This is a genomic window from Actinophytocola sp. (genome assembly GCF_036555685.1).
In the GTDB taxonomy this organism is placed as follows: domain Bacteria; phylum Actinomycetota; class Actinomycetes; order Mycobacteriales; family Pseudonocardiaceae; genus Actinophytocola.
In genome coordinates this window covers 54,561-109,360 of the sequence record NZ_DATBKY010000237.1, presented here as the reverse complement: position 1 = coordinate 109,360, position 54,800 = coordinate 54,561, and the positions used below count along the sequence as shown (strand labels likewise).

The 54,800-nt window shown below is 70.9% G+C and carries 59 protein-coding genes (1 of these 59 only partly in view); 27 read left to right on the top strand and 32 right to left on the bottom strand.

Annotated elements, in window-relative coordinates; translation table 11 throughout:
• The 3 genes from VH969_RS23745 to VH969_RS23735 form a co-directional block, all read left to right on the top strand.
• Nucleotides 1–680, top strand: partial view of an MFS transporter gene (locus VH969_RS23745; protein WP_331977871.1) — the end only. It extends 715 nt beyond the left edge of the window; only the last 680 of its 1,395 coding nucleotides appear in the window; the start codon falls outside the window, past its left edge; its stop codon occupies nt 678–680.
• A 106-nt stretch (nt 681–786) separates the two neighbouring features.
• Nucleotides 787–1,065, top strand: coding sequence for a 2TM domain-containing protein (locus tag VH969_RS23740; RefSeq protein ID WP_331977869.1), 279 nt, complete (start codon nt 787–789; stop codon nt 1,063–1,065).
• A 9-nt stretch (nt 1,066–1,074) separates the two neighbouring features.
• Nucleotides 1,075–2,538: a glycosyltransferase gene (locus VH969_RS23735; protein ID WP_331977867.1), complete on the top strand. Its 1,464-nt coding sequence runs from the start codon at nt 1,075–1,077 to the stop codon at nt 2,536–2,538.
• Nucleotides 2,539–2,547: 9 nt separating this feature from the next.
• Here the strand turns inward: VH969_RS23735 and VH969_RS23730 are convergent, their stop codons facing one another.
• Nucleotides 2,548–3,903: a wax ester/triacylglycerol synthase domain-containing protein gene (locus VH969_RS23730; protein WP_331977865.1), complete on the bottom strand. Its 1,356-nt coding sequence runs from the start codon at nt 3,901–3,903 to the stop codon at nt 2,548–2,550.
• Between the two features lie 146 nt (nt 3,904–4,049).
• On the opposite strand from VH969_RS23730, the gene VH969_RS23725 reads away from it, so the two are divergent.
• The 7 genes from VH969_RS23725 to VH969_RS23695 all read left to right on the top strand — a co-directional run bounded on the left by VH969_RS23725 (nt 4,050) and on the right by VH969_RS23695 (nt 9,977).
• On the top strand, nt 4,050–5,495 hold the full coding sequence (locus tag VH969_RS23725; protein ID WP_331977863.1) for a serine hydrolase domain-containing protein: 1,446 nt from the start codon (nt 4,050–4,052) through the stop codon (nt 5,493–5,495).
• Nucleotides 5,492–6,340, top strand: a complete 849-nt coding sequence (locus VH969_RS23720; RefSeq protein ID WP_331977861.1) for an alpha/beta fold hydrolase — start codon at nt 5,492–5,494, stop codon at nt 6,338–6,340. Before VH969_RS23725 ends, VH969_RS23720 begins: the two co-directional genes overlap by 4 nt.
• A complete protein-coding gene (locus VH969_RS23715; protein WP_331977859.1) occupies nt 6,337–7,182 on the top strand; it encodes an alpha/beta fold hydrolase in 846 nt (281 codons plus the stop codon). The genes VH969_RS23720 and VH969_RS23715 overlap by 4 nt, the downstream gene beginning before the upstream one ends.
• A gap of 132 nt (nt 7,183–7,314) precedes the next feature.
• Complete coding sequence (locus VH969_RS23710) at nt 7,315–8,496, top strand: FAD-dependent oxidoreductase (protein WP_331977857.1); 1,182 nt, start codon at nt 7,315–7,317, stop codon at nt 8,494–8,496.
• Nucleotides 8,493–9,218 carry a succinate dehydrogenase/fumarate reductase iron-sulfur subunit gene (locus VH969_RS23705; protein ID WP_331977855.1) on the top strand — a complete coding sequence of 242 codons (726 nt, stop codon included), beginning with the start codon at nt 8,493–8,495 and terminating at the stop codon, nt 9,216–9,218. Before VH969_RS23710 ends, VH969_RS23705 begins: the two co-directional genes overlap by 4 nt.
• Nucleotides 9,215–9,586, top strand: a complete 372-nt coding sequence (locus VH969_RS23700) for a succinate dehydrogenase/fumarate reductase transmembrane subunit (protein WP_331977853.1) — start codon at nt 9,215–9,217, stop codon at nt 9,584–9,586. Before VH969_RS23705 ends, VH969_RS23700 begins: the two co-directional genes overlap by 4 nt.
• Nucleotides 9,587–9,599: 13 nt before the next feature.
• Entirely contained in the window at nt 9,600–9,977 is a 378-nt protein-coding gene (locus VH969_RS23695) for a hypothetical protein (protein WP_331977851.1), read from the top strand.
• A gap of 57 nt (nt 9,978–10,034) precedes the next feature.
• Here VH969_RS23695 and VH969_RS23690 read toward each other — a convergent pair whose 3' ends face one another.
• The 7 genes from VH969_RS23690 to VH969_RS23660 all read right to left on the bottom strand — a co-directional run bounded on the left by VH969_RS23690 (nt 10,035) and on the right by VH969_RS23660 (nt 17,290).
• Entirely contained in the window at nt 10,035–11,546 is a 1,512-nt protein-coding gene (locus VH969_RS23690; RefSeq protein ID WP_331977849.1) for a D-glucuronyl C5-epimerase family protein, read from the bottom strand.
• A gap of 133 nt (nt 11,547–11,679) precedes the next feature.
• A complete protein-coding gene (locus tag VH969_RS23685) occupies nt 11,680–12,093 on the bottom strand; it encodes a CBS domain-containing protein (RefSeq protein ID WP_331977847.1) in 414 nt (137 codons plus the stop codon).
• A 27-nt stretch (nt 12,094–12,120) separates the two neighbouring features.
• Nucleotides 12,121–12,516, bottom strand: a complete 396-nt coding sequence (locus VH969_RS23680; protein WP_331977845.1) for a hypothetical protein — start codon at nt 12,514–12,516, stop codon at nt 12,121–12,123.
• 305 nt (nt 12,517–12,821) lie between these two features.
• Nucleotides 12,822–14,441, bottom strand: coding sequence for an NAD(P)-binding protein (locus VH969_RS23675; RefSeq protein WP_331977843.1), 1,620 nt, complete (start codon nt 14,439–14,441; stop codon nt 12,822–12,824).
• Complete coding sequence (locus VH969_RS23670) at nt 14,441–15,445, bottom strand: thiamine pyrophosphate-dependent enzyme (RefSeq protein WP_331977841.1); 1,005 nt, start codon at nt 15,443–15,445, stop codon at nt 14,441–14,443. Before VH969_RS23670 ends, VH969_RS23675 begins: the two co-directional genes overlap by 1 nt.
• Before the next feature lie 11 nt (nt 15,446–15,456).
• On the bottom strand, nt 15,457–16,722 hold the full coding sequence (locus tag VH969_RS23665; RefSeq protein ID WP_331977838.1) for a transketolase C-terminal domain-containing protein: 1,266 nt from the start codon (nt 16,720–16,722) through the stop codon (nt 15,457–15,459).
• A complete protein-coding gene (locus VH969_RS23660; RefSeq protein ID WP_331977836.1) occupies nt 16,715–17,290 on the bottom strand; it encodes a 2-oxoacid:acceptor oxidoreductase family protein in 576 nt (191 codons plus the stop codon). The genes VH969_RS23665 and VH969_RS23660 overlap by 8 nt, the downstream gene beginning before the upstream one ends.
• Nucleotides 17,291–17,501: 211 nt before the next feature.
• On the opposite strand from VH969_RS23660, the gene VH969_RS23655 reads away from it, so the two are divergent.
• Nucleotides 17,502–18,449 carry a sigma-70 family RNA polymerase sigma factor gene (locus tag VH969_RS23655; protein ID WP_331977834.1) on the top strand — a complete coding sequence of 316 codons (948 nt, stop codon included), beginning with the start codon at nt 17,502–17,504 and terminating at the stop codon, nt 18,447–18,449.
• A 12-nt stretch (nt 18,450–18,461) separates the two neighbouring features.
• Here the strand turns inward: VH969_RS23655 and VH969_RS23650 are convergent, their stop codons facing one another.
• Both VH969_RS23650 and VH969_RS23645 read right to left on the bottom strand, forming a co-directional pair.
• Nucleotides 18,462–19,361, bottom strand: coding sequence for a class I fructose-bisphosphate aldolase (locus tag VH969_RS23650; RefSeq protein ID WP_331977832.1), 900 nt, complete (start codon nt 19,359–19,361; stop codon nt 18,462–18,464).
• A 20-nt stretch (nt 19,362–19,381) separates the two neighbouring features.
• Nucleotides 19,382–20,335 (bottom strand): universal stress protein, encoded by a 954-nt coding sequence (locus VH969_RS23645; protein ID WP_331977830.1) that lies wholly within the window; start codon nt 20,333–20,335, stop codon nt 19,382–19,384.
• Between the two features lie 172 nt (nt 20,336–20,507).
• Here VH969_RS23645 and VH969_RS23640 point away from each other — a divergent pair, with 172 nt between their 5' ends.
• Both VH969_RS23640 and VH969_RS23635 read left to right on the top strand, forming a co-directional pair.
• On the top strand, nt 20,508–20,750 hold the full coding sequence (locus tag VH969_RS23640) for a PLD nuclease N-terminal domain-containing protein (RefSeq protein ID WP_331977828.1): 243 nt from the start codon (nt 20,508–20,510) through the stop codon (nt 20,748–20,750).
• Nucleotides 20,751–20,758: 8 nt separating this feature from the next.
• A complete protein-coding gene (locus tag VH969_RS23635; protein WP_331977890.1) occupies nt 20,759–21,760 on the top strand; it encodes a zinc-binding alcohol dehydrogenase family protein in 1,002 nt (333 codons plus the stop codon).
• Between the two features lie 60 nt (nt 21,761–21,820).
• Here the strand turns inward: VH969_RS23635 and VH969_RS23630 are convergent, their stop codons facing one another.
• Nucleotides 21,821–22,462, bottom strand: coding sequence for a CBS domain-containing protein (locus VH969_RS23630; RefSeq protein ID WP_331977888.1), 642 nt, complete (start codon nt 22,460–22,462; stop codon nt 21,821–21,823).
• A gap of 53 nt (nt 22,463–22,515) precedes the next feature.
• The gene (locus VH969_RS23625) at nt 22,516–23,202 is read right to left on the bottom strand and encodes a CBS domain-containing protein (protein WP_331977826.1); all 687 of its coding nucleotides are present in this window, start codon (nt 23,200–23,202) and stop codon (nt 22,516–22,518) included.
• A gap of 169 nt (nt 23,203–23,371) precedes the next feature.
• On the opposite strand from VH969_RS23625, the gene VH969_RS23620 reads away from it, so the two are divergent.
• The 3 genes from VH969_RS23620 to VH969_RS23610 all read left to right on the top strand — a co-directional run bounded on the left by VH969_RS23620 (nt 23,372) and on the right by VH969_RS23610 (nt 25,260).
• Nucleotides 23,372–23,860 (top strand): hypothetical protein, encoded by a 489-nt coding sequence (locus VH969_RS23620; RefSeq protein ID WP_331977819.1) that lies wholly within the window; start codon nt 23,372–23,374, stop codon nt 23,858–23,860.
• Nucleotides 23,857–24,132: a DUF1876 domain-containing protein gene (locus VH969_RS23615; protein WP_331977817.1), complete on the top strand. Its 276-nt coding sequence runs from the start codon at nt 23,857–23,859 to the stop codon at nt 24,130–24,132. Before VH969_RS23620 ends, VH969_RS23615 begins: the two co-directional genes overlap by 4 nt.
• Before the next feature lie 441 nt (nt 24,133–24,573).
• Complete coding sequence (locus tag VH969_RS23610) at nt 24,574–25,260, top strand: CPBP family intramembrane glutamic endopeptidase (protein WP_331977815.1); 687 nt, start codon at nt 24,574–24,576, stop codon at nt 25,258–25,260.
• Between the two features lie 84 nt (nt 25,261–25,344).
• Here VH969_RS23610 and VH969_RS23605 read toward each other — a convergent pair whose 3' ends face one another.
• Entirely contained in the window at nt 25,345–25,512 is a 168-nt protein-coding gene (locus tag VH969_RS23605) for a hypothetical protein (RefSeq protein WP_331977813.1), read from the bottom strand.
• Between the two features lie 377 nt (nt 25,513–25,889).
• Here VH969_RS23605 and VH969_RS23600 point away from each other — a divergent pair, with 377 nt between their 5' ends.
• Genes VH969_RS23600 through VH969_RS23590 form a run of 3 tightly spaced genes read left to right on the top strand, consistent with a single transcriptional unit; the run spans nt 25,890 to nt 29,165 of the window.
• A complete protein-coding gene (locus VH969_RS23600; RefSeq protein ID WP_331977811.1) occupies nt 25,890–26,870 on the top strand; it encodes a DUF3048 domain-containing protein in 981 nt (326 codons plus the stop codon).
• Nucleotides 26,871–26,903: 33 nt separating this feature from the next.
• On the top strand, nt 26,904–27,776 hold the full coding sequence (locus VH969_RS23595; RefSeq protein ID WP_331977809.1) for a DUF302 domain-containing protein: 873 nt from the start codon (nt 26,904–26,906) through the stop codon (nt 27,774–27,776).
• Nucleotides 27,777–27,782: 6 nt separating this feature from the next.
• Nucleotides 27,783–29,165, top strand: coding sequence for a wax ester/triacylglycerol synthase family O-acyltransferase (locus VH969_RS23590; protein WP_331977807.1), 1,383 nt, complete (start codon nt 27,783–27,785; stop codon nt 29,163–29,165).
• A 3-nt stretch (nt 29,166–29,168) separates the two neighbouring features.
• Here the strand turns inward: VH969_RS23590 and VH969_RS23585 are convergent, their stop codons facing one another.
• From VH969_RS23585 to VH969_RS23565, 5 genes are all read right to left on the bottom strand, one after another.
• Entirely contained in the window at nt 29,169–29,549 is a 381-nt protein-coding gene (locus tag VH969_RS23585) for a carboxymuconolactone decarboxylase family protein (RefSeq protein ID WP_331977805.1), read from the bottom strand.
• A 34-nt stretch (nt 29,550–29,583) separates the two neighbouring features.
• A complete protein-coding gene (locus VH969_RS23580) occupies nt 29,584–30,051 on the bottom strand; it encodes a DsrE/DsrF/DrsH-like family protein (protein WP_331977803.1) in 468 nt (155 codons plus the stop codon).
• Nucleotides 30,052–30,066: 15 nt separating this feature from the next.
• The gene (locus VH969_RS23575) at nt 30,067–30,384 is read right to left on the bottom strand and encodes a TusE/DsrC/DsvC family sulfur relay protein (protein WP_331977801.1); all 318 of its coding nucleotides are present in this window, start codon (nt 30,382–30,384) and stop codon (nt 30,067–30,069) included.
• Between the two features lies 1 nt (nt 30,385).
• Nucleotides 30,386–31,639 carry a type III sulfide quinone reductase, selenoprotein subtype gene (gene sqr / locus VH969_RS23570; RefSeq protein ID WP_331977799.1) on the bottom strand — a complete coding sequence of 418 codons (1,254 nt, stop codon included), beginning with the start codon at nt 31,637–31,639 and terminating at the stop codon, nt 30,386–30,388.
• Nucleotides 31,640–31,722: 83 nt separating this feature from the next.
• Nucleotides 31,723–33,183: an alpha/beta fold hydrolase gene (locus VH969_RS23565; protein WP_331977797.1), complete on the bottom strand. Its 1,461-nt coding sequence runs from the start codon at nt 33,181–33,183 to the stop codon at nt 31,723–31,725.
• A gap of 220 nt (nt 33,184–33,403) precedes the next feature.
• Between VH969_RS23565 and VH969_RS23560 the strand changes: the two genes are divergently transcribed.
• Complete coding sequence (locus tag VH969_RS23560; protein WP_331977795.1) at nt 33,404–33,832, top strand: hypothetical protein; 429 nt, start codon at nt 33,404–33,406, stop codon at nt 33,830–33,832.
• 6 nt (nt 33,833–33,838) lie between these two features.
• Nucleotides 33,839–35,242: a wax ester/triacylglycerol synthase domain-containing protein gene (locus VH969_RS23555; protein ID WP_331977793.1), complete on the top strand. Its 1,404-nt coding sequence runs from the start codon at nt 33,839–33,841 to the stop codon at nt 35,240–35,242.
• Here VH969_RS23555 and VH969_RS23550 read toward each other — a convergent pair.
• The gene (locus VH969_RS23550) at nt 35,237–35,725 is read right to left on the bottom strand and encodes a potassium channel family protein (RefSeq protein ID WP_331977791.1); all 489 of its coding nucleotides are present in this window, start codon (nt 35,723–35,725) and stop codon (nt 35,237–35,239) included. The genes VH969_RS23555 and VH969_RS23550 overlap by 6 nt on opposite strands.
• Before the next feature lie 166 nt (nt 35,726–35,891).
• On the opposite strand from VH969_RS23550, the gene VH969_RS23545 reads away from it, so the two are divergent.
• From VH969_RS23545 to VH969_RS23535, 3 genes are read left to right on the top strand one after another with little or no spacing between them, the layout of a single operon-like run.
• Nucleotides 35,892–36,368: a CoA-binding protein gene (locus VH969_RS23545; protein ID WP_331977788.1), complete on the top strand. Its 477-nt coding sequence runs from the start codon at nt 35,892–35,894 to the stop codon at nt 36,366–36,368.
• Entirely contained in the window at nt 36,368–37,396 is a 1,029-nt protein-coding gene (locus tag VH969_RS23540) for a nitroreductase/quinone reductase family protein (protein WP_331977786.1), read from the top strand. Before VH969_RS23545 ends, VH969_RS23540 begins: the two co-directional genes overlap by 1 nt.
• Nucleotides 37,356–37,742 carry a hypothetical protein gene (locus VH969_RS23535; RefSeq protein ID WP_331977784.1) on the top strand — a complete coding sequence of 129 codons (387 nt, stop codon included), beginning with the start codon at nt 37,356–37,358 and terminating at the stop codon, nt 37,740–37,742. The genes VH969_RS23540 and VH969_RS23535 overlap by 41 nt, the downstream gene beginning before the upstream one ends.
• Here VH969_RS23535 and VH969_RS23530 read toward each other — a convergent pair.
• The 4 genes from VH969_RS23530 to VH969_RS23515 all read right to left on the bottom strand — a co-directional run bounded on the left by VH969_RS23530 (nt 37,709) and on the right by VH969_RS23515 (nt 45,553).
• Nucleotides 37,709–38,575 carry a hypothetical protein gene (locus VH969_RS23530; protein ID WP_331977782.1) on the bottom strand — a complete coding sequence of 289 codons (867 nt, stop codon included), beginning with the start codon at nt 38,573–38,575 and terminating at the stop codon, nt 37,709–37,711. The two genes, VH969_RS23535 and VH969_RS23530, sit on opposite strands and share 34 nt — an antisense overlap.
• Entirely contained in the window at nt 38,565–39,911 is a 1,347-nt protein-coding gene (locus VH969_RS23525) for a wax ester/triacylglycerol synthase family O-acyltransferase (protein ID WP_331977780.1), read from the bottom strand. The genes VH969_RS23530 and VH969_RS23525 overlap by 11 nt, the downstream gene beginning before the upstream one ends.
• Before the next feature lie 210 nt (nt 39,912–40,121).
• Nucleotides 40,122–42,809: a pyruvate, phosphate dikinase gene (gene ppdK, locus VH969_RS23520; RefSeq protein WP_331977778.1), complete on the bottom strand. Its 2,688-nt coding sequence runs from the start codon at nt 42,807–42,809 to the stop codon at nt 40,122–40,124.
• Entirely contained in the window at nt 42,806–45,553 is a 2,748-nt protein-coding gene (locus VH969_RS23515; protein ID WP_331977776.1) for a cation-translocating P-type ATPase, read from the bottom strand. Before VH969_RS23515 ends, ppdK begins: the two co-directional genes overlap by 4 nt.
• Nucleotides 45,554–45,791: 238 nt before the next feature.
• Between VH969_RS23515 and VH969_RS23510 the strand changes: the two genes are divergently transcribed.
• On the top strand, nt 45,792–45,995 hold the full coding sequence (locus VH969_RS23510; protein WP_331977774.1) for a DUF7455 domain-containing protein: 204 nt from the start codon (nt 45,792–45,794) through the stop codon (nt 45,993–45,995).
• 28 nt (nt 45,996–46,023) lie between these two features.
• The gene (locus tag VH969_RS23505) at nt 46,024–46,281 is read left to right on the top strand and encodes a hypothetical protein (protein WP_331977772.1); all 258 of its coding nucleotides are present in this window, start codon (nt 46,024–46,026) and stop codon (nt 46,279–46,281) included.
• Between the two features lie 59 nt (nt 46,282–46,340).
• On the opposite strand, the gene VH969_RS23500 is transcribed toward VH969_RS23505, so the two are convergent.
• Entirely contained in the window at nt 46,341–47,075 is a 735-nt protein-coding gene (locus tag VH969_RS23500; RefSeq protein ID WP_331977770.1) for an SDR family NAD(P)-dependent oxidoreductase, read from the bottom strand.
• Between the two features lie 192 nt (nt 47,076–47,267).
• Between VH969_RS23500 and VH969_RS23495 the strand changes: the two genes are divergently transcribed.
• Complete coding sequence (locus tag VH969_RS23495) at nt 47,268–47,714, top strand: universal stress protein (RefSeq protein ID WP_331977767.1); 447 nt, start codon at nt 47,268–47,270, stop codon at nt 47,712–47,714.
• 23 nt (nt 47,715–47,737) lie between these two features.
• Here VH969_RS23495 and VH969_RS23490 read toward each other — a convergent pair whose 3' ends face one another.
• The 8 genes from VH969_RS23490 to VH969_RS23455 form a co-directional block, all read right to left on the bottom strand.
• A complete protein-coding gene (locus tag VH969_RS23490) occupies nt 47,738–48,538 on the bottom strand; it encodes an ABC transporter permease (protein WP_331977765.1) in 801 nt (266 codons plus the stop codon).
• The gene (locus VH969_RS23485; RefSeq protein WP_331977763.1) at nt 48,535–49,425 is read right to left on the bottom strand and encodes an ABC transporter ATP-binding protein; all 891 of its coding nucleotides are present in this window, start codon (nt 49,423–49,425) and stop codon (nt 48,535–48,537) included. The genes VH969_RS23490 and VH969_RS23485 overlap by 4 nt, the downstream gene beginning before the upstream one ends.
• 86 nt (nt 49,426–49,511) lie before the next feature.
• Nucleotides 49,512–50,096, bottom strand: coding sequence for a CBS domain-containing protein (locus VH969_RS23480; protein WP_331977761.1), 585 nt, complete (start codon nt 50,094–50,096; stop codon nt 49,512–49,514).
• A gap of 17 nt (nt 50,097–50,113) precedes the next feature.
• The gene (locus VH969_RS23475; RefSeq protein ID WP_331977759.1) at nt 50,114–51,016 is read right to left on the bottom strand and encodes a universal stress protein; all 903 of its coding nucleotides are present in this window, start codon (nt 51,014–51,016) and stop codon (nt 50,114–50,116) included.
• Complete coding sequence (locus VH969_RS23470) at nt 51,013–51,858, bottom strand: universal stress protein (protein ID WP_331977757.1); 846 nt, start codon at nt 51,856–51,858, stop codon at nt 51,013–51,015. Before VH969_RS23470 ends, VH969_RS23475 begins: the two co-directional genes overlap by 4 nt.
• A complete protein-coding gene (locus VH969_RS23465) occupies nt 51,855–52,760 on the bottom strand; it encodes a universal stress protein (protein WP_331977755.1) in 906 nt (301 codons plus the stop codon). The genes VH969_RS23470 and VH969_RS23465 overlap by 4 nt, the downstream gene beginning before the upstream one ends.
• Complete coding sequence (locus VH969_RS23460) at nt 52,757–53,743, bottom strand: Acg family FMN-binding oxidoreductase (protein ID WP_331977753.1); 987 nt, start codon at nt 53,741–53,743, stop codon at nt 52,757–52,759. Before VH969_RS23460 ends, VH969_RS23465 begins: the two co-directional genes overlap by 4 nt.
• A complete protein-coding gene (locus tag VH969_RS23455; RefSeq protein ID WP_331977751.1) occupies nt 53,740–54,744 on the bottom strand; it encodes an Acg family FMN-binding oxidoreductase in 1,005 nt (334 codons plus the stop codon). The genes VH969_RS23460 and VH969_RS23455 overlap by 4 nt, the downstream gene beginning before the upstream one ends.
• Nucleotides 54,745–54,800: the final 56 nt, after the last annotated feature.

Sequence of the window (54,800 nt, the reverse complement as noted above, 5' to 3'; positions counted from 1 at the left end):
TGCGGACGCTGCTCGACGGCTGGTCCTACGTCGGGCACACGCGTCTGGTGCGCGGCCTCACGGTCGGCATCCTGGTCGCGTTCTGCGGCGCCGGCGCGGTGATCGGCACGGCGATGTTCTACGCCCGCTCGCTCGGCGGCGCGAACGCGACCTTCGAACTGCTGTTCGGCGCGCTGTTCGCCGGCTTCGCGGTGGGCATCGCCAGCGGGCCCGTGCTGGTGCACGACCTGTCCCGGCGGCGGTGGTTCGGCGTGTCGATCGCGCTGACCGGGTACTCGGTCGCACTGCTCGCGCCGGCCCCGCACCTCGCGGTGGCGCTCCCGGTGTGCTTCGCCGCCGGCGCGGGTGCGGGGATGGCGCTGCTGTGCGGGATGACGCTGCTCGGCGGTGAGGTCGGCGACGAGGTGCGGGGCCGGGTGTTCGCGTTCGTGCAGACCGGCGCCCGCGTCGTTCTCCTGGCTTCGATATTCGTTTCCAGCGTGTTGGTCGGCATCGGCGGGTCACACTGGGTGCGGCTCGGTGACGTCGCCTTCTCCGTCTCCACGGCGCGGGTGATCCTGCTCGCGGTCGGCATCGCGATGGCGACTGCGGGCGCGCTCACGCTGCGCCAGATCGACGACCGGGCGGGTGTGCCACTGCTCGCGGACCTGCGCGCGGCGCTGCGCGGGCGTAAGCGCTGACGCTCCGGCGGGTGCCCTTGGACCCGCTCGCGGATGACCAACTTCCCTGCGCGGCCGGATCGCCACGACAGACGGTGAGAGTGGCAGAGCCAAGGAGGTGAATGTCATGACCAACGTGCCCAGCGATTCGCGCGCAGCAGCACGCAAACGGCTCGAGGAGCGGCGCGGGTTCATCCCGCACTTCATCGTCTACCTCGTGGTCAACACGGGCTTTGTTCTGGTCTGGACGATGACCGGGCCGGACGGCTTCTTCTGGCCGATCATCCCGATCCTCTTCTGGGGTGTCGGCATCGTGCTCCACGCGTGGAACGCGTTCTTCAGCAGGCCGATCACCGACGCCGACGTGAACGAGGAACTCGAGCGCATGCGGGGTGAGTCCGGCTAACGTTGATCCGTGCCGTTGCTGACCTCGGTGCCCATCGCCGCGCTGCCACTCGAGCGGTTCGAGTCGGTGATCGGCGGTGTCGCCTATCGCCGGCTGCTGGAGCGCTTCGCCCGGGGCCGCGAGCTTCTGGACGGCCACGCCATGTGGCACGTGAGCTCGACGGCACGGGGTGGCGGCGTGGCCGAGATGCTCGTGTCCCTGCTCGCGTACGGGCGAGGCGCCGGCATCGACCAGCGGTGGGAGGTCGTCGAGGGCAACGAGCCGTTCTTCACGGTGACCAAACGCATCCACAACAACCTGCACGACGCCACCGGCGACGGCCTGCCCCTCGACGACGAGGCGCGCGAGGTGTACGAGTCGATCGCGCACGGCGCCGGTGAGGAGCTCGCAGAAAGGATCGTCCCGGGTGATGTCGTGCTGCTCCACGACCCGCAGACCGCCGGCATGATCCCCGTGCTCAAGCGCCTGGGTGTGCCGGTCGTGTGGCGATGCCACGTGGGCATCGACACGCCCAACTCGATCACCCACCGCGCATGGGGGTTTCTGCGCCGCTACGTCCAGGCCGCCGACGCCTACGTCTTCTCGCGACGGCAGTACGTCTGGGACGACCTCGAGCCCGGCAAGACCGTACTGATCGCACCGTCGATCGACGCCTTCTCGCCCAAGAACCAGGCGCTGTCCGACGGCCAGGTCGCCGGCATTCTCGCGGCCGCGGGTCTTCAGGAGGAGGCATCAGCCGATGACGCGTCGTTCGTCCGCATGGACACATCGCCAGGACGTGTCGAGCGGCGCGTGGAGGCGGACGAGGGCCGGCGACTGCGGCCGGATGACGTGGTGGTGCTGCAGGTATCACGCTGGGACCGGCTCAAGGATCCGATCGGCGTGATCGACGGGTTCGTCCAGCACGTCCTCCCACGCTCGAACGCCCACCTCGTCTACGCCGGCCCCTCGGTCGACGCGATCGCCGATGACCCCGAGGGCAAGGAGGTACTCGAGGAGGCGCGGGCACGCTTCGCGTCGCTTCCCCGCGCGGCCCGGGAGCGCGTCCACCTCGTGACCGTTCCGATGTCCGACGTCGAGGAGAACGCCGCGATCGTCAACGCGTTGCAGCGCCGCGCGAACGTGGTGGTGCAGAAGTCGATCGCCGAGGGCTTCGGCCTCACGGTGGCCGAGGCGATGTGGAAGGCGCGGCCGGTCGTGGCGAGCCGCATCGGCGGGATCCAGGACCAGGTGGAGAATCCCCGGTCCGGGATTCTGGTACCGCCGCGGGACCTGGCCGCGTACGGGCACGCGGTCGTCGACCTGGTCTCCAACGCCGAACTGGCGCGGGAGATGGGCCGTAACGCTCGCGGGCGCGTGCGGGACAACTTCCTGGGCACCCGGTCGTTGCTGCAGTACATCGCGCTGTTCGAACGCCTCGTGGTCGGCGAGGGCCGGCCGGCGGAGGTGTCGGAGCCGTCCGGGTACGCATAGCGGCCACGATCACACCGTGACGGCTGTGAGCGCTCGCAGCTCTTCCCCCGCGCCAGTGACGAAGGCGTCGAGGTCCGGGATCGTGTCGCGGTCGGCGACCACGGTGATGGCGAGCTGTCCGGCGTAGGACAGGGCGCCGACACCTAGGGTCACGTCGGCGACCAGCGGGAGGATCGGGAACACCTCGAGCACCCGCGCCCCGGCGAGATACATCGGCACGGGCGGGCCGGGCAGGTCTGCGGTCGTCACGTTGACCGGGTGGCTGTCCAGGAACCTGCGCAGCGCCCGCCGCGCGAGGCGGCTGCGCAGCATCTTGCCGAGGTCGGGATGGCTCCGCGTCTTCTCGGCCGTGGTCGCCGCGGTGATCAGTTCAAGCCGTCGGCCGGGGCCGGACACGCCGACCGGTAGCGGCACGACCATCTGCCCGATCAGGTTTCCGCGCGCGTGCTCGCGGTCGTCCGCGCGCCGCAGCGTCACCGGCACATAGACCGGCAGCATCAGGTTCTCGACCCGTGCGGCCCGGTCGCGCAGCAGCCCGCACAGACCCGCGGCGGTGACGGCCAGCAGGACGTCGTTGATCGTGGCGCCATGCTCGTGCGCGATCCGCCGAGCACCGTCCAGTTCCGCGCGGAGCACGGCGAACGTGCGGTCGGGTCCGGTGACCCGGTCCAGGCCGGTGTGCGGTGTCGGCGGCGCGGCGAGCAACCGGGGTAGCTGCGACCACGCGGCGCGCATCCGCCGGATCGTGCCGACCGGACGGCGGAGCGCGGCGAGCGCGTGCGCGAGCCGGCCGGCTCTCTCCCGGAGGGCGTCGGCGAACAGCGCGCGACCGGATGGCGGCGGGACCGGCATCCATGACGGAGCCGGGCCGACGGACGAGCCGGGAGCGGCGTCGAGAAACGCGGCGATGCTGGCGATGCCGGCGATGCCGTCGGCGATCGCGTGGTGCATCCGGACGAACAGGCCGACCCGCCGCCCCGGCAGCCCGGTCAGGAACCACATCTCCCACAGCGGCCGCGACCGATCCAGCCTGCGACGGCGCAGCTGCTCGGTGACCCGCAGCAGGGCGGCCTCGTCCCCGGTCGCCGGTACCTGCGTCACGAGCACGTGATCGGCGATGTCGAACCGCGGCGCGTCCACCCACAGCGGACCACCGAGCCAGGGCCGCGGCACGTGCAGCAGCTGCCGGAACCGGGGCACGAGGTGCAGCCGGGCCCCGACCGCCCGCCGCACCGCGTCGATGCGGAACCGGCCGTCCGGCTCGAGCAGGCCGCTCCCGTCGAGAACGGCGAGCGCGCCGATGTCCTGTGGCCAGAACTCGTCCGGCCACAGCATGAGCCGGTCCTGCGCACTCAGCCGCTCCACACACCCAGCGTCGGCACCGCAGTGGCGGCCGGGTGAGAGGCGAAGGACCTTCTCGACGCGGGCCTACCGACTCCGGCACCGGGTGTCCCGCGTGGACAGCATGACGGTGGCGGCCGGATGTGCCGGTACCGCCGGAAGGAAACATCATGAGCGCGCCACCGCACGAGTCCCCGGCGATCGACGTGACCGCGTTACGTGCCCGGACTGCCGGGATCCTCAACCGTCACCCGGCGGTCGGCCTGGCGATCGGCGTGGTCCGCGACGGGCGGCTGGAGTTCTTCCACGGACACGGGTACGCGGACCTCGCGTCCCGCACGCCGGTCACTGTGGACACTGCGTTCCGGATCGGTTCCCTCACCAAGACGTTCACCGCGGTCGCGGTGCTGCAGCTCGGTGAACGAGGGCTCGTCGACCTCGACGCGCCCGCAGGCGACTACCTGCGCGCCTACAGGCTGGTGCCGGCGAAGGCAACGCACCGGCCGCCGACCGTGCGGCAGCTGCTCACCCACACCGGCGGGCTGCCCGAGCTCGTGTATCCCGCTCGCGCCTTACTCCCCGTGCTCGGTGAGACGGTGCCCTTCGGGCACCGGGTGCCGACCCTGGCGGAGTTCTACCGCGGCGGCCTGCGCCTGGTGGCGGAGCCCGGCAGCAGGCACGTGTACAGCAACCACGGGTTCGCCACGCTGGGCCAGATCGTCGAGGACGTCACGGCGCGGCCGCTCGCCGATCACCTTCGCGACCACGTGTTCGCGCCGCTCGGCATGGCGCACACCGACCTCAACGGTTCCTCGCGCGGCACCGCGGCTCTCGCCACCGGGTACACCCTGCGCGCAGGCGGCCCGCGGCCGGTCGCCGATCGCGAACTCGTGACGATCGGGGCCGGCGCCGTCCAGTCGACGACCCGGGACATGGCGCGGTACGTGGCGGCCCTGCTCGGCGGCGGTGGCGGGCTCCTCCGCACTGAGACGCTCGCCGGCATGTACGCGCCCCACTACCGGCCCGATCCCCGCCTGCCCGGCATGGGGCTCGCCTTCTTCCGCCAGGACGCCGGTGGACACCTCGTCGTCGAGCACAACGGGTTGCTGCCCGGCTTCTGGTCCGAGCTGTCCGTGGCCCCCGGCGACGGCGTCGGGGTCGTGGCGTTCACCAACGGCACGCGCGGTGGCATGGCGTGGCTCGGCCGCGAGGTGTCCGGACTCGTTCACGACCTGCTCGGCGTGCCGGAACCGGTGCTGCGCGCGGACATACCGCAGCATCCGGAGATCTGGGCCGAGCTCTGCGGTCGATACTCGTTCCGCGGGTCCGTGCGCGACGTGCAGAAGTGGTTCGTCGCGGGCGCGGACGTACGCGTCCGGCGCGGCCGGCTCGTGCTCCGCGTGCGCACCCCGGTGCCAGCCCTGTCCCGCGGCTTGACGCTCCACCCCGACGACGCCGCCGACCCGTACGTGTTCCGGGCCGATCTGTCCGGCTTCGACCTCGGCACGACGCGGGTGGTGTTCGGCCGGTCGCCCGGAACCGGCGTGACCGGCTTCCATCTGGACGTCGCGCCGATGTCGTTCGACAAGCGGCGCCACGGAGGTGATGCGGAATGACGAAGCGAATCGCGATACGGGACGTGTCGCTCAACGTCGATGTGGTCGGCGACGGCGATCCGCTGCTGCTGATGCACGGCGGTCCGGGGGCGGATCTCTGGACGCTGCACCAGTTCCGGCACTGTGCCGACCGGTTCACGCTGGTCTTCTACGACCACCGCGGCAACGGACGGTCCACCGGCGCGCCGGTCTCGTCGATGACGTGGGACAACCTGACGGCGGACGCCGAGGCGCTGCGCGAGCGGCTGGGCTATCGGCGGTGGGCCGTGCTCGGCCATTCGTTCGGCGGGCACGTCGCGCTCGAGTACGCGCTGCGCTACCCCGACAGCCTGTCGCGCCTTGTGCTGCTCGACACGGGCGCCGACAGCCGCTGGTCGCGGCAGAACGCACCGGAGGTGCTCGCCGCACGCGGCTACGGCGCCGACAAGGTCGAGCTCGCCCGACGCTGGTTCGCCGGTGAGATCCTGCCGCGGGAGTGGTTCCGTATCCTGCTGCGGCTCGGCCCCGCGTACTACAGCGGCCCTGGCGTGAGGACGATCGCGCGCGAGCTGGCGCACGGCGGCTGGCGCACGAAGATGCGACCGGACGCGCTGATCTTCGCGGGCCACCACCTCCTCGACGGCTGGTCGGTGGTGGACCGTCTCCCCGAGATCACGGCAACGACGCTCGTAGTCGCCGGCCGTGACGACTTCGTGTTCCCGCCCGAGTGCCAGTACGAGTTGGCGGCGGGCATCCCGCATTCGCGCCTGCGGCTCATCGACCGCGCCGGGCACAGCCCGCACGCGGAGCAGACGGCCGAGACGCTGCGCGCGGTCGGCGACTTCGTCGCGGCGGTCAGGTCGTGACACCGGGCGACCCGGTCGTCCGGGACGGTCTGGCCGTGTACCGGCTGGGACACGGGGAGCCCATGTTCCTGATGCCGGGCCCGCACCGGTTCCAGCGTCCCGGGCTGCCGGCGGCGAACGCGCTGATCGACGGGCTTGCCGGGTTGGGCAGGACCGTCGTCACGTTCGACCCGCCAGGCTCGGGTGCCTCGCGGAGGCCGGCACGGTTGGGCATGGCGGAGATGCACGACTGTACCGACGAGGCGCTGCGCGCGACCGGTGTGGCGGGTCCGGTCGATGCGATGGGCCACAGCATGGGTGGGCTGGCTCTTCTCTCGTATGCCCTGGAGCGGCCGGGACGGGTCCGGCGGATGGTTCTCGTCGGCACCGGCAGCGGTGGTCGCGCCTACCGCGAGGCGCCCGGCGCGCTGTGGAACCGCACGCATCCCCGCTTTGTGCGCATGGCCCTGCTGGGCAGCGTACACATGCTCCTGCGCAGGCTTGGCAGCGAACGAATCCTGATCAACTTCGTAACCCGCGAATCCTATGTGGACCAGCAGCGCGCCGACCCGGCACCGGTCACCTTCACCGACTGGCTGCGCCCGGCCGCCGGCCGGGCCGACTGGCACCGCATGGCCCGCAAGCTCGACTACACCACGCGCCTGGGCGAGCTCGACCTTCCCGTGCTGCTGATGTGCGGCCGGCACGACCCGCAGTTCCCGCCGTCCTGCTCGGCCGAGCTCGCCGCCGCCATCCGCCGCAGCGAGCTGATCTTCTTCGAACGAAGTGGTCACTACCCGTTCATCGAGCAGGCACCGCCGTTCTGGGCCGCGGTCGGCGAGTTCCTCGCCGCGCCGGCATGAGTCGTCATCGGACCGGCGGCCGACCGGGGGCCCAAGGGACCGGGTCGGCGGGACCTCCGTCCCTGTCCGTGGCACCTGTCGCATTCCTACCTTCGGGGTATCGGATGGACCGTCAGGAACGCGAGGTCGGTTGTGCGACAGAGGGTTGTGGTCATCGGAGGTGGTGGCACGGGTGCCGCGCTCGCGCACGACCTGACGCTGCGCGGCCTGGCCGTGACGGTACTGGAGCGAGGCGAGCTGACCTCGGGCACCACCGGACGCCATCACGGGTTGCTGCACAGCGGCGGGCGCTACGCGATGACGGATCGGCAGTCGGCGGTCGAATGTGTTCAGGAGAACCGGATCCTGCGGCGCATCGCCCCCGGCTCGTTCGAGAACGGCGGCGGCTTGTTCGTCGCGGTCACCGACGACGACGCAGACCAGCGCGACGAGTTCGTCGACGCCTGCGCCGAATCCGGCATCCCCACCCGGCTGCTCTCCCGCTCGGCGGCGCTCGACGCCGAGCCCGGGCTGTCACCCGATGTCCGCCTCGCGGTCCAGGTGCCCGACGCGACCATGGACGCCATGCGCCTGCCGCTGCGGTTCTTCGCCACTGCGCAGCGTGGCGGCGCCGTGCTGCGGCCGTTCACCGAGGCGGTCACATTCGTCTCGAACGGACGGTCGATCACCGCCGTCGTCGCGCGCGACCACATGGCCGGGCGGAACGTGGCGGTACCCGCGGACCTCGTCATCAACGCCGCGGGGCCGTGGAGCGGCCGGGTGGCCGCGATGGCCGGGGCCGAGGTGCCGATCCGCCCGTCGCCGGGCGTGCTCGTCGCGGTCACCGGACGGTGGTGCACCCATGTCGTCAACCGGCTTCACAAGCCCGGCGACGGCGACATCGTGCTGCCCCAGCGCGGACTGTCCGTGGTGGGCACCAGCTCGTGGACCGTCGACGACCCCGACGAGGTGCGAGTGTCGAGCGAGCACGTGCGTGCAATTCTGCGCGAAGGGATGCGACTGGTGCCCGCAGTGGGCGCGGCATCCATGCGGGCCGCGTGGGCGGCGGTACGCCCGCTGATCGGCGCCACCGGGAGCGACGCTTCGGGCCGCACGCTGAGCCGCACCTTCCGCTGCTTCGACCACGCCGCCGACGGCGGCGCCGACAACCTGATCACCATCACCGGCGGCAAGGCGACGACGCTTCGTTCGATGGCCGAGGCGACGGCCGACATCGCGTGCGCCAAGCTCGGCGTGACGACGCCCTGCCGCACCAGGGACGCTGTGCTGCTGCCGCACACCGCGTACTACACATCGGCGGAGGTAGGGGCATGAACGAGACCACCGACGGCGAAGCCGCGATCCGCGTCACCGTGTACCGCCGGCGCGCCGGGGACACGGACCCGCACTACGACGACTTCGACGTGCCATACCGGCCGGGCATGACCGTGTTGGACATACTGATGTCCATCCGGTCGCACCAGGATGCGGAGCTGACGTTCCGGCACTCCTGCCTCCACGCCTCGTGCGGCACGTGCGGCATGCGCGTCAACCGGCGGGAGCGGCTCGCCTGCGTGACCCCCGCCGGCGCTCCTGGCGACCAGGTACTGATCGAACCGCTCGCGGGGGCGGAGGTCCGCAGTGACCTCGTGGTGGACATGCGCCCGTTCTACGAGTCCCTCGACGCCGTCGGCCGGCCGCTGCTGCGCGGGGACGAACACAACCACGACGGACACCGGCTCGAGGACTGCATCGAATGCTCGCTCTGCACCTCGGCCTGCCCGGTTACCGCCACCGACGGGCGCTACGCCGGTCCCGCGGTCCTCGCCGCGACCGAGCGGGTGCTGCGAGAGCCGCGGGGGCACGACGCGGCGGCCGTCCTCGAACGCGCAGACCGCGAACAGGGCGCTTGGCGCTGCCACCTGGCGCTGGAGTGCTCGCAGGTCTGCCCGGCCGGCGTCGACCCGGCCGGCGCGATCATGCGGCTGCGCCGTGATCTGCTGCGGCGGCACCTCGCCCTCCATGTTCACCGCGCTCGCAATGGGCGGCGGTCATGACCGGCCGCCGGGGCGTCCGCGGCTGGCTCGACCCACGTGGCCGGCACTCCGGCATGTGGACCCTGGTCGCCGGCCGCGTCGCCGGCATCGGCCTCACCTGCTATCTGTACGCGCACCTGGCCGTGCTGAGCCTGCTCACTCGCGGTCCCGGTACCTGGGACCGGTTCGTCGCGATCGCCGGGCACCCCGCGTTTCTCGCCCTCGACGCCGTGCTCGTCGCCGGGCTGCTCGTGCACGCGGCACACGGGGTGCGCGTCGCTCTGCAGGGCTCCGGCTTACTGATCGGCGCCCGCAGATCGCTCATGGTGGCGCTGGCTGTGGTCGGAGTCGCCGTCGGTCTCGTCGCGATCGTTCTGCTATTCAACTGAGGAGGTCCGTCCAATGCAGATCCAACCGCGCGAAACCGCCCGGGACCACATGTCTCCAGCGTGGTTGTGGACGGTCCAGGCCGGTAGCGGCGCCCTCCTGCTCGGGCTGCTGACCGCGCACATGATCGCCCAGCACTACGTGGCCGACGAGGGCCTGCGCAGCTACGCCGAGGTCATCGCCTGGCTGCGCAATCCCGTCGTGTTCACGACCGAGCTGGCATTTCTCGTCACGGTCACCTGGCACGCGCTCGCCGGCCTGCGCGGGATCGTCGCGGACTTCGGGCCGAGCGACCGGGTCGAGCGCCTCGTCACCCGCGGGCTCGTCGTCCTCGGTGCCGCGACCGTCGGGTACGGCGCCTGGCTGCTGGTCACCATCGCAGGCAACGGGTGAGTTGTCATGCACGAGCCGGCGGCAGGACATGCCTGCCGCCGGCCCTTTCCTTCGCTGTCAGATAAGTGTCATGCGTTGTGCCGGCAGCCAGTAGCCGGCCAGCGAGCCCGCGGTGACCAGGACCTGGAGCCGCCCGTTGATCGTGGCGCTGCGCTGGAAGGGCGCGCTCGTCGCGCTCGTCGGCCTGATGGTCCTGGCCGCGGTGACCGTGCCGGCCGCGTCGTACCGGTACGCCGACCAGGTACCGGCCGGGATGCGGACGGTCCGTGGCAGCGGATACGCCAGCACCGCCTTCGCCCCGGCGAACCAGGCGCGCTGGTAGTTCTCGGCGACCCAGTAGCCGGCGAGCGAGCCGGCGGTGATCCGCAGGTAGACGCCGCGACCCTTGATCCGCGCCCGCTGATCGCCGGGCGCCCCCGAACGCCTGCTCAGGCTGATCGACTTGCGGGCCGTGATTGCGCCGTTCGCATCGAACTTGTAGCCGGTGTGCGTGCCGCCCGTCAGCACCACCGTCCCGCTGACGGCCGGTGGCGGGTAGTCGGCGCGCAGCGCGTCGGCTATCCGGCTCCAGCCCGCGTCGCCGGTGCTGGCGTGCAGGGAAACCATCTGGTGCCAGTGGATGTCGTGATACTTCGTCGACAGCACCGCCGGGTGCCGCAGGCAGTAGTGGCTGATGTAGCCCAGGTTGCGGAAGCGGTACTGGATGTGCCACCGCGCATTGACGAGCCCGCCGTTCCACAGGTCGACCGCGACGGTGTTGCCGGTCAACCGGAGGTAGTCGTACAGACCGAAGGCGGCGAACACGTGTCCGTTGAACGTCCGGTCCGAGGAGGTCGGCGGCCAGAGCGGGTACTCCTCCAGCCACAGGTAGTTCTCGGCGTCGATGTGCACAGTGGACGGAAGGCCCTGCACCGGTGCGTTGTGGAAGCTGTTGAACGTGGCATCCGCCGCATCCCGCCACTTCTGGTCACCGGTGACCCGGTTCAGCCGCACGAACACGTTCAACGCCTGCCCCTGCGCCATCGCGCTGAACCAGGGCGCGCGCATGACGTTGCTGCCGCCGTGCAACGCGAAGTCGAACCGGTACGGGTAGTACCACGCCTCGTCCGAGACGACTCGCCTGTCGATGAGACGCTGGGCGTCGAGCACGGCACGGTTCAAGTAGGCGGCCCTACCGGTGAGCCGGTAGTTGTTCAACGCCGCCAAGGCATCCTCCGCCTGGTTGACCGGGTGGTCGTACAGCTTCCCGTCCAGCAGGTACATCGCCACGCCGGTCGCGTCCCGCACCTCGGGCAGCTCGTACACCGCGCTGGAGTTGTACGGCAGGGCAGCGTCGGGCAGCGCCCGCGGCACGAACGTCCCCTTCTGGTACGTGTCCGGCAACGGCCTCGTGGTGGCCGCGACGGACTTCGCCTCCATTTGCTCGATTCGCTGCTCGACGCCCGCGGCGCCGGCGGCAGGTGGTAGAGCGATGCCTTCCAACGGGTCCGAGCCCGGCCCGCTGGGCATCACGGGCACGGCGGTCGCGTCCGCCTGCGTGGGCGCGCTCACCGCCTGCGCGACGGCCACCGGCTCACCGGTCGATGTCCCCAATACCGATAGCGACATCGCCACAATCGCGACGAGTACCGATAATTTGCGCCAGTTTCGCGCCGATCCCACATAATTCATGTGAACCATTCCCCAGTTTCGAAATGTCTTTTCAGGAGAACATTTGTGTCACTTTCTTGGCAAGCAGGTCGACGAGGTCGGTCGCGGTCACGATGCCGACCACCCGGCCCTCGTCGAGCACCAGCACGGCGTCGGAGGCCGAGCGGGCCATGCGCCGGGCGGCCATACCGACGGTGCCGGCCGCGTCGACGCACGGCGGCGGGGTCCGCATGACGGTGCGGCACGGCCGCGTGCCGGCGCCTGTGGTGGACCACAGGCGCCACAGCGCGTCCGACTCGTGCAGCAGCCCGAGGCACCGGCGGCGTTCGACCACCGGAAGGTGCCGAACGCCGGCCTCGACCATCATCCGCAGCGCCACCTCGAGCGGCGCGGACGGCACGATGCCGAGCACCTCCGCGCTCATGACCCGCTGAATCGGCAGGTTGTCCAGGGTCGACGTGTCCATAGTGGTCACCGCCTCGCGTGCGGGCCGTCACGGGATGTACTGCTCGAAGACGGCGACGATCCGGTCATTGCGGACGGTCAGCCAGAACGGGTTGTACCAGAGCTTGCCGTCGTTCGGTTCGATGTCGTCGCTCAGGTACCTCGGCAGCGCGGCGAACGGGATCGTCTGGTGGACGCTGCCGTGCGACGGCACGAGCACGCTCACCGCCGCGCCGCGCTGGACCGGAAGTGTCCGCAGCCGCGGGTTCTGGTTGACGATGTAGTAGCCGTTCGGCACGTGGACGTCGGGCGCCTCGGGGTGGTCACGGTGGAACGCCTCGTCCGCCTCCTCGCCGGTGAGCCACTGGACGACATCGAACGTGAGCGTCCGGGAGCCCAGGTCGAGGCGGGTCAGCCAGACACAGTGCCTGCCGTTCGCAAGCACCGGAGCCCGGTGCGGCGCGGGCACGTGGTGTGACGGGGTGTGACCGGGCCGCGGGTGCGTCGCGCCGGGCATCCGCGGCATATGCGATGTGGACGTGGGTGCCGGCTGCGTCACCGGCGGAGACGTTGTCGCCGGTCCCCCTGTCCCCGGTTCCGCGCGCCCGCACCCGGCGACGAGAGCGGCCGCGGCGGTGACCGCGACCATCGTTGCGAGCTTGATTCCCTTCATACTTCAACGGTGTTCCCGTCTCGTGCGGGCACACAGTGGCGTTCGTCGCCGCCGGCAGGGACTTCCGGCCCTGCGTCTCAGGTCTGTTCCGGTTCCATGGTGATGGCGCCGCTCGGGCACTCGGCGACGCACAGGCCACAGCCCTTGCAGTAGTCGTAGTCGATCGCGTATCGATCACCCGGACCGAGCTTGATCACCGCGTTGTCCGGGCACACGCCGTAGCAGTTGTCGCATTCGAAGCAGTTCCCGCAGGACAGGCACCGGCGTGCCTCGAACAGGGCGGTCGACTCGTCGAGCCCGCCGACGACCTCGTCGAAGGTGCCGACGCGCCGCGCGGCGTCCAGCGTCGGCCGCACGGTCGCCGGTGCGTCCGAGTAGTACCACGTGTTCAGCCCGGCGAACGTGGCGACCGCCGGCTTCGCCGGCTCGGCGTGGGTCTCACCACGCAGCCACGCATCGATCGCCCGCGCCGCGCGCTTGCCATGGCCGACGGCGACGGTGACGGTGCGCTCGGCCGGGACCATGTCACCACCGGCGAATACACCCGGGTGTCCGGTCATGAGGTCGGGTCCGACCCGCACGACCCCGTCCTCGGTCTCGATACCGTCGACCGCGGACAACAGTGACAGGTCCGCGTTCTGCCCTATCGCGAGCACCAGCGCGTCCGTGCCGAGCTCCTCGAACTCACCGGTCGGCTGTGGGAAACCCTGTTCGTCGAGGCGCATCTTCTCCACGGTGATGCTGTCCTCCCCTGCATGGGTGATGGTGGACAGCCACCGGATCGTCACGCCTTCCGCCAGCGCCTCCGCCACCTCCACGTCGTGCGCCGGCATCCGCTCGCGGGTGCGGCGATAGACGACTACGGCGTCCGTGGCGCCAAGGCGCTTGGCGGTGCGCGCCGCGTCCACCGCGGTGTTCCCGCCGCCGTACACCGCCACCCGGCGGCCCAGCACGGGCGCCTCGTTCCCGGCCATGTCGCGCAGCAGGGTGATCGCGTCGAGAATCCGCGCTCCGTCCCCGGCCGGGATGTAGGCACGCCGCCCGATGTGCGCCCCGACGGCGAGGAACACGGCGTCGAACTCCTCCAGCGCGGCGACCACGTCGGTGACCGTGGACTCCCGCTCGAGCGTGACGCCGAGGGCGAGGACGCGGGCGATCTCGGCGTCGAGCACGTCGCGGGGCAGGCGGTAGGCCGGGATCCCGTAGCGCATCATGCCACCGGGTTCACGACCGGAGTCGCGGATCGTGACGTCATGACCAAGCAACGTCAGGTGGTACGCGGCGGACAGGCCGGACGGCCCGGCGCCGACCACGAGCACCCGCTTGCGGGACGGCACCGCTGCCACCTCGACCGTCCACTTCTGACGGATGGCCTCGTCGCCGAGGAAGCGTTCGACGGAGTTGATGCCGACCGCCTCGTCGAGCTGCCCGCGGCTGCAGGCGGTCTCGCACGGCCGGTAGCAGACCCGGCCCATGACGGCCGGGAAGGGGTTGTCGGCGACGAGCGTGCGCCACGCCTTCTCGTAACGGCCTTCCTCCGCGTCGTAGAGCCAGCTCTGCACGTTCTCGCCCGCCGGGCAGGCGTTGTTGCAGGGCGCGAGCAGGTTTCGGTAAACAGGCCGCTCGGTGCGCCAGGTACCGGTCTTGTTGGCGAGGCTGGACCCGACGCCCAGCGTGATCGCGAACGGCTTGTCCATCAGGGCACCTCGTGCGTGTCGAGCAGGCCGTACTTGCGGATGTTGCGATCGGCGCCGGCCTGGATGCGCGCGATGACGCCGGTGTCCGGGTGCTCGCCGAACAGGTGGGCGTAGCGGCCCTGCAGCTTCAGGTATTCGTCCACCGGTACCCGTTTGCGTATGGGCGACACGTCGACGATCTCGCCGTGCTCGGCCTCGAACACCGGGAACAGGCCGCTTTCCTTGGCGAGCCGGGCGAGCCGGATCGTGTTGGCCGCCGCGCTGGCCCAGCCGAGCGGGCATGGCACGAGGACGTGGATGTAGCGGGCGCCATGGAACGTCATGGCCCGGGTCACCTTGTATTCGAGGTCGCGTAGCTCGGCGACCGTCGCGGTCGCCACGTATGGGATCTCGTGGGCCATCGCGATCGCGGGGACGTTCTTGCCCTGCCCGAAGGCGTTGCCGGGACGTTCGCCCACGGCCTGGGTCGTCGCCGTGCGGGCCGCCGCCGGGGTGGAGCCGGAGCGTTGCACGCCGGTGTTCATGTAGCCCTCGTTGTCATAGCAGATGAACAGCACGTCGTCGTTGCGCTCGAACATCCCGGACAGGCAGGCGAAGCCGATGTCGACCGTGCCGCCGTCGCCGCCCTGCCCGACCACCCGGACATCGGTGCGGCCCTTCACCTTCATGGCGGCCGCGACCCCGGCCGCGACCGCGGGAGCGTTGCCGAACAGCGAGTGGATCCACGGCACCTGCCACGAGGTCTCCGGATAGGGCGTGGAGAACACCTCCAGGCAGCCGGTGGCGTTGACGGCGACCAGCTGCCGCCCGGTGGCGCGCATCGCCGCGTCGATGGCGTAGCGGGCACCGAGCGCCTCGCCGCAGCCCTGGCAGGCGCGGTGACCACAGGTCAGCGAGTTCGCGCGGTTGCCGTCCGCCTGCACCGACCGCTGCTCCGGCGCGAGCAGCCGGTTGCCCACCACGTGGCTGCCGGTCTGGTAGAATTTGATCTTCTGTGCGGGCATGTCGTCGGTCCTCAGCTCTCAGCGGCGACGTCGGAGGGCACGCCTTGATGGAGATCGCGGAGCAGGTTCTCGGCGATCGGTCCGGAGCGCCTGACCCGACGCATCCGCCGCAACTCCTGTGCCACGAGATCAGTGCGCAGATCGAGGAACCGCGTCGGTTCCAGCGTTCCCGCGGCCGCGTCGGCCAGCAGCGCCCGCAGGGACGCCTTGGTGATCGGCCGCCCGCCGAGTCCGGCGAACACGGTGTGCACCTCCACGGGGAGCCCGGCCAGGGCGGCGCGCACCTCGGGAGTGACGATTCCACAGCTGCCCACTCCGAGCGCGCGCTCCACCACCACCACCCGCGCCGCCGGACCGACGGCTGCCCGCAGCGCGTCGGCGGGGAACGGCCGGAACGACGTGAGGCCCACGGCGCCGACCCGCATGCCGTCGCCACGGAGCTCGTCGACCGTGTCCTCCAGGGTGCCCAGAACAGAACCCATGGCGATGACCAGGATGCCGGCGTCATCGTGGCGGTAGGGCCGCACCAATCCACCGGAGTCCCGGCCGAACACGGCCGTGAACTCCGCACGCAACCGCGGGATGATCTCCAGCGCGCGCAGGTGCTTCTCGTGTGACAGGTAGCGGACCTCGGTGTAGGCGTCCGGGCCGACCATCGCGCCCATCGACACCGGATCCGCGGGGTCGAGGACCTGCCGCGGCTCGTACGGCGGCAGGAACGCGTCCACCCGCGCCGCCTCCGGTACGTCGAGGCGTTCGAATGCGTGGGTGAGGACGAACCCGTCCATGCACACCATGACCGGCGTGGACAGCTCCTCGGCAAGCCGGAACGCCTGGATATGCAGGTCGAGCGCCTCCTGGTTGTCCTGCGCGTACAGCTGGATCCAGCCGCTGTCCCGTTGGGACAGCGAGTCGCTGTGGTCGTTCCAGATGTTTATCGGGGCGCCGATCGCGCGGTTGGCCACGGTCATGACGATCGGCAGGCCGAGACCGGAGGCGTTGTACAAGGCCTCCGCCATGTACAGCAGGCCCTGGCTCGCCGTGGCCGTGTACGTGCGGGCGCCGGCCGCCGACGCGCCGATCGCGACGGACATCGCGGCGAACTCGGACTCGACGTTGAGGTACTCGCACGGGCTGAGCCGGCCGGCCTTCACCAGCGCGCTGAGCGCCTCGACGATGTGCGTCTGCGGCGAGATGGGGTACGCGCTGACGACCTCGGGCCGGCATCGCGCGACCGCTTCGGCGACACCGCGGGAGCCCTCGATCTGGCTAAGCATGCTCGAGCTCCTCGATCTCGATACGTGCGACCTGGTACGCGGTCCGCGCCGCCGTGGCGTTCGCGGCGGCCACCGTGCCGGTGAACCGCTGGAGAACCGCCGTGATCACCGAGTCCAGCGACACAACCCCGCTCACGGCGGCGAACGCACCGAGCAGTGCCGCGTTCGGCACCGGCCTGCCGACGATCTTGCGGGCGAGTTCGGTTCCGGGCACGCTGATCCATCGCCCCGGCCGGTGGGCGATCCGCGGCAGGTCGAGGTTCTCGATCCGCCTGCCGGAGTTCACCACCACGAAGCCGTCGTCCCGCAGCCCGTCGAACACCGGGACCTGCCCGAGCAGGGTCGGGTCCTGGACGATCAGCGCGTCCGGCGCGACGATGGGCTCTCGCGTGCGGATCTCCCGATCGTCGATCCGGCAGTACGCCACGACCGGCGCTCCGGTCCGCTCCGAGCCGAAGCTGGGGAACGCCTGGGCGTGGCGGCCTTCGAGAAAAGCCGCGATCGACAGCAGCTCCGCGGCGGTGACGACCCCCTGCCCGCCGCGGCCGTGCACCCGCACCTCGAACATCCGATCTCATCCCTTTCAAATGCTTCTACTCCGTTGTAGACAGCCACAGTCCGTGGTGGTCAGTGCGGAAGGTCCCGTGCCGGGTGGTCGAAGGACACGACACCGGGCAACCGCCGCCGATCCGGGCACGGAGTCCTCGTCGCGCAGGGTCTTACGCCACTGGACCCGGGGCCGGGTACGGCGCTCGACTGGACGATGCGGAGGTAGTGCCATGACCACGACGACAGCCGGCTTCGAAGAAGGCGATCTGGTTCGGGTTTACCTCAACCAGATCGGCGCGATCCCCCTGCTGACGGCTGAGCAGGAAGTCGACCTGGCGAGGCGAATCGAGGCGGGCGTGTACGCGGAGGCCTTGCTGGTCCGGGGCTCGCCACGGTCGCGCCGCGACCTCGAGTACCTCGCCGAGGATGCCCGGCTCGCCATGCGGCGGATGATCAACGCGAACCTCCGTCTCGTGGTGGCCGTCGCCAGGCAGCACAACCGAGGACGCCTGTCCCTGCTGGACGCGATCCAGGAAGGCAACCTCGGGCTCATCCACGCGGTGGAGAAGTTCGACTACACGAAGGGCTACAAGTTCTCGACGTATGCGACGTGGTGGATCCGCCAGGCCATCGACCGTGGGGCCGCACACAACCGGATCGTCCGGCTACCGGCACATGTCGAGGAGGAGGTGAACAGGGTCCACGCGGCGTATCACAAGCTCACCGCCGACCTCGGCCGTGCGCCCGGCGACGAGGAACTCGCCGAGGCGACCGGGTCGACGGTGCCGCGGGTCGAGGAGCTCCGCCGGTTCGCCCGCAGCACGATCAGCCTCGACATGCCCACCGGCGAGGGCGACGACGGCGTCCCGTTCGGCGAGTTCATCGAGGACTGCGAGCTCCCACCGACCGAAGAGATCGCCGAGCACCAGGCGCTCATCGCCGATGTCCGGGCCGCGGTGGCCGATCTGCCGGCGCGTGAAGGCCGCGCGATCACCATGCGCTACGGGCTCGACACCGGGTTGCCGCGCACCCTTCGGGAGATCGCCGGTGAGCTCGGGACGAGCCGCGAGCGCGCTCGCCAGCTGATCCTCAGAGGACTGAGACAGCTCGGAAGCCCGGAGAGCCGGCATCCCCTCGTCCAGTGGCGCGAGCGCCAACCGGACGAGGGTGCCGCGTAACCGAACGGCCGTTCACGGCGCCACGTCGTACTTGGCGAGAATCTCCCGCAGGCTCGCGACGAAACGCAATGACTCGTCGTGCTCGCGTTGCCACACGTTGCGGCCGAAGATCAGGCCCGCCGCACCGGCCTCCATCGACTCGCGCGCCTTTTCCAGCATCACCTCGTCGCCCGCCCTGGTTCCACCGGACACCAGGACGAGTGTGCGGTTCGCCGACCGGACGACGGCGTCGATGGCCTGCTGGGCCGAGACGTCGGTGCCGACGTACTGTTCGGCCACCCCTTCGCTCTTCTCCGGGTGCGGGAAGTTCACCTTCACCACGTCCGCGCCGAGCTCGCTCGCCACCCGGGCGGCGTAGTCGACCGCGTAGAAGGAGTCATTGCCGCCCTTGGCCGCCACGGCCCAGCCGCGCGGGTAGGCCCACACGATCAGCGGCATCCCGAGCTCCTGAGCGTCGGCACGGACCTGCCGGTACTGGGCGAAGTCCTTTTCCTGCACCGGGGTGCCCACGTAGAGGGTGTAGCCGACCGCGTCGGCGCCGAGGCGAACGGCGTCGGCGACACTCGCGTGCACCGGGGAGAGCGCCGCGTTGTCGGGCGGGATGTCGGTCTTGCCGTTCAGCTTGAGCACCAGCGGGATCTCGCCGGCGTAGTCCCAGTAGAATTTCTCGGCCAGGCCGATCTGCAACACGATCCCGTTGAACCCGCCCTCGACGCCGAGCTTGACGATGTAGCGCGGGTCGCTCGAGTCGGGGTTGGCGAAGAAGTCGCGGGGGCCGTGCTCGAAGCCCTGGTCGTAGGGCAGGAAGAGCGCCGTGCCGTTGCGCAGCCCGTGCTGGTGCAGGATGCGGTGCAGCCGCGCCTTCTTGCCGGTGTCCAGCCCGAGCCGGCTCAACCGTGTCCGTGTCGCCATCGTGTGCCTCCTGTGTTCGATCAGGCGGCCGGGAACGCGCCCGGCCGGAGGTTGTGTCCGAGGTGATGCACTGCGCCGGACTCGGGGCGGACGACGGCCACCGGGCAGCGGGCCGTGTGCAGCAGCGCGTTGCTCACCGAGCCGAGACCCAGTGCGGCAAGGCTCCCCCGACCTCGCGAACCCACAACGACAAGTTGGGCGTGTGCGGAGCGTGCCTGCAGGGCGTGTTCCGGGCGATCCCGCAGCACGACTGTCCGGACCGGCACCGTCTCGTACTCCTTCTGCCACCGCGCGAGTTTCTGTGTGAGCACGCACTCCTCGTCGGCTTGGACGGTCGGCCAGTCGATCATCGTGGGCAGGCCGGCCCACATGCCGGCGGTGTTCACGTCCAGCCAGGTGTGCACCGCCACGAGCGGGGCTCGTCTGGCCGCGGCTTCCTCGAACGCGAACCCGACAGCCGCATCGCTGAGCGGTGACCCGTCGACACCGACGACGACCGGCCGAACGTCCTCGGCCTGCCCGTCCGCATCGGTTCCCCGGTGCACGATGACGGGACAGTGCCCATGCGCGGCCAGCGCCACGGCGACGGACCCGAGCAGCAGCTCCCGGAACCCACCCGTGCCCCGGGAACCGACGACCACCAAGCTCGCCGTACGCGACTCGTCGATCAGGACGTCGGCGGGCAGTCCGGCACGCATGTCGGTGCTCAGCGCGACGTCGGGTGCGCAAGCGCGCACCCGACGTGCGGCGTCGTTCAGCCAGTGTCGCCCCTGCGCGAGCACCGCGGTGCGGTATGCGGGCGGTGGCGGCAGGTGCCTCGGCTGCCGCACGACCGCGAGCGCGCAGCAATGCACTAGGCGCAGCGGCACGTGCGCGCGGGCCGCCTCCGCGGCAGCCCATGCTCCCGCTCGCCACGCGGCCGGTGATCCGTCGACGCCCACCACGATCGGGTGTTCGCTGACCGGATTCGCCATCGCTGCCTCCTCAAGTCCCGTTCCACCGGCTTCATCACATCAGCCGGTCACACCGCCGAAACCGGGCGGACGTCCCTGATCGGGCTGGTCGAAGGTCCTCAGCCCGACGTGACACTCGGCGGTGACTACCCGCTCGTCACGTGGCAAGCATCGGAGGTGAAAGGAGAAAGCGATGACTGTCATGAGGAAGCGACACTGGCGCGATCTGACCACCGGACAGCGCGTCGCGTTCATCGCGATGTGCACCGCACAGGTCGGGCTCGCCGCGATCGCGTGGATCGACCTGGCCCGGCGGCCGATCGAGGAGGTGAACGGGCGCAAGCCGTTGTGGGCAGGCGCCATCGCGATCAACTTCGTCGGTCCGATCGCGTACCTGATCTGGGGCCGGCCGCGGCTGCGGCACCCGGAGCCATGACCACGACGATGCGGGTGTGGCGCGTCAAGGAGCCCGGACCCATCGACGGGCACCCGCTCGTCATGGCCGTCGAACCGGTGCGCACACCGCCGCCCGGCGAGGTGCTCGTCCGTGTCCTCGCCTGCGGGGTGTGCCGCACCGACCTGCACGTGGCGGAAGGCGACCTGCCGGTGCACCGGGAGCATGTCACGCCGGGTCACGAGGTGGTCGGTGAGGTGGTCGCGGTACATGGCGAGGACGCCGGGCGCATAAGTCCGGGCGATCGGGTCGGCGTCGCGTGGTTGCGCGGCACGTGTGAGACGTGCCGGTACTGCCTACGGGGCGCGGAGAACCTGTGTCCGAACTCGACGTACACCGGTTGGGACACCGACGGCGGATACGCGGAGTTCCTCACCGCACCGGTGGCGTACGTGCACCGACTGCCCGGCGGCTACACCGACGTCGAACTTGCGCCCCTGTTGTGCGCCGGGATCATCGGCTACCGCGCACTGGAGCGAGCGCAGCTGCCGGACGGCGGCCGGCTGGGCATCTACGGGTTCGGCGGCAGTGCCCATCTCGCCGCGCAGGTCGCGCTCGCCCGTGGCGCGGTCGTGCACGTGATGACGCGCGGCGAGCGCGCCCGGACGCTGGCGCTGGCGCTCGGTGCCGCATCGGCGGGCGGGCCGGCCGACGCCCCACCGGAGCCCCTCGACTCCGCAATCTTGTTCGCGCCCGCGGGAGAGCTAGTCCTGCCCGCGCTCGAGGCGCTCGATCGGGGCGGCACCCTGGCGATCGCAGGCATCCACCTCTCCGATGTCCCCGCACTGGACTACCGGCGACACCTGTTCTACGAGCGGCAGGTGCGCAGCGTCACCGCGAACACCCGTGCCGACGCGCGCGCCTTCCTCGAGTTCGCAGCCCGGCATCGGATCCACGTTGCCACCACGGTGTACCCGCTCGCCGAGGCCGATCACGCGCTGGCCGACCTGGCCGCCGATCGCGTCACCGGCGCAGCGGTGCTGGTGCCCTGACGGCACCCGAGAAACCGGCCTGGGCCACTCGGTCCAGGCCGGTTCGTCTTCGGGTTCGTTTCACAGGGGCGCGGTGACCGTGTCGTCGATCTCGAAGCGGATCTTGTTCTTGACGTCGATGACACCGGGGACCTTCTGGGTCAGCTGAGCGGCGACCTGTGCCGTGGTCCGGTTGCGGACCTCTCCCTCCAAGGTGACCACGCCCCTCTCGACGTCGGCGGTCAGCGTCTCGGGGAAGAGCCACATGCCCTTCCGGAACACGTGTTCCTCGATGTCGGCCAGGATCTGCGTGTCTTCCCGAAGGTAGGTGGCGATGATGTCGCGACGCGAGACCACGCCGACGAGCTTGCCCGCGAGGTTGACCACGCACAGCCGGCGCACCTTGTGCTCCGCCATCGACCTCGCCGCCGCCGTGATGGACGACGAGTCGAGGATCGTGATGGCCGGTGAGGTCATGAGCTCGAAGGCATGCAGGCCCGCCGCTTTGCTCCAGTGCGAGCGGCGCTGACGGTTGAACAGCGGCTTGCGGGTGTTGCCGCCGTCGTACTCCTCCTTGGCCAGCGTGTCCGCCTCGGACACCACGCCAACCGCTCGCCCGGTGTGGTCGACAACCGGAATGCCGCTGATCTTGTGTTCGGTCATGAGAGTCACCAGCTCCTTGAACCCGGTGCTCTCGTGGGCGGTGACGACATCCTTCGTCATCACCGACTCAACTGTCGGTTCCCACATCTCGTCCTCCGTCGGTTGTTTGCGAACTACTGTCGGAAGTCCGTCCGGTCACGGCTGCGCCCCGCGAGGTCGTCGACCACATAGCGCAGGTTGTTGTGCATGCCCACGACCCCGGGCATGGCCAGCACGGCTCGGGCGACGACCTCCGCCTCCCGCCGGCTCGCGAGCACACCGTCCACAGTGGCCGTTCCATCGTGAACGGTGACACCGACCGTGTGCTCCGGCAGGCCCACCGCCGACGCGAGCAACGCCTCGATGTCCGCGCGCAGCTCTTCGTCGGTACGGAGATAGACCCTGAGCAGGTCGCGCCGGGAGACGACGCCGGCGACCCGGCCACCGTCGTCGACGACGAACAGCCGGCGCACCTTCTCCCTGGCGAGAATGCGCGCCGCCACGCTGACCGGTTTGCTTGCCGGCACCGTGTGAACCGGCGTCGTCATCAGCTCGGCAGCGGTCTGCGCGAGCGCGCGGTACCAGCGGCCACGACCAGCCCGATCGCCGTGCGGCAGCTCGTCGCCGCCGCCGTGGAACTCCTGCTTGGCGAGTACATCCGCCTCGGACACCACGCCGATCGGCCGGTTCTCGTCGTCGACGACCGGAACGGCACTGATGCCTTGCGCGGTCATCGTGTGGACCAGGTCCTTGAACGGGGTGTTTGGCTTCGCGGTGGTCACCCGCGTCGTCATGACCGATGCCACGTCGGGTTCGCGCACCACGGCCTCCTTCGCTCGCTTCCCCTTTAGACAACCCTGTGTCGCCGGCCGGCCACAGAGGCGCAGTCCCCGCGGTGGGTGGGACCAATGGCCTCTGCCGGGCACACCTCAACGTCCCCGGCAAGTGAGGAATGTCGCCGGTGTCGGCGCACCCGGTACCACGGCGAGCATGGATGCAACGTCGGCAAAGCAGGTCGGCACGGCAGAGGAGAAGGCGATGTACGCGACATCCAGCACCCGGACCGCCCTCGCCGCTCCGCACGACCGGTACGCGGACCTCACCGACGCACGCCTCGCGGCCGCGCTGTGCGACGAGGACGACGCCGAGGAGACCGGGCTGAACCCCCACGAGCGGACCACGTGTCACGTCCACCGTCGCTGGCTGCACGACTGCGTCTCCTCGCCGCTGCACGTGATCGTGGTGACCGGCCACCGCTGGTGCCGGCGCTGCGAGTGCGCCGTCGACGTCGCTGTGGACGAGCTGGCCGGAGACGTGTCGCTGCGGTGCCCGAAGTGCCGCGAGATGCCGGCCGGGCCCGCCAACCGCCAGGTCGTGCGGGCGTGCCGGGCAAGCCTCGCCGCGGCCGCGGAAGGACGCGGCCACGGCGCCCCCTGGACACTCGACGTCATTGCGAGAGGAAGAGGAGAAGACCGATGACGCAGGCAAAGCACTGGACGATCGACGTCTACATCGACGAGCACGAGGACCGCACCCGGGCCAGCGCGCGGCTGCACAATCGCGACGAGACCGGCCTGGTCGGCACGGGCCTGGCCCGGCTCAACCCGGCGGACGGCAACGTGCCGGAGATCGGCGACGAGCTCGCCACCGCCCGGGCGTTGAGCGACCTCGCACACAAGCTGCTGGACGCGACCGTGACGGACATCGAGGCCATCACCCACGCGCCTACCACAGTGATCATGACGGACTAGCGTCCTGAGTCGTTGGTGTCGGGCGAAGCAGGCTTGGTCGAGCCGAGCCCGAAGCTGGTCCCGGTGGTGCTGCCCGGCGAGAAACGCCGGATTCCCGAGTCATGGTCATGGCGGCGGACAATGGCGCAAGCTGTGGCCCTGGGGGCCGCATGGTGTTGGTGTGCGTTCTGGCGGGTCGAATTCGGACGTGCGAAGCGGTTGCGGCTCAACCGGAACACGGCGCTGGACTGTTCGCGGAGCAGATTCCGCCGGGTCCTGCGCCGCGGGCGCGGCGTGGATGTGTCCCGGGCCGCTCTGTCCTCTGTAGGCAGGCCGACGCCGTCCCGGGGCGCGGGTTCACAGCAGATCCTCAGGTTGCGCGGGCACAATGGCCGCATCAAGACTTCGCCAACCGTCGTCGCGACGGCCCCCTCGTCCGATCCACCAACCTCGACCCGGCGGGTGCCGGCGACCGCCGCCGTGCTGGCGCTCCTCGCGGCGGCCACCGTGCTGATCAACCTCGTGCTGCCGGCCTGGGCCTACCCCTTGGCCGGTCTGAGCGTCGCGGCAGCGCTGCTCGGCGTCGCCCGTTGGACCGGCCTGCGGCTGCGGCACGTCGGGCTGGCCCGCCGGCAGCTGCGCCGGGCCGCGGTCTTCGGTCTCGTCGGCTTGGCCGCGATCGGGCTCGTGTTCGCTGTCGCGGCGGCGGTACCGGCACTGCGCGGCCTGTTCGGCGACGGGCGGCTGGAGACACTCGGGGTCGGCACGCTCCTGTGGGTGACCATGATTCGTATCCCACTGGGCACGGTCGTGTTGGAGGAGATCGCGTTCCGCGGCGTGCTACCGGCCCTGTTCGGTGCCCGGGAACGCTGGCGATGGCGACCTGCGCTGGCGGCCGCCGGCCTGTTCGGGCTGTGGCACGCGTTTCCCTCGTTCGCCCTCGCGCGGTACGCCACTACCGGCACGGCGCTCGGTGGCGTGCCGATCGCCGTGATGGTGGCGGGCACGATGCTGGCAGCCGGAGTGGGCGGGATCCTCCTGCAGTGGTGGCGGCATACCGGGCGGGGTTTGCTTGCCCCGATGCTCGTGCATCTCGCGACCAACTCGGGCGGAGTACTCGTGGCCTGGTGGCTGCTCACCCACGCGTGATCGGCAGCCTTCGCTCGCGCCACCACGTCGTCCATGGCCGACAGCCACGCAGGCGTAGATCCGGCCCCGCCGGTGACCGCCCTGTCAGGCGGTGCCTCGCCGACCGTTCGTTCGGGCGCTGGCACCCAGGGCGGCCAGCAGGTCGATTGCCAGGCAGACGAACAGCGCAGTGCCCCAGTTGTTCCACGGTCCCCAGGACTCGACGGCGGGCGTGCCGGCGATCAGCCAGACGACCAGCCAGATGAAGGTCACGACCGCACCTCCTTTCCTGCCTTGACACAACCTCGACACGGCACGGCTCGCACAGAGCACCGAGTCCCGAATGGAAGAGGCCTTCGGCCTGCCCGCACAGGTCGCACCACGCGTCGTCACCCGGGCAGCTCGGGTCGATCCGGTCGCCGGCCGCGCTTCGGCTTGTGGCGGTCGCGTGGCGGTGGCAGGAAGCCACGAGCACGCGCCGATCATCGTGGTTCCCGCCGTGTCACCGTCCATCACCGCCATCCGCCCGACCGGGAAACAAAGGGCGAAGGTCCCCACCGGTAGGGACGGTGGTCCGTGCTGGGGCACGCGACGCCGGGATCGGATGGTGGTGGAAGTCCGGTCCTGCCGACGTGAATGGGGGCGATGTCATGAAGTGGTCCGCACGCAAATGGCCGGTGTGGGAACTTGTGGCGGCGATATCGGTCGTGGCGGTCGTCGCCGCGATACTCGTCGTGATCAACAGTGACGGCCGGCAGGTACCGGGCACGGCCGTGCCGGCACCACCCACTTCCACCGCACCGTCCCCCAGCCAGTGGCGAGTTCCGTACCTCGCGGTCAAGATCGACAACGTGGCGGCGGCGCGACCACAGACCGGGCTCGGCTCGGCCGACGTCGTCTACGTCGAACCGGTCGAAGGCGGGCTGACGCGGCTCGTCGCGCTGTACGCGCGCGGCGACGTCCCCGCGGCCATCGGCCCGGTGCGCAGCGCCCGCCGTACCGACGTCGAGCTGCTCGCCCAGTACGGCACGCCGGTGCTCGCGTACTCGGGCGCGGCGCCGGAGCTGCTACCCACGCTCCGGGCCGCCCGCGTGATCAACGCGTCGCCGGCACAGGCTGCGGCCGCATTCTTCCGTAGCGGTGATCGGCGGGCACCGCACAACCTCTTCGTGCGACCCGCCGCGCTGCCGGACAAGGCGAAGGCACCGAGGCAGGCGCCGTTGCTGACGGGATCCGCGCCGGCCGGCGGCACGTCTGTCACGCAGGGCACGGTCGGGTATCCGGCCGCGCGGTACGTCATCGCGTGGTCCACCCGTCATCAGCGCTGGGTGATCACCATGGACGGAACTCCGATGCTGTCCACCGAGTGTGGGCCGCTGACCGCGGCGACGGTCGTGATCCAGACGGTCCGCGTAACCGCGCGGGAAGGCATCGAGGACGCGAGGGGCAACCCATCGCCGGTGGCTCGCACCGTCGGCACGGGCAAGGCGGTCGTGTTCCGGGACGGCAAGCGGTACGCCGCCACGTGGTCGCGGCCCACCGCGCTCTCGCCGACGCGGTTGCGTACCGCACGCGGAGCAGCGCTGCCCGTCGGAACCGGCCCCGTGTGGGTGTTCCTCACCAGGCCCTAATGCCCGATCAGCCAGCCAGAGGAGGAATGCGCAATGCACAGCCAGATCGAGATCAGGGAAACGGTGCCCGGCACCGTCTTCCTGCTGCGCCGTACCGTCCGCACGGACCGGATCGGCGAGGACATCCGCAGGGCGCTCGGTGAGATGTACACCAAGGTCAAGGCTGCCGGGCTGCATCCAGTGAGCCCGCCCAGCGTCACGTACCTCGACCACGTCGTCGCCGGCGAGCCGCTCGCGGTCGACGCGGGCGTCGCGGTCGCCCCAGGCACGGGACACGCCGAGATCGGCGACGGCGCGCGGATCGTCGGCAGGCACGCCCGTCCCGCCGCGCGGATCGTCCACCACGGCGACTACGCGGGCATCGGCGTCGCCTACCAGGAACTCGAGGAATGGACCGCACGGCACGGCTACCGGCCGGCCGGTCCGCCGACCGAGACCTATCTCGTCGGCCCGGACGTGGCTGCGGACCCGGCCGGCTACCGCACCGAGATCTGCCTGCCGGTCATCCCGTCCATCGGGCTCACGGTGCGACTCGACGAGGGGGTCGCCGCGGCCGCGCGGCGCACCCGTGAGGTCCTTGCCCACCACGGTTTCTCGATCACATTCGAGATGGACATGCGTGCCATGCTTCGTGAGCGGGTCGGCGTGGATCTCGAGGAGTATCTGGTTTTTGGCGTGTGCGCGCCGGATCTCGCGCTGCGCACGCTCGACACCGACCGGCAGGCCGGACTGCTACTGCCGTGCACCGTCGTCGTCCGGGAAGCCGGTGATGGCAGTGTGGTGGAGGCACTCGACCCCGCGGTGCTGGTGCGCGCCACCGGCCTGCCCGGCCTCGAGCCGGTGGCGAGCGACCTGCGCAAGCGCCTCGACGACGCGCTCGCATCGATTCGCGGGGAGACGGAGTGACCGGCCATGGACACGCTGAGCCCTCTGGACACGGCGTTCCTCGACGCCGAGGACGCCGACCGGCACGTCTCCATGGCGATCGCCTCCGTCGCGGTCGTCGAGGGGCCGGTGCCCGGGCACGCCGAGTTTGTCGACGCGGTCGCGCCACGGCTGCACGCGGTGCGGCGCACCCAGCAGCGGCTGCACCGCCTGCCGTTCGATCTCGGCCGGCCGGTGTGGATCGACACCGGTGCGTTCGACGCCGACTACCACATCCGCCGCACCGCGCTGCCCGCACCCGGCGACGACCTCGCGCTCTGTGCCCTCGTGGGCCGGGTGATGGGACAGCGCATGGATCGTGACCGCCCGCTGTGGGAGCTCTGGGTGATCGAGGGGCTCGCCGGCAACCGCTGGGCGATGCTCCTCAAGCTCCACCACAGCTTCGCCGACGGTGTCTCCGCCGCGCAGCTCTACAATGCTCTGTTCGACGCCCACGCCGGCCCGCCGGCCGCACCGGACCGGACCGTCGAGCAGCCGCGAGGTCTGGCCGAGTTGGTCCGTGCCGTCAGCGACCTTCCCATGAACCCCTTGGGCGGGCTACGGATGCTTGTGCCGGTGCTGCGCGCGCCCGGCGCGCTCGCGCGGCGGGCCGGCGAAGTGCTGGATGGCCTGGGCCGGATGGCCGAGGTACTCGCGCCGGTCGCCCCGTCCACACTGTCCGGACCGATCGGACAGCCGCGCCGGTATGCGGTGGCTCGTGCTTCGCTGGCGGACATGCGACGCGTCGGCGTGGCCTTCGGGGTCACCGTCAACGACGTCGCGCTCACCGCCATCAGCATGGCCTTCCGCGAGCTGCTGCAGTACCGGGGCGAACAGCCCGGTGCGCACACGATGCGCGCGCTGGTGCCGGTGTCGGTGCGTGCCGGTGACCGGCTCGACAACCAGGTGTCGGTGATGCTGCCGATGCTGCCGGTCGAGCTCGGTGACCCGGTGATGGCGCTGCGCGAGGTGCACCAGCGGATGGTCGCGCTGAAGAACGGCAACGAGGCCGCCGCGGGCCAGGCCGCCACCGACCTCGCCGGGCTCGAGCCGTCCGCGTTGATATCCCTGTTCGTCCGGCTCGCCGCCCGGTTGCCGCAGCGCAACATCGTCACCGTCACCACGAACGTGCCCGGGTCGCCGCGAGAGCTGGCGGTGGTCGGCAGGCGGATCCTCGAGATCTTCCCCTACGTGCCGATCGCCGTGCGGCTGCGCACCGGCGTGGCCGTGCTGAGCTACTGCGACCGGATCTCGTTCGGCATCACCGCCGATTTCGACTCCAGTCCAGACATCTGGCTGTTCGCGGGGGCGGTGGAGCGTGCCGTCGCCGAGCTGACGGAAGCGGCGCGCGGCAGCGCGGTACGCGCCTGAGGTTCAGTGTGAGTGGACGGCCGCCGGGACGTCGCCGCCGGCCGGCGGCCGCGCGGCGAACTCGAGAAACGCTGCGTAGGCACGTGGGCCGTAGACCGTCGCGGGCCCGCCGTTCATGAGGATCGCCACGCCGATCGCCTCCGCCGCCTCCGCCGCCGTCGCGCCTGCGCGGGCCGCGGCCCGCGCATGAGCCGCGATGCACCCGTCACACTCGTCGCTCACCGCGATGGCGAGCGCGATCAGCTCCTTGGTCTTCGCCTCCAAGGCGCCCGCGGCGAGCGCGGCGTCGTGCAGCACGGTGAAACCGGCGAACACGTCGGGGATCGCCTTGCGCAACGCGCGCGTAGGTTCCCGGAGTTCGTCCTGAACCGCCTTGCCGTACATGGCTTCTCCTTCCCGCGTCGTCGCTTGCCATCGATCAGGTGAAGATGATCTGGCCGCCCGCGGCCAGCTCGTAGAACTCGCCCACGGTGATGATGCCGGTTACCTGGTCGATGAAGTCGTCCTTGGCGAGGCCGAACAGATCGACGGAGGCCTTGCAGGCATACAGTCCCGCGCCGGTGTCCGCGATCATCTCGATGAACTCCGGGATCGGCGGGATGTCGAGCTTGTCCATCTTGCTCGCCAGGTAGTGCGTCATCACCGCGGACATGCCGGGCAGCCCGCCCGCCCAGGTGGCCAGGTGCAAGCCCGGGTTACCAACCGTCGCGAGCTTGATGTGCTCGTGGCGGGCCTTGTGGATCGCGTCCAGTCCGAAGAACGTGAAGAACAGGTTCGCGTCGATGCCCTCGGCGCGCGCACCGTTCGCCATGATCAGCGCTGGATAGACGCCGTCCAGAGATCCCTTCGAGACGATGATGGAGACCTTCTCGATCGTGTCAGCCATGACCTGTTCCTCCGTTCAGATGCAGCCGCGGGGCTTGTGGATGCCGGCGATCCGCGCGGCGAGCTTGGCCGGTCCCTTGGGAAAGAGCTGGTAGAGCTCCTTGACGCCGATCCCGGAGGTCTTGCCGAGCACCCGCACCGTGGGCCCGGTGCCCTTCTCGTCGAACTCGTGCCGCATGAACTTGATGACCTGCCAGTGCCGGTCGGTCAGCTCGTCGATGCCGGCTTCGCGGGCGATCTCCGGCGCCATGTCCTCGCGCCACTGGCCGGGATCGGTGAAGAAGCCGTCGTCGGTGACGGACACCTCGGTGCCCGCGTAGGTCCTCGTCGTCATGTCACCCTCCTTTCTGGGGTGTGGTGGGGACGTGCTTGCCTGCGGTGGGCATGGTCGCCGGGATTCCCGGGATGTCCCGGCCGGGCAGCAGGCCGTGCCAGTACAGCCACGAGAACATCAGCTTGCCGAGGTGGTTGAACCGCGACTCCCGCAGCAGCGGCAGGCCGACCGCGGTGGGGAAGTGCCCCGGCAGTGGTTCGGTCTCGTAGTTGAAGTCGATGAGCAGCGCCTTGCCGAACCCGCTCTCGATGAAGCAGTTCGTGTGACCGTCGAACCCCGCGTCCAGCGGCGCCCCGCGCAGGAACCGGACGACGTTGCCGGCGAGCACCTCACCTTCGAAATGCGTCACCGAACCCGCCTTCGACGTGGGAATCGAAGCGGCGTCGCCGACCGCGAAGATGTTCGGCCGCACCGTGGACTGCAGGGTGCGCGGGTCGGTCGGGACGAACCCCAGCGCGTCGCCCAGCCCGGGCGAACGGTCCACATAGGCCGCGCCACCGTGCAGGGGAACCGCGACCGCGAGGTCGAACGGCACCTCCCGCTCATCGAAGGACACGAACCGGCCGCCTGCCCCGTCGACCTCGCCGGTGTTGAACTCGGTCACCAGCTCGATGCCCTTCTCCTCGAGCAAGCCGCCCAGCGTGGCCGCGGCCACCGGCTTGGTGAACGCGGCGTCCAGCGGCGTCACGTAGGTCAGCTCGACCTCGTCCCGGATGCCGCGCTCCCGGAAGTACCAGTCGGCGAGGAAGCAGAACTCCAGCGGCGCCACCGGACACTTGATCGGCAGGTCCACCACGTTCACCACCAGCCGCCCGCCCGGGAACCGCGCGAGGGCCCCGGCAAGTGCCGTGGCGCCGGGCAGGTCGTAGAACGTGAACACGCGCTCGCGCCACCCCGGGCCCGTCAAGCCGTCGGTCTCGTCGGGCAGCAAACGCGCGCCCGTGGCGACCACGAGCACGTCGTAGTCCAGCGTGCCGCCGTCCGCTAGATGGACCACGTTCGCATCGACGTCCACCCCGTCCACACCTGCCGCGCGGAACCGAATGCCCGGCCGCAGCTGGCGGTTGCGCGGCCGCACCAGATCCGCGGCGTCCGCGGTGCCGAACGGCACGAACAACAAACCCGGCTGGTAGACATGGTCGTTGTCCTGGTCCACCACCGTGATGACGACGTCATCACCCAGCGCCCGCCGCAGCCGGTTCGCGACGATCGTGCCACCCGTGCCACCACCGAGGACCACAATCTTGCTCTTCACGACATCCAGCCTCGGCGCCCGGAACGAGCCCGCACAGAGAAGTTCGTCCCTGACGGACACGAACAAAAGACCCCAGACGTCGATCACCGATCGTGCTCGACGACATCCGCGAGCACCGCACGGAAGCGGGGAAACTCCTCGAACTGGGGAACGTGTCCCGAATCCGGGAACGTGATCCAGCGCTTCGTGGGCGCACGCAGCCGGGCGAACCATTCGTGGGCCGGACCGGTGCGGGCGGACAGCTCGTGCGCGCCCTGGACGAGGTAGACCGGTACCTGCAGGCTGGGCACCGACTCGCGGAAGTCGAGCTGCTGCAGCTGCGGATAGAGGACCGCACCCATGTCCGCGAGCGCCTTCTCCTTGTTGATCTTGTCGAGCGGCCCGTACTCGGGCACGCCCGTGCCGTCGAGTCCCGGCGGACGGTTGGTCTCGAAGTAGGCCGTGCGCGAGTAGGGTTCGAGCTCGTCGTAGTACCCGATCACAAACGCGTACGCGTAGACGTCCCGGTACGGCGGCGGCCCATAGCCACGCATCCGCTCGGCGAGCGCGGTGTCGCCGGTGCGCGCGGCGTGGTCGAGCAGCTGGCGGTAGAGGATCCGGTCGGTCGCGAGCTGGCTGGCCATCTGGCCCGCGCCGATGTAGGCGTGGAACAGCTCCGGGTGCCGCTGGACGGCGAGCACACCGAGCGTCGAGCCCCAGGAGTTGCCGAACAGGTAGATCTTCCCGGTGCCGAACCGGCCGGCCAGGTAGCGCGCCAGCGCCACGGTGTCGGACACCGCCTGGTCCAGGGTCCACGTGTCGGCCGGATCCAGCGCCGGATACGACACACCGGCGCCGCGCTGGTCCCAGACCGCGAAGACGAAGTCGTCCTCGAGCCCGGCCATGTACGCGCGCGTGTAGCCCAGATCGCTCTGCCCCGGGCCGCCGGCCAGGTAGAGGAGCACCGGGTTCGTCGTGCTGCGGCCACGGATCAGCACGGTCTGCTCGTGCCCGCCCAGGCGGACCTTCGCCAGCTCCGCGACGCTGCCCACGACCGGACGGCCGTCGGCAGCGAGGATCGGATCGGTGTGCCCGGGACTGGTCAGCAGCACGCCGAGGGCGACCAGCGCCGCGGTCAGCACCGCGACCACGCCGCGCCGCGCCCACCCCACCAGGCGGCGCCGCCCAGCAGGTGCCCGGTACCCGCCGGCACGCCGCGCAACGCTCGCGCCCACCGCCGCGCCGATCATCATCGGCAGCAGCTGCACGACGGCCTGGAACCCACGGCCGAGCACGAACACCAGCACACCGAGCGTCGTGGAGAGGTCCGGCCGGTCGACGGACGGGCCGTCCACCCCTATCCGGCCGAGCTCACAGCCGACCGCGAACGCCATCGGCGCAACGACGATCGCCCACCGCGACCGGCCGAGCCGGCCCGCGAGCCCACCGACCGCGAAGCCCGCGAGCATTCCGGCCACCACCTGGCCGGCCGTTATCGGACCGCGCGGCATCAGCAGCGCGGCCGCGACCCCGGACATCGCGCCGAGCGCGGCAGTCGCGGCCAACTGCCGCCAACTCGTCCCGCTCGCCGCGACGCCTGACAAGCCTTCACCGCCCAGGGCCACATCCATGTCCTCAGGTTTGCGCCGCCCCGCACCGGCGCCCAGATCCGTTCGCCCGGCGACATTGAGGACCTTCGACCTCCGGACGAAGGCCGGTACGTCCCTGTCCCCGGCCTTGCGGCGCACGTGGACTGGAGACGAACGGAGCCACAGGGAGGTATCGATGACCACCACATCGCCCCCGAAGCCGGTCACCGTCCGCCGTACCGGATACGTGTTCGGCGCGGGCGTCAATGCCGCGATGCTCGTCCTGGTCAACATCTGGCCCGGATGGGCGGCCGTGCCGTTCCTCAACGGCGACACGCCTAAGGTGCTCCTCCTCGTGAACCTCACGATCGCCGCGGGCCTGCTGACCAATCTGGTCTTATTGTTCGGTGACCCGCCCCGCCTGGTCGCGCTCGGCGGGTTGCTCACGAGCGCCCTCGGCTTCGCCGGCCTGCTGCGGATCTGGCAGGTCTTCCCGTTCGACTTCGGCGACGCGGACGTGGACTGGGCACTGATATTCAGGATCGTCCTGGTGGTCGGGATCGTCGGCACGTGCATCGGGTTCGGCGTGCAGGTCGCGACGCTGATCACCGGGTCGAGGAAGTAGGACCCGATGACCGGACAGCAGAACTCGTTCATGGGTGCCAGCGATGCGTTCTCCTGGTACCAGGAGGCAGATCCGGCGCTGCGCGCGACGATCGTCGCCGTCGTGTGGCTCAACCGGGTCCCGGACTGGGAACGGCTGGCCCGCCGCGTTGACGCCGCCACCCGGTTGGTGCCACGGCTGCGGCAGCGAGTGACAGAGCTGCCCGCTCGGCTCTCGGTGCCCCGCTGGGTGACCGACGAAGGGTTCGACCTGGGCTGGCATCTGCGCCGGGTCACCGCGCCCGCGCCGGGTGACGACGCGGCCGCACTCGAGCTCGCCCGCGTCGAGGCGATGACCGGGTTCGACCGAGCCAGACCACTGTGGACCTACACGCTCGTGGACGGGCTGTCCGGCGGCCGCGCCGCGATGATCATGAAGCTGCACCACTCGCTCACCGACGGCGTCGGAGCGGTGCGGCTCGCGCCGGTCTTGTTCGACACGTGCCGCAGACCCGCGTTCGAACCGCACCCCCACGAGGCACCGGCCGACGATCACACCTCACTCGTGCCAGCCGGCCTCGCGCACACGGCCGGGCTGTTGACCGGCATGGTGGGAAAGGCGGCTCGAGGCGTGCTGCCAACCGCGCTGCACGTGCTCAAGGATCCGCTTGGTACCGCACAGGCTGTCACCGGCACCGCCCAGTCGATCGCCGCCACGGTGGCGCCGGTGTTCGACATCCTGTCCCCCGTCATGCGCGACCGCGGCCTCGGCCGGCACCTGGACGTCGTCACGGTGGGCCTGCCGGAGCTCAAGCGCGCGGCGAAGACGGCCGGCGTCACCGTCAACGACGCCTTTCTGGCCAGCGTGACCGGCGGCATGCGCCGCTACCACGACGCACACGACAAGCACGTCGACGAGCTGCGGGTGACGATGCCGATCAGCATCCGCACCGCGACCGATGCGCTGGCGAGCAACCGGATCACCCTGATGCGCTTCCAACTGCCGGTCGCTGAGGCGGACCCGGCCCGGCGCATGGCACGAATCGGCCTGCGCTGCCGTGCGGCGCGGAACTCCCGATCGCTCCCGTTCACCGACGCGATCGCCGCGGGGCTCGACCTGCTGCCGACCGGTTTCGTCGGCGGGATGCTCAAGAACGTCGACTTCCTCGCCAGCGACGTGACCGGTGTGCCGACCAAGCTCTATCTCGCGGGTGCGAAGGTCACCGCGCAGGACGCCTTCGGTCCGACGATGGGATCCGCCGCCAACCTCACGCTTATGTCCTACGCGGGCACCTGCCGGATCGCGATCAACACCGACACCGCGGCCGTGCCCGATGCCGATGTCTTCGTCGACTGCATGCGTGCCGGGTTCGACGAGGTTCTGGCGGTCGCGCCGCCCTTCACGCCGGCGCGGGTGCTCGGCCCGTCATGACCCGCTGTTCGCGACCCGATCACGGCCGTCCGGGCCCGGCGCGCGCAGCAGCCGTTCGATGCGGGCGAGCCGGGTCTCGAGCCGGTCGAGGCGGCGTGCCAACCGACGTTCGTAGGCCTCGATCTCGCGCTCTTCCTCCTCGACCTCGCCGACAACGATCGAGGACGCGGCGATCGCCGTGACGAATGCGAGCGCGCCCACGCCGCCGAACATCAGCACGGCACCGACGGCACGGCCGATCGCGCTCAGCGGTACCACGTCGCCGTAACCCACTGTCGTGATCGTGGTCGCGGCCCACCACAACGCCACCCCCAGGTTCGGGAACACCCGCGGATCCGTGAGAGTCACGAGGACGGCCGCGAGTACGACCGCGGATGTGGTCGCGGCGGCCACCAGCCCCAGCGCCTGCGCGACACCGAGCCTGCGGCGAGAGCCGCGCAGCCGGAGCCGCGCTGTCCACCTCGGACCCGTGGTTGATCGCATCCGTCCCGACATCGCGACCTGCCTTCTTTCCCATGCAAATCTCAGGTCGGCGCGCCGGTGCGGCACAGAGCCGAAGGTCCCCGGCAGGCACCACGCAGGGCCCTGTCCGCTTCGGGTGCACGCGAGCAACATCAAGGTAGGTAGAGGCTTGTGAAGGAGTAAGGCTATGCGCAAGATCGCTGAGGTCGCGGAAGAGTTCCTGGCACACAAGAAGATCGCGGTCACCGGCGTCTCCCGCAGGCCGGCCGACCACGGTGCCAACGTCGTGTACAAGCGACTCCGCGAGCGTGGCTACGAGGTGTTCGCCATCAACCCGAACGCTGACCACGTCGAGGACGACCCCTGCTACCACGACCTCAAATCCGTTCCTGGTGGCGTCGAGGCGGTGGTCATCGGGACGCGCCCCGAGCACGCCGAGGAGACGATGCGGGAGTGCGTCGAGCTCGGTATCCGCCACGTGTGGATGCACCGGCTGTTCGGCGCGGGCAGCGTGTCGGCCGACGCCACCGAGTACGGCAGGCAGCACGGCGTCACGGTCATCGACGGCGGCTGCCCGCTGATGTTCCCGCCCACCTCGGACGGAGGTCACCGGGTCATGCGGTGGTTCTGCTCAGCGAGAGGCAACCTGCCCAGGAGGGTCTGATGAACCGCGCCGTGCTGGCGCTGCTGCGGTCCCCGCTCGGCCGGGTCATCGGCCGGCGGATCTGTGGCCTGCGCCTCCGTGGCCGGGTCAGCGGACGGATCGTCGAGCTACCCGTCGAGTACGTCCGCGCCGATCGCCGGCTCGTGGTGCTCGCCGGGCATGGTGCGGCCAAGCGGTGGTGGCGAAACTTCCGCACGCCGCGGCGCGTCGACGTCCTGATCGACGGGCGCTGGCACGCCGCGACCGGCACCGCGGTGCTGCCCGGCGGTGCGGGACGTGCGGCGGTGCTCGCGCGCTACCGTTCGGCACACCCCCGGGTTCCTGCGGGCACGACCGATCCGCTCGTCGTGATCGACCTCGAGCAGGTGCTGCCCGTCCCGGAGATGTCCTTGTGGACGCGCTGGTTCGCGAACGTCACGGTCGGCGAGTGCGCCGGCTTCGCCGTTCCCGCCACCGTCGGCGCGCTGACCGTCCACGCGCCAGCGGCCGCAGTCGCGCCACTGCTCGTGGTGGCCGGCGCTGTCGAGGGCGCGGTGCTGGGCGGGTTCCAGGCCCGCGTGCTCAGGCAGGTTCTGCCCGGCCTGCCGATCGTCCGCTGGACGGCGATGACGGCTGCCGCAGCAGCGCTCGCATGGCTGGTCGGTCTCGTGCCGACCGTCGCCGGCGACTGGCTGTCGGGTCTCCCGCCGGCTGTGCTCGTGCCGGCCGTCGCCATCGCCGCCACGGTGCTGCTCGGCTCGATCGGCACCGCGCAGTGGACCGTCCTACGTGATCACGCGACGGGCGCCGGCCGGTGGATCTGGGGGACGGCGGTGGCGTGGCTGGCCGCGCTCGGCGTCTTCTTCGCGGTCACCATGCCGTTGTGGCATCCGGACCAGGGTGTCGTCACCGTAGTGCTCATCGGTGTCCTCGGTGGACTGCTGATGGCGGCTACGGTCGCCGCGCTCACCGGACTTCTCCTCGTTCGGATCGTGGAGGTCGGTCCACATGACAACCCATCCCGCGACACCGCCGCTGTCTTCGGGTGACCAACCGGAAGAGGCCAGCGCCACGAGGAAGCCGTCCTTCTGGCACTACGGCCTGTACTTCGTCGTCACGCTCGCGTCGCTCGGCACGCTCGCGTGGGTACCGATCGCAGACGCCGCGACGCGACTTCGCCGGCGGTGGCTGTTCGGGCTGGCCATGGTCTACGCGCTGGCCGGCACCGCGGAGGCGATCCTGTACCTCGCCTCCGTCGACACCGCGGTCACCGCGCTCCTGATGGTGCTGCTCGTGGTCTCCGGCGTCGTCGTGCAGGTCTTCCTCGTGCGCGAGCTGCAGCGCACCGAGACGAGGCAGCCTCAGCCATCCACGCGCGTCAGCACCGGCCGGTAGATCCACACCGCCACGGCGAGGAAGAGCACCGACACCCCACCGAGCAGTGCTGTCTGTCCGGCGGAGGAGTACGGGTCGTCGTTGACCACCATCGCCAGGCCCATCGCCGCCACCGACGGTGGGACCAGGGCGAACCAGCCCAGCACGGCGTACAGCGCCGTCCGGGCCGCTCGAGCGCCACGGATCAGGGCCACGCCGGCGACGGCGGTCCCGGGCACGACGACGCCGAGGTCGAGCAGGACGATCGTCCAGTAGAACGCGGGCGACCCGGCGAACTCCCCCGCGATGGGCGAACCGGTCCCGGCGAGCACACCGGCATAACGACTCGCGACGAAGGCCGCCAGCGCCAGCAGGAACACGCCGTACCAGCGCTCCCGGACACGGGTGAGTGTCGGCAGGCCGGCGCTGTCGGTTCCCGTCCAGGCGACAAGCGCCACGGCTGCGCCGAGGCTGAAGACCCCGACGTGGAACAGGACCGTGAGGTTGTACGACCGGTACTGCGGACCGAGGACATACTGCGCGAACATGTACGCGGTGTACGCCGCCGGACCGAACCCGAGCACCCCGGCCGCGCGGTGGCCGCGCAGGGCGAGGATCCCGGCGACGGCGCTCAGGGGCGCCACGAGCAGAACGGAGACGAGCTCGAGCCCGATCAGCTGGTTGCGCACGGTCTCGGCGATCGGATAGCCGATGACGCCGGTGGCGAGCGGCCCGAGCACGCTGTTGAGCACGAGCACGCCCGCGAGCACGAAGAGCAGGATGCCGAGAGTGCGGTGCGGCGCGGCTTGCGATGCCCGCGTCCGGTCGGGTGCGGTGTGGACGTCATGCGTCACGGCGGGCCTCCTCGGTATGGGCGGTCAACGAGTCGAGATCTCGCTGAAGTCCGGCGGTGAACGTCGCGATGTCGGGGCAGGCGGCCGCGTCGGCCACGACGGTCAGGTTGAGCTGACCCGCGTAGGACAGCGCACCGACGCCGAGCGTCACGTTGCCGATGAGCGGTACCAAGGGGAACAGCTCGAGCACCGGCACGCCCGCGAACGTCAGGGGTTCCCGTGGTCCGGGCACGTTGGCGACGTACGTGTTCGCCCATCGCTGGCGCGCGAGCAGTGGCAGGAACGCCCGCTGCACGAAGCCGGTGCGGAACAGCGAGCCACCGGACGGACGGCGGAACCCGCGCCGCAGGGCCGTGTCGGCGGCGATCGAGCGCAGGCGCTCCGCCGGGTCGGGAACACCGACGGGCAACGGCACGATCATGAGCGCGTCCGCGTTTCCGCGGCGTAGCGCCGGCTGACTCCGGTGCAGCGCGACCGGGACGTAGGTCCGGAGCACGACCCCGTCCACGGGCTCCCCGCGCGACCGCAGCAGGTCGCGCAGCCCACCGGTGATCACCGCCAGCACGACGTCGTTCACGGTCCCGCCGTGGGTGTGGGCCGAAGCCCTCGTCGCGCGCAGGCGGCCGCGCACGACGGTCAGCGTGCGGCCCGGGCCGAGCGGACGGTTCAGGCTCGTTCGCGGAGCCTTCTCCCCCACGACCTCGCGCAGTGCGGGCCACCCTTCCCGCACCGCTCGCACCGTCCGTACGGGATGCGCGGCCGCGGCCGCAGCGCGGGCCAGAGCCGCGCCGTGACCGCGAAGGTTGTCCGCCAGCAGTTCGCGTGTCGAGGGCAGTGGGGCGGCGGGCTGCGCGTCGGCCGGGCCGGCGCCGAGCAAAGTGGCCAATGTGGACACACCGCCGATGCCGTCGGTGATCGCGTGATGAACCCGGATGAAGCATCCGATCCGCCCGTCACCGAGTCCGGTGAACAGCCAGATCTGCCAGAGCGGCCGGGCCCGGTCCATCGGCCGCCTGCGGATCCGTTCCACCGCCGCGAGCAGATCCGCCTCGCCGGACAGGTCGACGACTCGCACGTGTCGATCCAGGTCCACGTCGGGCGCGTCGACCCACAACGGCCGGCCCAGCCCGCGCCGCGGGGTGTGGACCACCTGGCGAAACCGTGGCACGACCGGCAGGCGGGCGCCGATCGCCCGGCGCAGCATCTCGATGTGAACCCGTCCGTCGGCGCCGACCAGGGTGCGGCCGTCGAGGATGCCGATCACGCCGATGTCCTGCGGCCATCCGAAGTCCTCGGGCCACAACATGCTCAGGTCCGCTGCGCTCAACCGCTCCATGACGGTCCTCCTTCGACCCGTGCCCGGACGCCGTGCAGCATCGATCTCGACATCAGCGCATCGGCCGGGACGACGAGTGCCCACGCCGCCGCGACGAGCCACCATGGTGCGCAGCACGCGTCGCGCGGAGCACGAGGTGATGCCACGGAGCCAGCCGATCTGCGCCAGCCATGGCCGATTCGCTCGGGCGAGAGCCGTGACCCCCGGCGGTCAGCGGCTGTCCACGCTGCCATCGTCGTCTCCCACTGCCGCGCGGCCCGCCTCCAGCCGGGCGATCGGCACCCGGAACGGCGAGCAGGACACGTAGTCCAGCCCGACCTCGTGGAAGAACCGGATCGACTCCGGATCGCCGCCATGTTCACCACACACGCCGAGAGCGATCCCCGGGCGGGCGGCCCGGCCCATCGCCACGGCGAGACCGATGAGCCGGCCGACGCCGTCGCGGTCGATGGTCTCGAACGGGGACACGGTGAACACGCGCTCGGCGAGGTAGGTGGGGAAGAACGCCGCCTCGACGTCGTCACGGGAGAAGCCCCACGTCGTCTGCGTGAGGTCGTTGGTGCCGAAGGAGAAGAACTCCGCGGTCTCGGCGATGCGGTCCGCGGTCAGGGCGGCACGCGGCAGCTCGATCATCGTACCGATCTCGAGTGGTAGGTCCACACCGGACTCGGCGGCGACCTCGGCGAGGATCCCGCTCGCCCGTGCGGCGACGATCTCCAGCTCGCGGGCGTCGCCGATCAGCGGGATCATGATCTCGGCGTGTGGGTGCCCGCCGGCGCGCAGCCGGGCGGCCGACGCCTCCGCGATCGCCCGGACCTGCATGTCGTAGAGGCCGGGGATGACCAGACCGAGCCGCACGCCGCGCATGCCCAGCATCGGGTTTTCCTCGTGCAGCCGGTTGACCGCGCGCAGCAGCCGCTCCGACGTGGCCGGGCGGCCGAGCGCCTTGGCGACCGCAGCCTGGGCGGTCAGCTCGGTACGGTCGGGCAGGAACTCGTGCAGGGGCGGGTCCAGGAGCCGGATCGTGACCGGCAGACCGTCCATCTCGGACAGTATGTCGACGAAGTCCGCTCGCTGCAGGGGAAGCAGCGCCGCGATCGCCGCTTCGCGCTCCGCGTCGTCCGCTGCGAGTATCAGCCGCTCCACGAGCGCCCGGCGCTCACCGAGGAACATGTGCTCGGTCCGGCACAGCCCGACTCCGGTGGCGCCGAGCCGCCGGGCCCGGCCCGCATCGGCCGGGGTGTCCGCGTTCGCGCGCACGCCGAGCCGGCTCCGCGCGTCCGCGTGCCGGACGATGTGATCGACAGCGCGGACCAGCTCGTCGTCGCCGACGTCGCGGCCCTCGAAGTACTCGGCGACCGGTGAGGGCACCACCGGTACCCGGCCGAGGTACACGACGCCGGCCGTGCCGTCGACCGAGATGACGTCGCCCTCGGTCACCACGATGCCGTCGGCGGTGGTGAACCGCCGCACGTCGGGGTCGATGTCGAGCGACTCCGCCCCGCACACGCAGGTGCGGCCGAGGCCTCGGGCGACGACCGCGGCGTGCGACGTCTTGCCGCCGCGGCTGGTGAGCACGCCGCGTGCGTGGATCAGCCCGTCCAGGTCGTCGGGGTTGGTCTCCCGGCGGACGAGGATCACCGCCGCACCCGCCGCCGCACGCGCGACCGCGGTATCGGAGTCGAACACGACCTCGCCCACGGCCGCACCGGGCGAGGCGGCGACACCGGTCGCGATGCGCCGGGCAGCCGCGTTGCCGTCGAAGCGGGGGAACATCAGCTGGGCGAGCTGGGCTCCGGTCACGCGGCGCAGCGCCTCGTCGGCGTCGATGACTCCTTCCGCATGCAACGCTTCGGCGATCCGGAACGCCGCGGCCGCGGTCCGCTTGCCGACGCGGGTCTGCAGCATCCACAGCGTGCCCCGCTCGATGGTGAACTCGATGTCGCACAGGTCCCGGTAGTGCTTCTCCAGGGTCCGCATGATGTCCAGCAGCTGCGCGTACGGCCCGGGATGCAGGTCGGCGAGCCGGTCGAGCGGGAGAGTGTTGCGGATGCCGGCGACGACGTCCTCGCCCTGTGCGTTGGCGAGGTAGTCGCCGTATACGCCCGCCGCGCCGGTTGCCGGGTCCCGGGTGAAGGCGACACCGGTCCCGGAGTCGTCACCGAGATTGCCGAACACCATGGCGCACACGTTGACAGCGGTGCCGAGGTCGTCGGGAATGTGCTCGGCACGCCGGTACGTGCGGGCGCGATCGGTGTTCCAGGACGCGAACACGGACTCGATCGCCAGGTCGAGCTGCTCGCGCGGGTCCTGCGGGAAGTCCCGGCCGGACTCGGCACGGATGATCTCCTTGTAGCGTGCCGTGAGCTGCCGCAGGTCGTCGCCATCCAGGTCCAGGTCGCCGGTGACACCCTTCGCCTCCTTCGCCGCGTGCAGCGCGCCGGCGAAGTGTTGCGCGTCGATGCCGAGCACGGTCTCGCCGAACATCTGCAGCAGGCGCCGGTAGGAGTCCCACGCCAGCCGCGGGCTCCCGGACCATGCGGCGAGCCCGACGACCGAGTCGTCGGTGAGGCCGATGTTGAGGACCGTGTCCATCATGCCGGGCATCGAGAACCGGGCCCCGGACCGCACCGACACGAGCAGCGGCGCGTCGACCTGGCCGAGCTTGCGGCCGGCGGCGATCTCCATCGCGTGGAGGTGAGTGTCCACTTCGTACGAGAGATCGGCAGGGATGGTGCCTGCCGTGAGATAGGCCCGGCAGGCCTCGGTGGTGATGGTGAAGCCCGGTGGGACCGGCAGGCCCATCCCGGTCATCTCCGCGAGGTTCGCGCCCTTGCCGCCGAGCAGGTCCGCCATGCCGCGGTTGCCCTCGGTGAAGTCGTACACGTACTTGGTCATCGGATTTCCTTTCCGGAGGACTCGGAGGTGGGCCGGGTGTGGGAATGGCGCCGCCGGTGCGACCGCCAGAACTCGTCCGCGCCCCAGACGACGACGGGGAACACGGCGAGGAGTGCGAGCGAGCCCGCGGGCGGCATCGCGGTGCCGAAGACGTCCCGCAGGGCGGGCACGGTGATCAGGGCGGCCGCGAACGCGACCTCGAACGCGATGCCCCACAGCAGCAGCTTGTTGCTGAACGGGCCGATGGCACGCAGGGACGCGTGCTGGGTACGGGCCGCGAACGCCGTGCCGATCTGGCAGGCGACGATGCCGAGGAAGGTCATGGTGGTGGCCTGAAGCCACACGCTGTGCAGCGGTGTGCCCGCGCCGACGTCCGCACCGGGGGTCCAGCCACCGGCGTAGAGGGTGAGGAAGAACCCGGCCAGGACGAGGACGGCCGAGATCCCGCCCAGCAGGCCCCACGCTCGCCGGAGCATTGGGGCGTCGATGACGTTGTCGGATCGGCCTCTCGGTGCGCGGTCCATCAGCCCGGGCTCGGCCGGCTCGCGGCCGAGCGCGAGTGCGGGCAGCGTCTCGGTGCCGAGGTCGATGGCGAGGATCTGCAATGCGGTCAGCGGCAGCGGGATCGCGCCGCCGGCGAGGGCGAACAGCAGGAACGGCAGCACCTCGGGCGTGGCGTGGGCGAAGATGTAGAGGATGAACTTGCGCACGTTGTCGTAGACCCGCCGGCCCGCCTGGACGGCGGTCACGATCGTGGCGAAGTTGTCGTCGGTGAGCACCATGGTCGATGCCTCCCGCGCGACGTCGGTGCCGGCGACGCCCATGGCCACGCCGATGTCGGCGGTGCGCAGTGCGGGTGCGTCGTTGACGCCGTCCCCGGTCATGGCGACCACCTCGCCGTGCGCACGCAGTGCGTCGGCGATCCGCAGCTTCGCCTCGGGCGAGCTGCGGGCGAAGATCAGCTCGCGGCTGCCGCGCAGGAGCCGGTCGAGCTCCGCGTCGCTCATCGCGTCCAGCTCGGTGCCGGTCACGACGGTGGGATGGTCGCGGGCGATGCCGACCTGGCGGGCGATCTCGGCCGCGGTGAGCGCGTGGTCTCCGGTGATGACGATGAGCCGGATGCCTGCGGTGTGGCAGCGGGCCACGGCGTCGGCGACCTCGGGCCGGGGTGGGTCGAGCATCGCGACCACGCCGAGCAGCACCAGCTCGGTCTCGGCGGCCGCGCGATCGTCCGGGACGGGCTCGTCCGGCGCCAGCTCGCGCTGCGCGACGGCCATGAGCCGCAGGCCACGGCCGGCGAGCCCGGTGGACACATCGGCGACCTCGGCGCGGTCGACCTCGGTCATCGGGCGTGAGCCGCCGGCGGCAAGGGCGATCCGGGTGGTGCAGGGAAGAACGGACTCCGGCGCGCCCTTGACGTTGACGGTTCGCCGCGTGCCCGCGGCATCCACCGTGGACATCCGGCGCAGTGCGGGGTCGAAGTGGAACTGGCGCAGCCGCCCGGTGTCCCGGCGCTCGACGGAGGTGTCCGCGCCGAGCCCGCGGGCCAACTTCAGCAGCGCGATCTCCGTGGGATCTCCCGCCGCTTCACCCGGGTCTCCGGAGCCGAGGTCGGCGTTGGAGCACGCGGCGAGTGCCGTACGCAGGTTCGTGGCGAGCGGGCTGGTCGCCGGCCCGATGTCGAGCGGACCGGCCGGGGTCCACACGTCCGTGACGCTCATCCTGTTGAACGTCAGCGTGCCGGTCTTGTCGGTGCAGATGACGGTGGTCGAGCCGAGGGTCTCCACGGCCGAGAGCCGCTTCACGACGGCACCACTGCGGGCGAGCACGCGCACACCGACCGCGAGGGCCAGTGTGATGGTGGGCAGCAGGCCCTCGGGCACGTTCGCGACCAGCAGGCCGATGGCGAAGTTGACCGCGTCGCCCAAAGGCAGCCCGGCAACGAGCGCGCCCAGGGGCAGGAAGGCGAGACCAGCTCCGATCGCGACGGCCGCGATCAGCCAGGCGACCCGCTTGACCTGGCGCTCGAGCGGGCTGATGTCGCGCTTGACCCGCTGGGACAGCGCGGCGATCCGGCCGAGCTCGGTGTGCATGCCGGTGGCGAACACGACGGCGGTCGCCTCGCCTGCCGTGCAGGTGGTGCCGCTGAACACCGCGTCCGGTGAGTCCAGCAGGGGGCGCGTTCCGTCCCGGGCGTCCGCCGACCGGTACACGGGGATCGACTCGCCGGTAAGCGCGGAGAGGTCGGCCTCCAGCCCCCCGGACAGCAGCCGGGCGTCGGCGGAGATGCCGTCGCCCTCCTCGATGACCAGGACATCCCCGGGCACCAGGTCGCGAGCCGGCACGGACTGCCGCCGCCCATCACGGACCGCGGTCGCGTGCGGCGGCAAGTAGGCGGCCAGCGCCTCCACGGCCCGCTCCGCCTGCTGTTCCTGCAGAAAGGCCAGCGCCGCGTTGAGCAGGATGACCGCCACGATGGCGATGGCGAGCACGATCGTGCCGGACAGCCACGCCAGGCCGGCCGCGAGCCAGAGCAGCAGCGCGAGCGGGTGCGCGACCTGGTGGAGGAGTTCGGCCGGCCAGTTGGCGCGGCCGCGGCGGGTCAGCTCGTTCGCGCCGTAGACCGTGAGCCTGCGAGTGGCTTCGCGGCTGGTCAGGCCACGACGAGTCGTCCGCAGGTCGCGTAGTACGCGGTCGATGGGCTCGCGTGGGTCCTGCGGCGCAAGGGTGACTTCGGACGCCATACATCGAGCATCGCCAGCGCCGGGCAGCCGGCCCAGGGACCAAGGGCCATACCGGAACGGCCTTTGGTACTCCGGGCCGGCCGAGCACGGCGAACTGCTCCGCACGGCGAGGACTTTGGTCCGTCGCGGGCGCCGCGAGAGACCCGCCGAAGAGCGGTCGAACGCCCGTGGGACCGGCCATCGAGAACGAGCAGGCTCTTACTTGTCAGAAACACCCTCCCCGCTCAAGGAGTCGATCATGACCGCCGCAACCGCTCCCCACGTCGCCGCCGACATGTTCCACGCCGAGGACCGCTGCGACCGCTGCTCAGCGGCAGCGCACGTGCTGGTCCTGCTGAACGCTGGCGGCGAACTGGTCTTCTGCCGGCACCACGCGAACGAGCACCGGGCGCGGCTGGCGCCGATCGCGCTGATCATCGAGCACCAGGAACCCACCCACTAGCCGGGCCAAGCGGGAAACGGTGACTGACATGATCGCGACGAACTTCACCTCCCGGCACCGGGCGATGCTCCGCGCCATCGCCGACGGCCGTGGCCGGCTGCTGACGGGCCGCCACCCCACGCTCTCGGTCGATGGCCGGTGGTGCGACTTCACCGCCACCAACGATCTGGTCGACGGCGACCTCGTTCGGCCGGCGTGGCCGGGGCCGACCGGCAGCATCGCTCCCGCGGTGCTGACCCAGAGCGGTACCGCGGCATTGGCCGCCCTGTCGGCCGCTACCGGCTGATCCGTCGCCAAAGCTGAACCGGCCGAGCTCGCTCGGCCGGTTTCGCGTCTCTACGGTGGTCACGCCGTCAACATCGACCCGACGACCGCGCCGCCGTCCACGACGAACTCGCTGCCCGTGGAGAAGCTCGCTTCCGTCGCGATGAAAACGATCATCGCGGCGACCTCCTCCGGCTTGCCGAACCGCGGGATCGGCTGGCCGACGACCATCGAGTCGTCGAATCCGGCGGTCATCGGAGTGGCGATGGGGCCCGGGTGGACCGAGCACACGCGCACCGAGTCGCCCGCCAGGTCGAGCGCCGCGCTCTTGGTGAGGCCCCGCAGGCCCCACTTGCTGGCGACGTAGGCGCCGAGGCCCGCGTATCCCATGAGACCGGCTGTCGACGAGACGTTGACGACCACGCCGCCGGTCCGCCGCAGCGTGGGGGCCGCGACGTGCATGCCCAGCCACGGACCGAACAGGTTCACGTCGAGGACGTGCCGGAACGCCTTCGGTGTCTGTTCGTCGATGGACCCGAACTCCACGATGCCGGCGTTGTTCACCAGCACGCCGACCGCACCGAAATGCCGCTCGGCGAACTCGAGCGCGGCGGTCCAGTCATCGATCTCGGTCACATCCAGGTGGACGTAGGCGGCCCGCTCCCCCAAGTCCTCCGCGAGCGTCGTGCCCACGTCGTCGAGGACGTCGGCGATGACCACGAACGCGCCCTGGTCGAGGAACGCCCGCGCGGTCGCCGCGCCGATGCCCCGGGCGCCACCTGTCACCAGGACCGTGCTGCCTGTGAGATTCCGCATGGTCGACACACCTTTCCCGTCCGGCCGCGAAGTCCGGCCTCCTGACCACACCACACCCGCACAGCGGCGGCGCGCCCAGCGACCGAAGGCCTTGCGGCGCGGGACGTCCTGCTCCGGTGGTCCGGGACTTCCGGCACTCCCGGCTCCCGGGATCTGGGCGAAGGGTGGGAACCGGAGAGATGGGAGCTCACGATGACTGGTCAGAACGGCATCGTCGTCGGCGTCGACGGCTCCGCGGCGAGCGTCGCCGCCCTGCGGTGGGCCATCACCAGGGCCATGGCAGACCACTGCACGATCACGGCAGTCGAGGTTCGCCCACGGGTCCACCTCGCCCCGGGTACTTCCTACGCGATCCAGCCCTACGGCACCGCGCCGCCGGCCGAACGGCTGCACACCCGGCTGCACGACACAGTCGCCGCCACCGTGGCGACCGTCGCCGACGCGCCGGAGATCGTCGAGATCCAGTTGGAGGGCGATCCGGGGGTAGAGCTCGCTCGCGCTGCCGCGGACCACGGCGGCATGCTGGTGCTGGGCTACCACCCGCACAGCCGCGTGAGCGAGTTCCTCCTCGGCCGTGTCACCGGCGAGTGCCTGCGCCATGCGCGGCGGCCCGTGGTTCTCGTCCCGGCCGTGGGCTGACCGGCGCCGCTGCCCGCGGATGCTCAGTGGACGGTGATGTCGCGCCGCTCGAACACCGGCAGCGCCGCGAGCACGAACACCGCTGCCGCGGCGGGCATCCACAGGTAGACGACCGGCAGCCCCGCGCCCAGTGGACCTTCGGCGAGAGCCTGATGGAACGGTGAGATGCCCCGCCAGGGCTCGAGCACGCTGACCAGTCCGCCCGCTGCGTACAGCAGGTACGCGGCGACCGCGAGTGCGGAGGAAACGGCGATCGCGACGACGTGGCGGCCGGACACCGCGCTGACCGCGAGGGCGAGCCAGCCGAACTCGACGCCCAGCAGCACCACCGCAAGCGAACCGGTAAGGGCGTCACCCGCTGTGATGTCGAGCCCGAAAACCGGCGAGCAGAGCACGACCGCGACGAACAGCACGACGCCGAGGCAACCGACGGCGACCGTCAGCGCCGCGGCCCGGTGCAGCACAAGGCTGGTCGGGGAGACCCGCGTGGTGAGAAGGACTTCGAGCGTGCCGGCCTCCTCCTCGCCGGCGATGGCTTTCGCGCCCCTGCCGATGCCGTAGACGAGGAACAGGATCGGCAGGAGCAAGCTGTACAGCTCGCCGTTGAGGAAGCCGATGCCACTCGCGAACTCGTCGATCTTGAACAGTTCCCGGATCGCCTCCGGATAGTTCGCGATGAACTCGCGCAGGTCACCCATGTTCCGGACGGTGGGCCACAGGGCCGCCTCCAGCACGACCAGCACGGCGAGCCCGACGCTCCACCCGACAAGTGCCTTCCGCTGGTCACGGAGAGTCTTGACGAAGACATTGGTGAGCACTGTCATCCCTGCTCTCCGTAGTAGGTCAGGAAGATCTCCTCGAGGTCCGGCTCGTGGGTCACGAGGCTCGCGATCCGGAACGGGGCGGCCGCGGCGAGCAGGGCGGCCATGGATCCCGCCACGAGGACCTGCACGCCGGAACCGTTCGCCACCACCTCGGTGACACCGGGAACGGAGCGCAGCGTGTCGATGGGTGGCGCAGACTCGAACATGATGTCCAGCCGCCGCAACGCCTTCGCCTTGAGGCCGGCGACCGAGGCGACCTCGACGAGGTGGCCCTGCCGCAGGATGCCCACGGTGTCGGCGACGGCCTCCACTTCGGACAGCACGTGCGAGCAGAGGAACACCGTGCGGCCGGCGGATCTCGCTTCGCGCAGCATGGCGAGGAACTCCCGCTGCACCAACGGGTCCAGGCCCTGGGTCGGCTCGTCGAGGATGAGCAGCTCCGGGTCGTGCTGGAGGGCCTGCACGATGCCGACCTTCTGCCGGTTCCCGTGTGACATGGCACCGATGACGTGGTCCAGATCGAGGTCGAGCCGCTTGGCGAGCTGCCGGGTCGCCGACGCGTCGACGCCGCCACGCAGGTTTGCCATGTAGCGCAGGTACTCCGCGGCCGTCAGGTCCGGGTATGCGACGAAGTCGCCGGGCAAGTAGCCGATGCGGCGCTGCGCGGTCTCGCGTTCCCGCACCACATCCGCACCCAGCACGCTCGCGTAGCCGGCCGTCGGCCGGATGAGCCCGGCCAGCAGGCGGATCGTCGTGGTCTTACCGGCGCCGTTGGGGCCCAGGTAGCCGAACAGCGTCCCGGCCTGCACGTCAAGGTCCAGCCCGCTGAGCGCCGGTCTGTCGTGGTAACGCTTCGTCAGGCCCTCGGTGTGGATGACCGGACTCATCGATCTCTCCGTTCGCGAAATGCAGGCCCGAGGGCAAGCCGTCGACCCGGACGACAGTCGTCCGGCCACGTCACCATCGGTGGGCCCTAGTCGTCCCAGCCGATGGACACCGGGGTGGTGGTCATGAGATCGACCCGGTAGACGCCGGCGACGGTCCGGGCCAGGGCGGCGACGATCGTGCGTTCGGCGTCGTCGGCGAAGTCGCCGCTGACCGTGACGTCACCGTCGACGACCTTGACTGTCCAATGCCGACGGCTGCCGGCGTAGTCATCGAGCAGGTGGCGCAGCTTTGCCTTGATCACGTCGTCGTCGCGGACCAGCATGTGCAGCAGGTCCCGTCGCGACACGACGCCGACGAGCAGACCCTCCTCCACGACCGGCACACAGCGCAGCCGCCGCGCGAGCATCCGCTCGGCGATCACTCCGACATCGGTCGTGGGAGCGACCACCTCGACAGGTGTTGCCATCGCCGACGTCACCGGCACGTCGCGGTCCCGGATGTCGGCGCGCAGCGCATCCGACTCGCTGAAGATGCCGACGACGTGGCCGATGTCGTCGACGACCGGAACCGCGGCGAAGCCGTGCTCGGTCAGCACCGTCGTGGCCTCCCGCACGCTCGTGCCGGTGTCGACGCTGAGCACCGGCCGGCTCATGACGTCTCGTGCACGCATGGTCTTCTCCTTCGGGTTCAGCCACCGCCGTCGGCACGGACCACCGCGACCGGGCACCACGAGTGGTGGAGCAGGGTCAGGCTCGTGGATCCCAGGAGCAGGCTGGGGAACGAGCCGCGGCGGCGGCGGCCGACGACGACCAGCTGTGCGGTGGACGAACAGCGACGCAGCGACCGGCTCGGCCGGTCGTGGACGACGTCGCGCTGGATGCGCACGTCCGGGTACTTCTCCTGCCACCCGGCGAGGCGCTCGGCAAGCGTCTCCTCCGCCTGCTCGCGCAGCAGGATCAGGTCCACCGGTGCGTTGTCGCCGGCCAGGGCGATCTCGACCAGCGACTCCGTCCAGGTGTGGACGGCGACGAGCTCGGCGCGGCGCGCGGATGCCTCGGCGAACGCGAAGGCGGTGGCCGCCTCGCTCAGCTCGGTGCCGTCCACGCCGACGACGACGGGGCCGAGGTCCCGTGGCCGCCCGCCGGGTTCTCGCCCGCGGACGATCACGACCGGGCTCTGTGCCTGCCCGGTGACCCCGACTGACTTGCAGCCGACCAGGAAGCCGGTGAGGGCGCTGAGGCCGCGGGTACCGAGGACGACCATCGACGCCGACTCGGATTCGTGCACGAGGGTCGGCACGGTCGAGCCGGCTTCCAGGACCGTCTCGGTCGGCAGGTGCACGTCGACCTCGGCAGCCACTTCCCGAGCCTCCGCGAGCCATCGCCTGCCGTGCTCGCGTGCCGCGTCCAGTAGCGACTCCGGTTCGGACACCAGTGCCGGCACGCCGAGGGGCAGGTCGTACGTGTGCACCAGGCGAAGCGGCACGTGGTCGCGGGCGGCGACCTTCGCGGCCCATCGCGCGGCCTCGAGGGCCGACGCCGACCCGTCGATCCCGACAACGACGGGCCGGTTGTGGCGGGTGGTCATCATCCAGTTCCTTCGGCGATGTCGCCGGCGCTCGGCCGGGCGACCACGACGGGGCAGCCGCTGCGGCGGATGAGGTCGCGGCCCACCGACCCGAACAGTGTCGAGGTGATCCGCCCGTGCCCGCGGGAGCCGAGCACCAGCAGGGCGGCGTGGCGGGAGCGCTGGGCGAGTACGTCCTTCGGGTCGCCGGCCGCGACGTCCTCCGTGACGGTGACGTCGGGGTACAGCTGCCGGAATGCGGTGAGCGTGAGCGCCTGCGCGGTGCTCTCCCCTCGCTCCGCCGGCAGGCAGCGAAGCACGACCAGCGGGCGTCCGGACCTGTTGGCGGCCGCGAAGGCGTAGGCCAGGGCGGCCTGTGAGGTGCCCGCCTCGTCCACCGCGGCGATCACGGGGGCGTCCTGCGTGCCGGACAGCTCGGCGTGCGGCACGACCGCGAGTGGGCAGGGCGACGTGGTGAGCAGTGACCCGGGCACGGAGCCGGTGATGGCCTCCGCGAACGGACTCTGGTCGTCCGCGCCGATCACGATGAGATCGGCTTCGCTCCCGGCGTGCCGTAGGACGTCGACGGCTGTGCCGGCAATGACGTCGGTCATGACGAACAGCCCGGGGTGGGCGGCCCTCGCCCGGCCCGCGGCGTCGACCAGGTGCTCGCGGCCTGCGTCGCGGAGCGTCTCCGCGGTCTCGGACGGCAGGTACTGCTCCGGCGCGGCGACCGGTGGGACCGCGGTCACCAGGTACAACTCCGCGGCGCGGGCCGCCGCCTCACCGGCGGCCCAGAGGATCATCGGAAGCCGGAAGTCAGCCGGGGCGATCCCGGCCACGACACGGCCATGTGTGCTGTTCATTTCGTCTCCACTCGGGCCGTCGCGACGGGGCATTCGGCGTAGTGCAGCAGCGATTGGCTTACCGAGCCGAGTCCGAGTCCGGTCAGTGCCCCGCGCCCGCGCGAGCCGACGACGACCAGCTGCGCGCCGGCCGACGCCTTGAGCAGCGCGCGCTGCGGACGGTCGCGCTCGACCACCTTGCGCACCACGACTTCCGGGAACTTCTCCGACCAGCCGGCGAGCACCTCGTCGAGCCGCCGTGCCTCGGCGGCGCCGACGAACTCCCAGTCGATCGTGTCCGGCAGGCTCGCCCAGCCCGCGGACATCGGCACGTCCATCCAGCTGTGCACCGCGACCAGGTCGACACCACGCTCGGCGGCGGCGGTGAACGCGAACTCGACCGCGGCGTCGGACAGTGGCGAGCCGTCGACGCCCACGACCACGGGGCCGTTCTCCGGCGGCGTGCCCGCACCACCCGGGCCGTGCATGACGACGACCGGGCAGTGCCCGTGCGCGGACAGGGCGACCGACACGGATCCGACCAGCAGTCCACGGAACCCGCCGAGGCCACGCGAGCCGAGCACGACCAGCTGTGCGGTCAGGGACTCACGGATGAGGACGTCGGCGGCCACGCCGTCCCGCTGGTCCGTGCTGAGCGGGACGTCCGGCGCGGTCGTGCGGGCCGCCTCGGTGGCCTGGTTCAGCCAGTGCCGGCCCTGCTCGAGAATCGCGTCGTGGTACTCGGGTGGTGGGGCGATCTGCCGCGGGTGCCGCACTGGCATGAGGAAGCAGACGTGGACCAGGCGCAGCGGCGCGTGGCGTCGCTCCGCCTCCCGCGCCGCCCAGCGCACCGCGTCCAGTGCGGACGCCGAGCCGTCGATCCCGACGACGACGGGGTGTTCCTGGCTGCCGATGTTCGTCATGACGGATCCTCCTTGGCGCCGTCTCGCAGGGCGGCGAACTCGGTTTTCGGATGGTGTGGTTCGGCCGGGTGGCCGAATCGCATAAGTGCCTGGGGAAAGCCGGCCAGTTCCATTCCTTCGATCAGCCCGGCGCGAACGCCGCGCAGTTGCAGCGGTTGGGTGAGAATCGAGCCGACGAGGCCGCGCCCGGTCGCGTCGAGCCAGGTCGCCTGCACCGCCATGCCCGCCCGGACGTGATCGAGCGGGCCGTCGTCGGGCGTCAGCACGACGAGAAGGCATTCACGGCGCAGCCGGTCGGCGAAGACCACCGGGTCCGGAACGGCGGTGAGGCGGCGGACCAGGCCCGCCCACGGCAGGGTGTCGAGGTGTCTCGGCACGCTCGCGACTCCCTCGCCCGGGCGGGGGTCCGCGCTCGTGGTGGTCCATGCCGACAGCTCACGCTGATACGCGCGGTCGGCCTTGAGCACGAGCGCCGCGTGATCGAACACCCTTGCGATCACATCGATGTCGCCGTCGCCCCGCACGGCACGCACCTCGACGCCGCCGGTGTCGGAGGCGGCGACCAGCGCGTCGCGTGTGGACTGCTCGATCGGAGCGGATGTGAAGGGCTGGCGGTAGCTTCGCCGGCGCGACACGGCCGCGTATCGCCTCAGCTCCACATCGGACGGTTCGCGCCGGCCGGTCACCCGGGCTCTCCCGACCAGGTCGGGGCGGTCGCCCGGGACGAGTGCGAGCGCTGGCACCCAGCCCAGTACACGGATGGCCAGCAGGAGGTTCTCCAGGGCCGCGCCGCACGAGATCAACAGGTCCCGGCCGAGCGGGTCGTGCCGTTCGAGCGCGCGGTCGAGGCGCTGGTAGAGGGACACGCCGTGGGCGCCGTCGTCGTGGAACTCCAGCACCCAGGGCTGGGTGTTGTGCACCGACGGCGCGGCCCGCACGGCCGCGGTGACGACCTCGATCTCTCCCTTGGTCCAGTCGCTCATGGGATGGCCTTCTCGATGGGTGTGATGTCCGCGGAGCGCCGGGTCACGTCGCCGACCGGACGGCGCGGTGTGGGTGCCGGCGGGTGGCCGTAGCCGATCCGCAGGACCGTCTGCGGGTGATGTGGTCCGCCGATGAGGTTGCGCAGCGCGGTGCGGATGTACGGGACCTCGATGGGTTGCGACAGGAACGAGGCGCTCAGGCCCGAACTGGTGGCGTTGAGCAGCACCCGCTGCATCGCCTGGCCCGCGCGCACCCTGTCCACCACACGGTCGCCGGCCGAGGTCAGCACCGCGACGAGTGGCTCCTGCTCGAACTCGCGCTCCGGTCCGGCATCGGTTTTGTGGAACCGGCGCAGCTTGAGCAGCTGACCGCCGATCGGGCGCGGCCCGCCCGCGGACAGCGGCACGCCGTCCCGGCGTGCCGGCGCCCCGGTGGTCCAGCTGAGCAGTTCGGTCTGGAAGGCGGGGTCCTCCTCCTGCAGGTGATCGGCCCGGCGCAGAAGGCCGGCGAAGGTCCCGATCTGCATCGGGGTGTCCAGGAGGACGAGGCGGGCTCCGGCCGCCTGGGCGGCGCCGGTCAGGATGCGCCGGTGGGTCAGCGGAACCGGCCGTTCGTAGAACGGCCGCCGGTTGGTCGCGCGCCGGTCGATGGCGGTGGCGAGCGAACGGAGCTCCGGCGAGGCAAGCCGGTAACCACCCATGCGCACCCTGGCGAGCAGGTCCGGCCGATCCGGATCGGGCAGCAGGTCGGTGACCACCACTAGGTCGGACGCCTGCAGTGCCAGGGAGAGGTTGAACAGGGCTGCGCCGCAGGACAGCTGGGCCTCCCGGGCGTCGGGGTCCGCCACCGGCAGCACGCGGTCGCGGTCGAGGTGGAGCTCGACGTATGGCGGCGACACGACGAACAGCCACGGCTGTGTGTTGTGCACCGAGGGAGCCCGGGTCGCCGCATACAGCGCGCGGTCGACGACCGCCGACAGGGCGGGATCGGTGGTGTTCATCGGGTCACTCCTGGCTGTTCTCGTGGTGGCCGTCGGCCCTTCATTCCCAGCGTTGC

What these genes read in the sequence shown, in the direction of transcription:
- VH969_RS23740 (WP_331977869.1), top strand. Translation starts at nt 787, where the DNA reads ATGACCAACGTGCCCAGCGATTCGCGCGCAGCAGCACGCAAACGGCTC.
- VH969_RS23725 (WP_331977863.1), top strand. Translation starts at nt 4,050, where the DNA reads ATGAGCGCGCCACCGCACGAGTCCCCGGCGATCGACGTGACCGCGTTA.
- VH969_RS23720 (WP_331977861.1), top strand. Translation starts at nt 5,492, where the DNA reads ATGACGAAGCGAATCGCGATACGGGACGTGTCGCTCAACGTCGATGTG.
- VH969_RS23705 (WP_331977855.1), top strand. Translation starts at nt 8,493, where the DNA reads ATGAACGAGACCACCGACGGCGAAGCCGCGATCCGCGTCACCGTGTAC.
- VH969_RS23700 (WP_331977853.1), top strand. Translation starts at nt 9,215, where the DNA reads ATGACCGGCCGCCGGGGCGTCCGCGGCTGGCTCGACCCACGTGGCCGG.
- VH969_RS23695 (WP_331977851.1), top strand. Translation starts at nt 9,600, where the DNA reads ATGCAGATCCAACCGCGCGAAACCGCCCGGGACCACATGTCTCCAGCG.
- VH969_RS23685 (WP_331977847.1), bottom strand. Translation starts at nt 12,093, where the DNA reads ATGGACACGTCGACCCTGGACAACCTGCCGATTCAGCGGGTCATGAGC.
- VH969_RS23675 (WP_331977843.1), bottom strand. Translation starts at nt 14,441, where the DNA reads ATGGACAAGCCGTTCGCGATCACGCTGGGCGTCGGGTCCAGCCTCGCC.
- VH969_RS23670 (WP_331977841.1), bottom strand. Translation starts at nt 15,445, where the DNA reads ATGCCCGCACAGAAGATCAAATTCTACCAGACCGGCAGCCACGTGGTG.
- VH969_RS23665 (WP_331977838.1), bottom strand. Translation starts at nt 16,722, where the DNA reads ATGCTTAGCCAGATCGAGGGCTCCCGCGGTGTCGCCGAAGCGGTCGCG.
- VH969_RS23660 (WP_331977836.1), bottom strand. Translation starts at nt 17,290, where the DNA reads ATGTTCGAGGTGCGGGTGCACGGCCGCGGCGGGCAGGGGGTCGTCACC.
- VH969_RS23655 (WP_331977834.1), top strand. Translation starts at nt 17,502, where the DNA reads ATGACCACGACGACAGCCGGCTTCGAAGAAGGCGATCTGGTTCGGGTT.
- VH969_RS23650 (WP_331977832.1), bottom strand. Translation starts at nt 19,361, where the DNA reads ATGGCGACACGGACACGGTTGAGCCGGCTCGGGCTGGACACCGGCAAG.
- VH969_RS23645 (WP_331977830.1), bottom strand. Translation starts at nt 20,335, where the DNA reads ATGGCGAATCCGGTCAGCGAACACCCGATCGTGGTGGGCGTCGACGGA.
- VH969_RS23640 (WP_331977828.1), top strand. Translation starts at nt 20,508, where the DNA reads ATGACTGTCATGAGGAAGCGACACTGGCGCGATCTGACCACCGGACAG.
- VH969_RS23635 (WP_331977890.1), top strand. Translation starts at nt 20,759, where the DNA reads ATGCGGGTGTGGCGCGTCAAGGAGCCCGGACCCATCGACGGGCACCCG.
- VH969_RS23630 (WP_331977888.1), bottom strand. Translation starts at nt 22,462, where the DNA reads ATGACGAAGGATGTCGTCACCGCCCACGAGAGCACCGGGTTCAAGGAG.
- VH969_RS23620 (WP_331977819.1), top strand. Translation starts at nt 23,372, where the DNA reads ATGGATGCAACGTCGGCAAAGCAGGTCGGCACGGCAGAGGAGAAGGCG.
- VH969_RS23615 (WP_331977817.1), top strand. Translation starts at nt 23,857, where the DNA reads ATGACGCAGGCAAAGCACTGGACGATCGACGTCTACATCGACGAGCAC.
- VH969_RS23600 (WP_331977811.1), top strand. Translation starts at nt 25,890, where the DNA reads ATGAAGTGGTCCGCACGCAAATGGCCGGTGTGGGAACTTGTGGCGGCG.
- VH969_RS23595 (WP_331977809.1), top strand. Translation starts at nt 26,904, where the DNA reads ATGCACAGCCAGATCGAGATCAGGGAAACGGTGCCCGGCACCGTCTTC.
- VH969_RS23590 (WP_331977807.1), top strand. Translation starts at nt 27,783, where the DNA reads ATGGACACGCTGAGCCCTCTGGACACGGCGTTCCTCGACGCCGAGGAC.
- VH969_RS23585 (WP_331977805.1), bottom strand. Translation starts at nt 29,549, where the DNA reads ATGTACGGCAAGGCGGTTCAGGACGAACTCCGGGAACCTACGCGCGCG.
- VH969_RS23580 (WP_331977803.1), bottom strand. Translation starts at nt 30,051, where the DNA reads ATGGCTGACACGATCGAGAAGGTCTCCATCATCGTCTCGAAGGGATCT.
- VH969_RS23575 (WP_331977801.1), bottom strand. Translation starts at nt 30,384, where the DNA reads ATGACGACGAGGACCTACGCGGGCACCGAGGTGTCCGTCACCGACGAC.
- VH969_RS23560 (WP_331977795.1), top strand. Translation starts at nt 33,404, where the DNA reads ATGACCACCACATCGCCCCCGAAGCCGGTCACCGTCCGCCGTACCGGA.
- VH969_RS23555 (WP_331977793.1), top strand. Translation starts at nt 33,839, where the DNA reads ATGACCGGACAGCAGAACTCGTTCATGGGTGCCAGCGATGCGTTCTCC.
- VH969_RS23550 (WP_331977791.1), bottom strand. Translation starts at nt 35,725, where the DNA reads ATGCGATCAACCACGGGTCCGAGGTGGACAGCGCGGCTCCGGCTGCGC.
- VH969_RS23545 (WP_331977788.1), top strand. Translation starts at nt 35,892, where the DNA reads ATGCGCAAGATCGCTGAGGTCGCGGAAGAGTTCCTGGCACACAAGAAG.
- VH969_RS23540 (WP_331977786.1), top strand. Translation starts at nt 36,368, where the DNA reads ATGAACCGCGCCGTGCTGGCGCTGCTGCGGTCCCCGCTCGGCCGGGTC.
- VH969_RS23535 (WP_331977784.1), top strand. Translation starts at nt 37,356, where the DNA reads ATGACAACCCATCCCGCGACACCGCCGCTGTCTTCGGGTGACCAACCG.
- VH969_RS23525 (WP_331977780.1), bottom strand. Translation starts at nt 39,911, where the DNA reads ATGGAGCGGTTGAGCGCAGCGGACCTGAGCATGTTGTGGCCCGAGGAC.
- ppdK (WP_331977778.1), bottom strand. Translation starts at nt 42,809, where the DNA reads ATGACCAAGTACGTGTACGACTTCACCGAGGGCAACCGCGGCATGGCG.
- VH969_RS23515 (WP_331977776.1), bottom strand. Translation starts at nt 45,553, where the DNA reads ATGGCGTCCGAAGTCACCCTTGCGCCGCAGGACCCACGCGAGCCCATC.
- VH969_RS23510 (WP_331977774.1), top strand. Translation starts at nt 45,792, where the DNA reads ATGACCGCCGCAACCGCTCCCCACGTCGCCGCCGACATGTTCCACGCC.
- VH969_RS23505 (WP_331977772.1), top strand. Translation starts at nt 46,024, where the DNA reads ATGATCGCGACGAACTTCACCTCCCGGCACCGGGCGATGCTCCGCGCC.
- VH969_RS23500 (WP_331977770.1), bottom strand. Translation starts at nt 47,075, where the DNA reads ATGCGGAATCTCACAGGCAGCACGGTCCTGGTGACAGGTGGCGCCCGG.
- VH969_RS23495 (WP_331977767.1), top strand. Translation starts at nt 47,268, where the DNA reads ATGACTGGTCAGAACGGCATCGTCGTCGGCGTCGACGGCTCCGCGGCG.
- VH969_RS23490 (WP_331977765.1), bottom strand. Translation starts at nt 48,538, where the DNA reads ATGACAGTGCTCACCAATGTCTTCGTCAAGACTCTCCGTGACCAGCGG.
- VH969_RS23485 (WP_331977763.1), bottom strand. Translation starts at nt 49,425, where the DNA reads ATGAGTCCGGTCATCCACACCGAGGGCCTGACGAAGCGTTACCACGAC.
- VH969_RS23480 (WP_331977761.1), bottom strand. Translation starts at nt 50,096, where the DNA reads ATGCGTGCACGAGACGTCATGAGCCGGCCGGTGCTCAGCGTCGACACC.
- VH969_RS23475 (WP_331977759.1), bottom strand. Translation starts at nt 51,016, where the DNA reads ATGATGACCACCCGCCACAACCGGCCCGTCGTTGTCGGGATCGACGGG.
- VH969_RS23470 (WP_331977757.1), bottom strand. Translation starts at nt 51,858, where the DNA reads ATGAACAGCACACATGGCCGTGTCGTGGCCGGGATCGCCCCGGCTGAC.
- VH969_RS23465 (WP_331977755.1), bottom strand. Translation starts at nt 52,760, where the DNA reads ATGACGAACATCGGCAGCCAGGAACACCCCGTCGTCGTCGGGATCGAC.
- VH969_RS23460 (WP_331977753.1), bottom strand. Translation starts at nt 53,743, where the DNA reads ATGAGCGACTGGACCAAGGGAGAGATCGAGGTCGTCACCGCGGCCGTG.
- VH969_RS23455 (WP_331977751.1), bottom strand. Translation starts at nt 54,744, where the DNA reads ATGAACACCACCGATCCCGCCCTGTCGGCGGTCGTCGACCGCGCGCTG.